Consider the following 57671-nt stretch of genomic DNA (forward strand, 5'->3'; position numbering starts at 1 on the left):
CTGATTATCACCGACCTCAACATGCCCGTCATGGATGGCATCGAATTCCTGCGGCGGTTGGCCGAAACCGATTACCGGAATTGCCTGATTATTTACAGCGGGGTCGATGAAAAGTTGTTGCAGACCGCTGCCGATCTGGCCCGGGTCAAGGGACTGCGTCTGCGCGGCACGATAAAAAAACCGATGACCCAGGATGTTCTGGCAAACCTGCTGCTGGAGTCGTGCGAACAGCCGAAGACACCGGCGCAGCCGGCGACAATAGCCGTCTCTCCCAACGACATACTGGAGGGTATGCGGCGTGACGAATTCAGTGTGCATTTCCAACCCAAGGTCGACGCCGACACCTTGCGTGTGGTGGGGGTCGAGGCATTGGCGCGCTGGCAACACGACGGCAAATCGATCAGTCCCGAGCATTTTATCGACATGGCCGAACAATACGGCTTGATTGGCACGCTCTCGGAAGTGCTGGTCACCAAAGCCATGATCGGCGGCGCCCGCCTGAGCGATGCGGGCTTCCCGCTCGCCGTCGCGGTCAACCTGTCGATGAACTGGCTGGGCGACATCAACCTGCCTGAATTCATCCAGGCCAGCATTCAGGCGACAGGCTTCAAGACGGAAAACCTGACCCTGGAAATCACCGAAACCGGCATCATGACCGATATAACGACATCGATGGATGTCATGACCCGCTTGCGGCTCAAAGGCTTCAAATTGTCGATTGATGATTTCGGCACCGGCTATTCGTCGATGGATCAGTTGCAGCGCTTTCCTTTTTGCGAACTCAAGCTCGACCGCAGTTTCGTTCACGGCGCCGCCGAAAAACCGGACAAACGCGCGATTCTGTCCTCCAGCATCGAGATGGCCCGGAAACTGAATCTGTTCACCGTCGCTGAAGGCGTCGAAACGCAAGCGGATCTGGATTTGGTGCGCGGCCTCGGCTGCGATCAGGTGCAAGGCTGGCATATCGCCAAGGCGATGCCGGTCGAAGAGCTGATCGTCTGGTTGCGCAATCGGCGTCCTGTACAAGAATCGCAACGATGACCACGACGCCTGCCAAGGATTTTGCCGGACTGCGCAGCCGCCTGCTCGACGATACCCTGTTTTGGATAAGCATTACCGCTGTGCCGGGAGTGGGAATCTCTCTGGCGAGAGCATTATATATCGGCTGGCGTCCGGTGATGCTGCTCCACGTTGCATTGTTAGCCGCACTCTGGCTGCTGTGGCTGAATCGGCGACGCATTTCCTATCATGCACGGACATTAGGCTTGCTGGGCGTTATGTTGCTGGCGGCCTTTGGCGGACTCTCGCAACTGGGACCGGTGGCAACCGCCGGTACTTATGTGGTTTTAAGCGCCTTTGTTGGGATCCTGTTTCTCGGTGAAAAAGTCGCATGGCGGCTGATAATCGGCAATGCCCTGTGCGTTGTGCTGATTGGCGTAGCTGCAAGCAACCATTGGCTGGAATTCGAGTTGAATTATCAACTCTATGCCTACCATCCCTTGACTTGGCTGCACATGGCCTGGAACTTGACCGCCTATGCGAGCGTTCTCGCCCTGATGGGCTGGCGGATGATGCAGTGGCTGCTCGAACACGAAACGGAATTGCGCCTCGAGCGCGACCACAAGCAGCGTTATCTCGACACCGTGCAGACAGTTATGGTATCGCTGGACTGGCGCGGCCATATCACGATGATCAACCGTAAAGGATGCGATCTACTGGGCTACCAGGAAAGCGAACTGCTGGGCTGCAACTGGTTCGAGCGCTGCCTGCCGCAGCCGCTGGGCATGGAAACGGCTTATCCGATGTTCAGGCGCATCATGTCCGGCGAGGCGGAAACAGTCGAATACTTCGAAAATCCGGTGCTGTGCCGCGACGGCAAAGAGCGCCTGGTTGCCTGGCACAACGCTTACCTTAACGGTAGAAGCGGCAAGATTGCCGGTACGCTGAGCTCAGGAGAAGACATCACGGAACGCAAACAGGCGGAAAACGATTTAGTCGCCGCCAGTGAAGCCGCGGAAGCCGCCAGCCGCGCCAAGTCGGCCTTTCTTGCAAGCATGAGCCATGAGCTGCGCACCCCGCTGAACGCCATCGTCGGCTTTGCGCAGATGCTTGAGATGGAGATACCGGGGCCGATGACGCCGCCGCAAAAGGAAGCCATAGGGCATGTCTTGAACGGAGGCCGTCATCTTCTCGAGCTGATCAACGAAATACTGGATCTGGCGCGCATCGAGTCGGGCCGGCTGGACCTGTCCATTGAAGCCGTTCCGCTCGCGCCGCTGATCGATGAAGTCGTCGCCCTGTTACAACCCGCCGCCGCAGCCCGCGGCATCGTCATCCGTCAGTCCTGTACCGATGAACTCCATACCCGGGCCGACCGCTCGCGCGTCAGGCAGATCCTGCTCAATCTGCTCACCAATGCGGTGAAATATAACTACGAGGGCGGCAATGTCATGTGCAGCTGCGTCGCGATTGAAAATACCGTTCGTATTACGGTAGTCGATACCGGACCGGGTATCGCCGAAGAGCTTCGCTCGGATCTTTTTCAGCCTTTCCAGCGGCTGGGCGCGGAAAAAACCAATATCGAAGGCACGGGCATTGGTCTTGCTATTTGTAAGAATCTTGTAGAAGCTTTGGACGGACGGATCGGTTTCGACAGTCACCTCGGCGTCGGCAGCTGTTTCTGGCTGGAACTGCCGCTGGCCCTGCCCGCACACAAGATGCCGGCGAAACTGACAGCCGGTTTTTCCACCGCCGATGCGGGAATACCCTGCAAAGGGCGCGTACTCTATGTGGAAGACAACCCGGTCAACATCAATGTGATGAAACATATCTTCCGAATGCTTCCGGGCGTCGAACTGCGCACCGCCGAAAATGCCGAAGACGGATTAATGATGCTTCATGATCTCAGGCCCAACCTTATCCTGATGGACATCAACCTGCCCGGCATGAACGGTCTCGACGCCCTCAAGGCCCCGCACCGCGGCTATTCCGGTTATCGCCGTCAGCGCCGCGGCGATGCCCGGCGACGTCAAAACCGGCCTGAATGCAGGCTTCCTGACCTATCTTACCAAGCCTTTCGACGTCCCGACGCTGCTGGGGCAAATTCGAACAATACTGACTACGGATGAAAACGATGCATAACTCTCAGGAGCAACGCAGACTACCCCATGGGCGAAATACCGGACTGCTCCATCTGGAGAACATCATGGAGTCGCTTGGCGATGGCGTCTTCAGTTGCGATAAGGAGGGGCTCTGTATTTACGTTAACCGGGCGGCTCTGGAGCTGATGGATCTTTCCATCAGTGACGTCCTTGGCAAAGATCTTCGGCCGGCTTTTCATCAGCATTATGCTGAAAATCGAATTTATCTAAGCAATAAATGTCTTATCCGCCGCACGACTGTCGATGGACAGCCTCGCAGAGGAGACCATATCTTCCGCCACAAGAATGGGCGCCTGATTCCCGTGCATCTGAATGTGCAACCGCTTGTGATCGAAGGCGAACTCGACGGAGTCGTCGTGGTCTTTCACGATATTAGCGAGCGCGTCAATCTGATCCGCCGACTGGAAGAATTGGCGCTATACGACCCTCTGACAGGCTTGCCTAACCGCCGCCAACTCGACGATCGGCTGAAAACGGAGTTTGCCCGTCTCAGGCGTTATGGCGGGGAGTTTACGCTGATCCTCCTGGATCTGGACCACTTCAAGCAGGTCAACGATTCTTTCGGCCACCCTGCCGGAGACGTCGTGCTCAAGGCCATAGCCGAGGCGCTTCAAAAAAGCCTCCGGGCAAACGATCTGCCGAGCCGTCTCGGAGGCGAGGAATTTGCCGTGTTGCTGCCCGATACCGGACTTGAAGAGGCCGGCGGACTGGCTGAACGTCTGCGCCAAACCATTGAAGCCATGCCGATAGACGTCGGCAAAGGCCAAACCATCAACGTCACCGTCAGCGCCGGGGTGGCCCGCGCTATTCCTTCACTGGACAAGGAAACCGCTATCGACGCCGCCGATCAAGCGCTTTATCGCGCCAAAGTCGCCGGGCGTAACCGGGTGGAGTTGGCGACTTGAGACTGTTTAGAAAACCGCTGAAAAAGAAAAATTATTTACTTTAAGAATGAGGAATTACCATGAAAATCAACATGCCGGTAACAGATAAAGAAGTCCTGATGAAAAAAAGCGAAATATTGGTTACCCGGACTGATTTAAAAGGCCGTATCACCTACGCCAATGACGCATTTATTGCCATCAGCGGTTTTACACGGGAAGAATTAATCGGCTCCAGCCATAACATCGTTCGTCATCCCGATATGCCGACGGCTGCTTTTGATGATTTATGGACGACGATAAAACAGGGCAAACCTTGGTCCGCTCCGGTAAAAAACAGGACTAAATCCGGCGACTATTACTGGGTCGAAGCTAATGTGGTGCCGATCTATCAAAATGGAGTCCTCCATGAATATTTGTCCGCCCGTTACGCGCCCAACCGCGAACAAATAACCCATGCGGAAAACGTGTACAAAAAGCTGAATGCCAATATTGCAAAGCTACGGCCTACAGGAATTGCCGCCGTCGCCAAAGCGGTCAGCGAAACGGCTATCTCAAAAAAAGTAGCGTTGGCATTAACGATGATATTGGCGCTGACCGGTTTTTCGATATATCGGCTGTTTTTAGCTCAGGAATACTTGCCGTTAGCGGCAACCTCTGTGCTGACCCTAGTCGCAGCGGGAATTATTGCCAGTTTGACGCATGAAGTCATCGCTACGCTCGAAACCTGTATTTATGCGCTTTATTGCATAGCAGACGGAAAATTTAAAAACCGGTTGAACTTAAACAGAAGCGATCAACTGGGCGATTTATTGCGCGGGCTTTATGTCGTGCAAGTCATGTTGAATTCGCAATTAGCCGAATCCAGGCAGATGACGACGGACGCCTTGCAGATTAACCGGGCGCTGGATAACGTTCATTCGGGGGTAATGGTCGCCGATCCTAATTTTAATATTATCTATATGAACCAAGCTGTACAACGCCTGTTCAAGAAGGCGGAAACCGATATTCGTGAACAGTTGCCGGATTTTAACGCCGATAAATTGATGGGGGCCAATATTGATATTTTTCATAAAAACCCGGCTCATCAACGCGACATGTTGGAAAAATTAACCGACTCGCATCGTTCGGAATTAACTATCGGCGGTCACAATATGGTGGTCGTCGCCAACCCGGTTATCAGTGAAGACGGTGAACGCATTGGCGTTGTGGCCGAATGGCTGGATCGCACTGTCGAGGTTGTAGTGGAACAGGAAGTAGCCGGCATTGTACATGGCGCCGTCATGGGCGATTTTACCCGGCGTGTTGAAATCCAGGGAAAAGACGGCTTCTTTAAGCAACTGGGCGAAGGACTTAACGAACTGATGGAAACCACCGAGAGCGGCATCAATGATGTGGTGCGCGTTTTGGGTGCATTGTCCCGCAACGACCTGACTCAAACCATCACCAATGACTATGCCGGCAGTTTCGGGCAACTCAAGGATGACGCCAACACCACGGTGGATAAACTCAAGGAAATCGTTTCTCAAATCAAAGAAGCCACCGACAACATTAACACCGGCGCTAAAGAAATCGCCTCGGGCAACAACGACTTGTCGCATCGCACCGAGGAGCAGGCCGCCAGCCTCGAAGAAACGGCGGCCAGCATGGAGGAGCTGACCTCGACCGTGCAGCATAATGCCGCAAACGCCCAACAGGCAAATCAACTGGCCGTTGACGCATCCGACATAGCCGGCAAAGGCGTCGAGGTGGTCGGCCAAGTGGTCAGGACGATGGACGATATTAACGAATCTTCGCGCAAAATAGGCGATATTATTTCGGTCATCGACGACATTGCTTTCCAGACCAACATCCTTGCGCTCAACGCCGCCGGCGATCAAGGCCGGGGCTTTGCAGTCGTGGCCGTCGAAGTGCGCAATCTCGCGCAACGCGCCGCTACGGCTGCCGGAGAAATCAAACACCTGATTGACGATTCGGTCGTTAAAGTCGCCGGAGGCAGTAAACTGGTAACACAAGCAGGTCACACCATGGAGGAAATCGTCGGCTCGATACGCGGCGTTACCGTGATGATGTCCGAAATCAGCGCCGCCTCAACAGAACAAACGGCCGGCATCGAGCAAGTCAATATGGCCATCAGCCAAATGGACGACGTGACCCAGCAGAACGCCGCTTTGGTGGAACAAGCCGCCGCAGCTGCGGAATCGCTGGAAGAACAGGCGCAAAGCCTGGCGGTCACGGTCGCGCAATTCAAAGTGGATGCTTACTCTCGCCATGCGTTTGACGACATGCCTCAAACCAAGTCAACCGGTTCTTTTCAAAAAGCCAAAAACCAGGCGACCTACATGCCTGCGAAAAGTGTGGCGAGATTTCCGGAGCCATCGCGTTCGGCAATCAAAGCTCAGCCGATCTCACAATTGGCCAGCGACGAATGGGAGGAATTTTAGTTAAAAACGCCGACCGGCTGCGGACACCGCCAATCCGTCCGCAGCTGTTTTGGATGCGGTCATTAATAACTTCCCGATATGGATCGGATAAAATTTTTCCGTTCGCCCTGAGCTTGTCGAAGGGTGGACGGAAAAATTTCGGCCTACCGCGTCAAGCCGATCATGCTTCGACAAGGCCTTTAGTCCTGAGCGTAGTCGAAGGGTCAGCACGAACGGCTTGACGATAGAAGACAGTGATTTCGGGAAGTTATTTTTAACCAAATCCTTTGCCGAAAAACACTCTATCCGGGCCAGTGGTGATACTCAATAGCCGATTCAACTGATAACTAACATCGCTTATTGATCGAAGAAGTTGAGCTCTCTACCCTACAGCCACTTGTACAACGCCAACCGATTTTTGCCGCAAACGTTGCAAAAATACTTTTATTTCCCGAGGTGATGGAACCCTCTTCATAATCGTTAGGTTAATACACACTATGCTCAATTTCACTAAAAGACACAGCAACACTCCGGTTAAACAAACCATCGTGATAAGCAACCACTATGAGGCTGCGATAAAAAAGATCGAACTGCTTGAGGATGAGCTCAACCAAAAAACACTTGAATTGGACCAACGCTACGAAACCCAACACATCATGAGTGAACGTGTAAAAAATTGCGCTAGGTCCCTTGATGCTGCTCATAACCAACTGCAAGCCGTAGCTGTGCGTTTGGAATATTCAAACAAACAAATTTCCGAATTAATGCAGGAAAACAAGGCGCTTAAGTCATCAGGAGATGAATGGTTTAAGCGCGCGATAAAACTTGAATTCGATATATTAACGGCGAATGACGGGATTAAAAAAATCCAAAGCGAGCGCGACTCGGCAATAAAAATGTGTGAACGTCTTCAGTCCGCCACTAAAGAAAACAGTCACGGCGAGGGTTCGGACTAAGGCCGCTCGCCTCAGGATCGCTATCGGTCGCGCTTGGCTTCGCGGTTAAACTCCCCATAACGCAGCAAAATGGCGGGCAGCAATAATAAGTTCAGCAAGGTTGAAGACGCCAGCCCGCCGATGATGATCGCCGCCATCGGCCCCATGATCTCGCGCCCCGGATTATCGCTGTTGAACGCAATCGGGAACATCGCCAGCGCGGTGACCAACGCGGTCATCAGGATGGACGGCAAGCGTTCCTGAGCGCCCAGTACGGCGGTGTCCAGATTCCAGCTCCTGCCTTCGACTTCGACCAGATAGCGGTAATGCGACAGCAGCATGATGCTGTTGCGCACGGTAATGCCGAACAGCGTCACAAAACCGACGACCGAACCGACCGATAACGTAGCTCCAGTCAACATCACGGCGGCAACCCCGCCGATCAAGGCGAAAGGCAGGTTCGCAAGCGTCAGCAACACATGGCGTATGCTGCCGATAGCGATATAAACAAAAATCAGCACCCCGGCTCCGGCCAGCAATGAATGCAGGATCAATTCCTTGCGCGCCTGCGCCTGTTCCACCGCCGCGCCGGTAAACTCGGGATAAATATCCGCAGAGAACGGAATCTCTTTTAATACCCGCTCTTTAAGCTCCGCCATAAAATCATCCAGATCCCGGTCGAGCACATTGCCGGTCACGGTTTGCCGCCGCTGCGAGCCTTGATGCAGGATGTTGTAGCGGCTGGCCGAATGCCTGATTTCCGCAACCTGGTCCAGCGTAATCATCGTGCCGTCCTGGGTCCTGATCGGCAGCTTGGCTATCGATTCGGGCTGCTGTCTCAGCTCCGGCGTCAAGGTCACCGCGACGTTGTAGATTTTATTGCCCTGGATGTTTTTGCCGACCACGCGGGTTTCGTAAGCGGCCTGCAAGGTATCGACAATCTGGGCGGGCAACACGCCCCAGAAACTGAGCCGGTCGAGATCTACGTTGATTTGCAGCAACGGCGTGCCGGGCGGCGAGCGCAACTGCACATCCGCCGCGCCGTCTATATCGCGCATGATTTCAGCGACCGCCTGCGCTTTGGCATCCAGCTTATTCAGGTCGTTGCCGTAGATATTCACCACCACCGGCGAGGTGTAGCCGGAAATGGTCTCATCGACCCGCTCGGTCAAAAAGGTGTTGGCCTCAAACAAAATGCCGGGGAATCCGACCAGAATGGCCCGGAGCCTGTCCTTAATCTGCTGCTGCTCCGCGCCCGACATCGGCTCAAGCCGGACTTCATACTCACTGTAATGGCTGCCGTAAGTATCGGCGCCCCGTTCCGCTCGCCCCGCCCATTGCGACACCGATTGTACGCCCGGAATCGCCATAAACTGTTCGGTCAGCTTGCTGCCGATTCTGATCGATTCCTGCAACGACGTACCGGGAATGCTGGTGGTATGGACGATATAATGGCCTTCCCGCAGTTCGGGCAGGAATTTGCTGTCCAGGCTGAAAAAAGCCGCCAAGCCTGCCAAGCAAACAATGATGCTGCCGATAACCACCGGCTTGAAATGACTGGAAACCCTGCTTAATAAATCCTTGTACAACGGCTTAATGCGCTTGATCAGCGGCGGGTCGTCATTGGCGAGATCGGCATTACCCAGCAGCGCATAGCACAGCGCCGGTGTTAAAGTCAGCGCCACCAGCAGCGACGTTAAAATCGCCAAAATGTAGGAATAGCCCAGCGGCGCAAACAAGCGTCCGGCAACGCCGTTTAAGGTCAGCAACGGCACAAACACCAGCGCAACGATAAAGCTGGCGTAAACCACGGAGCTGCGAACTTCCAGCGAGGCGCTGTAAACCACGTCGGCAACCGGCAGCGGCCGGGCTGACAACCGGTTTTCGCGCAAGCGCCGGAAAATGTTTTCGGTATCGATAATCGCATCGTCAACCACCTCGCCCAACGCGATAGCCAGCCCGCCCAGCACCATGATATTGAGGTTAACCCCGTTTTCCAACAGCACAATAACCGCGCCGATCAACGACACCGGAATCGCCAGCGCGGAAATAAATGCGGTGCGGAAATTAAACAAAAACAGGTACAAGATGACCAGCACGAACAAGCCGCCGATCAGTAAATGCCCGGACAAATTGGACAGCGACCTTTCGATATAATCGGCGGGGCGGAACAAGTGCGAGTAAAAATTGATCGCCTGTTTGCTGAAAATAGGCTCGAACCCTTGCAGCGCCTGTTCTACCTGCCTGGACACCGACAAGGTATTGGCCCCGTATTGGCCGATCACCATCATCACAATGCCGGATTTACCCATAATCTGCGCCGCGCCGATCGGCGGCTCCGGCGCGTATTCAATCGTGGCGGCTTCGCCCAAGGTCACATTGCGCCCCTGATCCCGCTTGACGATAATTTTGCCGAATTGTTCCGGCGTGACGGGCTGCCCGGTTACCTGCAAGGTGAAACGCTGATTATTGTTTTCGATAAAACCGCCGCCCTGAATATTTCCGGCCTTTGAAGCGGCCTGGATAATGTCCTCCAGTGTCAGGTTAAAACGATGCAGTTGCAGCGGATCGACCTGAATTTGCAGCTGTTGAATGTCGCCGCCGAACACGTTGACATCGGCAACCCCCGGAACAGCTCGCAAGCGCGGCACTATCGTCCAGTCGACCAGACTGCGCAAAGCCATCAAATCGGTCTGATCATCCTTGCTTAAGCCGATGGTTAATACGGTCGCCGAAGACGAGGACAGCGGTATCGCCACCGGCGTAATGCCCAGCGGCAGCTGTCCCGCCAGAGTGGTCAAGCGCTCGCTGATCAGTTGGCGATTGCGGTACACATCGCTGTCTTCGACAAAAGTCGCAATAACAATCGACAGGCCCTGGATCGATTCGGAGCGCACCGACTTCATGCCGATCAAGCCGCTGACAGCCGTTTCGATTTGCTGGGTGACCAGCACTTCAACCTGCTCCGAAGAAAGGCCGGGCGATTCGGTTTGGATAATCACCTGCTTGGGGGAGAATTCAGGAAAAATATCCAGGCCCGCCGTGGCGAAGCGGTAACTGCCGTACAGCAGGATTAATACCGCAAGCGCGATAACGATGCCGTAAAAACGGATGGAAAAGCGGACGAGGGTGGCTAGCATGGGTTAGTGTTTAGGTTACGAAAGTAATAACAACTTAGGTCGACAACGAACCTTAGCAGGTTCGCAGGAACGAATTGTTATGCAGCGCCATATTTCGCTTGCGTTTCAAACAACGTGTATTGAATTGGGCTTTCTTTTTTTCGCTCGATAGAAATGGCATTGAAATTTGTAACTAAGGCTTCAATAACAGGGTTTCTGTTTGTTTCCTTACCCCCAACATGATAAAAATGCTCACGAGTAAGAACTGAATGCTTAGCCCACAAGGTGTTAATGTATTCGTTTTCCCGGTAATCATTATGATGCCATGTCGATAAAATAAATTTTCCGCCAAAATCGGAAAGCCTATCGAATAGTTCTTGTTCGTGAGACTGATCCCAGCCATTGTAATAGTCAACATGTCTACCGATATAGGGTGGATCGCAGTAGATAATATCCGATGATGATGCTTCGGAAATGGTTTGGTTAAAATCCTGACACTTGAATACGAATTCTTTTGTCTTGATTATTTTGCAAGCCCAAGCAACTTGATTGGTGATTTTCGTTACATACGCTTGAGCAAAGCGTTGCGGCTTTCTACAGAACGGGATGTTGAATCCGCCTTTGCGATTAAAGCGAATCATGCCGTTAAATCCGGCACGATTAACGAATAGAAAATCCAGCGGCGAGTGTTCGGAATTAAACCTATCCCTTATAAAGTAATAATGCTCTTCGCCTTTTGATAGGAGTAGCTCGCCTTCGCGTGTAAGGTATTCTTTTACCACTTCGGGCGTTATTTCACCGGAGGCTATGCCGGAGTAAAAGTTAATCAAATGCGGATTGGCATCACACAAAACTGCACGTTGAGGCGCGACATTAAAAGCTACAGCCCCCGTCCCCATAAAAGGCTCAATCCACACACCTGTAAAATCGCTCGGAACAATACTTTTAATCCAAGGAACTAGCTTGGTTTTTATGCCTTGCGACTTGATCGGAGGCACACCAACTTTTACGGTCATTCTTCGCCATTCCTCTTATTTACAACCAAAGACAGATCACCATTTTTGTACTCGACAAAATCCCGAAGCGTAGAAATTTTCTTTGTCCCGCCTTTTCCATCCTGGATAGTTATTTTTTGGTAGTTCATCCAGTACTCATCAAACCAGTGTTCGCCAAGTCTTGAAAACATGCCCCGGCCATTGATTATATCGGCGATATTGTTGATGCTCCCGATGTTGGCGGTGTTACCGCTACCGCCTTTATCGCTGGCAATCTGCCATTTTTCTGCAACAAAGAACTGGAAGTTTCTTACTACCGAAACAATGGAATGCAGTTCATCGATGCTATGCGCTCTTGTCTCATCAATGGTTGCGCCATCGGCTCTATCGTAGATGATGCCAAGACAGAAATGGCCTGAATACGAACTATAGGGAAACTGGATGTTTTTGGTGCTGGTGCGATGTTCAAAATATTTACCGTGCGAACCCAGCGTAAAACCATTGCACAAATGGGGCTTCTTTGGGTTCCGATAGGTGGTCTTAAAATCGACGGCGAATTTGATGGATTCATCGTCGGCTTTGACAAACGATATGTCGGGGTAGTAATTCTGGTGATCGGCAAGAACTACCTTGTAGCCGTTAGTTTGTGCAAAATGCAGAATTTTAGGGAATAGATGAATTTCAAGAATTTTCGACACAATTTTGGTATCTGAAGATATTGTGTATATGTTCTTGAAAATATCAATAAAGCCTTTTACTGTCCATTGACCACCATCTGTACTGATATGCTCTTTAAGCTCGGTGACAAACTCTTCGAGTTTCTCTGCAAAATCTTCTTTTTCGGTCATATAGATAGTGTCTTAATTTTTTTGATTGCTCATTCTACAGGTTCAATCACCTGATAGGAATCGGCGTGATTTCGCTGGTTCCCAATCATCTCCAGAGACTGTGAAAATATTATCCAAATCAGGTAAAAAATCATTTACCACAGAGGACACGAAGAGCACGAAGAAAAATAACTCCACTTAATTCAAGACATTAAAACTTCGTGTCCTCTGTGTTCTTCGTGGTTGCCCATTAAATTTATGCTAAACAAGAATTCTTTCACCGTCTCCCAAGCTTGGGAATCGGCCTGATGGCAATATAAAAATCCAGATCACGGCTTTTGCCTAAGTGCCTGATTTTTCTCTACTGCATTCGAGACGTTTTTGATCATGGCTCGTATCTCCGGTGATAATGAATTCAGGAAGCCTTCGGGATCGGTTTGAGCTTTCAGCATAAGTGCTTGCATTTTTACGGGGTCTCCGCCCGCTTGTTGTTCCAAAATAGGCATGATATCGGCAGAGATGTTATATAACTCTTGCATGTCTCGGGCGTTTCCCCCGACTGCCTCCAAAGCTTTCTGATTAGCCGCTATTCCTGCCTCGGTCCTCGCGGCATCGCAATTCTGATTCCTAAGGCAATCTTGCGTTTTCTGCAATGCAGAACTCATATCATCCGCATAAACGATTTGAACAGACATTCCTACTGCAAGTAAGAATACCAGTAAATTGACCTTGAACATTGCCGCCCCTTGTTACAGTTTTAAAAAGAAAATAGCTAAAAGCCGCGTAGGATGGGCAAAGCGTGCGTGCCCATCAAATCAATTCGAGACGACCCTGATGGGCACACTAACGTTTTGCCCATCCTACAATTCTGACACCGAAAACAATCAAACCCCTTTACTGCGATTTTCCATGCGCCGCAGCAGTTCGCTCATAATCAATCGATACAGCTCATCGCCCAGATATTTATCCTCGACGCCGCTGTCGATGTTGGGGTTGTCGTTGACTTCGATAACATAACCCTTGCCGTCTTTTTCCTTGACGTCCACGCCGTATAAACCGTTGCCTATCGGCTGAGTCGCTTTTAATGCGGCGTCGAGCACGGCTTTGGGGACTTCAAAGGTCGGCAGGGTCGCAAAACTGCCGCTATCGATCCGGCTGCCGCCGTGGCGGTAGATCTGCCAGTGGTTTTTGACCATGTAATAGCGGCACGCATATAAGGCTTTGTTGTTGAAAATGCCGATGCGCCAGTCGAAATCGGTATAGAGAAATTCCTGCGCCAGCAGCAACGCGGATTTCTGGAACAGCTCTTCCACTTTGAGTTCCAGCTCTTTCCGGTCGTTCACTTTAACGATGCCGCGGGAAAAGGAACCGTCCGGGATTTTTATGACGACCGGAAAGCCGGCTTCCGCTTCCACCCTGTCCAGGTGGGCGGCATTGCCTTTGTGCAGCAGCCAGGTCTTGGGCGTAGGCACGCGGTGGGTGCGGAACAGGTCGGCAAGATAGACTTTATTGGTGCAGCGCAGCATCGAAGTCGGGTCGTCGATAACCACCAAGCCCTCGGCCTCGGCCTTTTTGGCGAAACGGTAGGTGTGGTGGTCTATGTTGGTGGTTTCGCGTATGAACAAGCCGTCGAACTCGGGCAGTCGCACATAATGCTGCTGCGTTATCAGTTCTATTTCAATGCCCAGTTCCCGGCCGATTTTGATGAATTTTTTCAGTGCGCCACGGTTGCTTGGCGGCAATTGTTCTTCGGGGTTGATCAGTATCGCCAGATCGAATCGCGCCGCTTTACGGGCGCGGCCCTTGCGCCAGACCTTTTTGCTGAATTGATCCAGCGCGTCGGCAAAAACGGTTTGCTTCGCATCATCCAGAAGCCGGTGCGATACGGCCTTTAAACCGATAATTTCCCAATGCTGCCTGCAACGTAGCGTTACTTCCAGAATGGGACAGGAAAAGCGTTCAAACAGCAGTCTGGCGAGTTCCTGAAAAGCCGGGTCGGGCGTAGTGCCGAAATAACTCATCAAGGTTATTTCGCTGTCCTTGTCGGCGGTTTTAACTGCGCGCTCCAGCGTCTCAGACAAGTCATCAAGCTGTAACCGGTACAGCGCTTTTTTGCCCAGATCGTTCAGCACCCTGACCGAAGGAATAACGTGATGCCCCCTGGCCTCGGCCAGCAACGAGCAGTAATAGCCGTCGGAAAGATAGCGGTAGCTGCTGCAAAGGTTGATGATGCGGACGCGCTGCTGCGGCTCGCCCTGCTGGGTCGCGAGATAGTTTTCAAAAGTGATGACCTGCTCGCTGGGATAATAGGGATTCCAGTCGGAAAGATCGTCGACAACCAGAAGGGTGCGCGCCATAACAAAAAAATCCTGTGTCTAAAGTGAGGCGTAATTCTGGAACCTGTCCCTTGTTTGCACAAGGTGTTTTTATGGGGCTTGAAAAATATTTCATGATTGACTTAACTGGGACTATGCTAAAGAAAAATTCCAGGTAACTCTTATGTCATATTGTCTTCCCCTTGCCGCTATCGATACCGCCGTTTTTCCGGCCAGCTATGCCGCCGGTCGGCAACGCTGGCTGGCGCAGTTAAATAAACTATCCTGTCATACGCAATGCCTGCCTTATGCATGTCCCGGCAGCGGGCCTGAAAGCGAGGAGCTGGTGACCGACACGGTCTGGATAGGCCCGGAAGACGCATCAAAAGTGCTGGTTTTGCTCGGCGGAACGCACGGCATTGAAGGCTTTGCCGGCAGCGCTATACAAACCGACCAGCTGGGTTTGATTGGCGTCGGCCTGTCCGTTATTCCTGCCGACACGGCGGTGCTGATGGTTCACGCCCTGACGCCGTGGGGTTATGCCTGGCAACGGCGTTGCGATGCGGACGGCGTTGACCTTAACCGCAATGCCGTCGATTTTTCCGGGCCGCTGCCCGAAAATAAAGACTATGACTTGCTGAAAGACGCGCTGTACTTGCCGGATGCCGCACAAAGAGAAATCGCACTGGCCGAGTTCGAGCGCCGGCATGGCCGCGTAGCGCTGGAAAAAGCGGTCAGCGCCGGACAATACAGCGATCCGTCCGGGCCGTTTTACGGCGGCAAAGCTCCCGCGCACGGCAGACTGGTCTGCGAAGACCTGATACGCAAATATGCGCTGCAACAGCGGGATTTGGCGGTCATCGACCTGCACACCGGCCTGGGTTCTTACGGCTATGGCGAAATCATTTGCGACCATCAGCCTGACAGCGCCGGAACACGTATAGCCCGCAGCTTATACGGCGAGTCGGTTGCATTGCCGTTGCTGGGCACCTCCAGCTCGGTGCCGAAAACAGGACTGCTGGATTATGCCTGGCATGCGATCATGAATGAACGCAGTTGTTACATCACGCTGGAATTCGGCACGTTCAGCACCGACCGGCTGTTTGAAACCTTGCTGCGCGACCATCAACTGTGGGCGCAAACCGGTAACGAACCGGCCCGTCTGGAACACAGTAAAGCCATGCGCCGCCATTTTTGCCCCGACGATCAGGCATGGCGGGAAATGGTGTTGTTCCGTGCCAGACAGGTGATTGCACAAGCCTTGCACGGGGTGGCGTCTTGAGCATTTTAATCCGCCCCGCCCTGCTGACCGATCTTGACCAACTGGTTCTGCTTGAAAAAACCTGTTTCGACTCCGACCAGTTAAGCCGGCGCAGTTTCAAGCATTGGATAAGCACGGAACATCGCGCACTGCTGGTTGCGGAGCAGGAAAAAGTAATCACCGGCTATGTGCTGATTATTTATCACCCCGGCACCCGGCTGGCCAGAGTCTATTCGCTGGCCGTCGCCCCATCGCAAAGAGGCGCCGGTATCGCCAAACAGCTGATGGCGGCAGGCGAACAGGCCGCCAACGAGGCAGGCAGGCTGTACCTGCGCCTTGAAGTCAGTGTCGATAACACGGCGGCGATCAAACTTTACCAATCGCTGGGTTACCAGAAATTCGGCATCTACCGCGATTACTATCAAGATCATAAAGATGCATTGCGTTATCAGAAACGCATCCGCCGTTATCGCGATACCCTGCAGCACCGCTCGGTGCACTGGCTAAGGCAAACCACGCCGTTCACCTGCGGCCCCGCATCGCTGATGATGGCTATGCACGGCTTAAACAGGGCTTATCAACCCTCGCAAGAAGAAGAGATCAACCTGTGGCGCGAGGCCACAACCATCTTCATGACTTCGGGACATGGCGGCTGCCACCCGATAGGCTTGGCGCTGGCGGCAAAGCGGCGGCAATTTGCGGTCGAGGTCTGGGTCAACCAAACCGGAACGCTGTTTATCGACGGCGTGCGCAATGAGGAAAAAAAGCAGGTCGTGGAACTGGTCGATAACTGCTTCAAGCGCGAGGCGCAAGAGCAAGGCATCAAGATACATTACGCCAATATCAGCCAGAATGACCTTATCGGTGCGTTCAAGTCCGGGGCGATACCGTTGATCCTGATCAGCACCTTTCGGATGGACCGGAAAAAAGCCCCGCACTGGGTGGTCATGAGCGGCTTCGACGATGATTGCCTGTACATGCACGACCCGGACCCCGAAGAAGGACGGCAAAGCGAACTCGACTGCCAGTTTATTCCTATCGCCTGCGAGGATTTCGAGAAAATGTCCAGTTTCGGCAAAAATAGGCTCAGGACGGCGGTGATTCTTTGGCCTGGGTAAGCAGCAACTAGAGGCTTCCATATACGAACTTAAAGATATGACACCATGAAGAACATGAAGGACACGAAGTTTTTTTCTTCATGAACTTCATGTGCTTCATGGTTTTACGCCTAGCTTGATGCGTATGGATATGTACCCCGCCCTTAACGTTAGTAAGCCGTATCGGACAGACTGATTAACCACCACGAAGTTCACGAAGAAAATGACCAAGTAAAACTTCGCGTCCTTCGTGCCTTCGTGGTGAATTTTCAAAATATATGCCATTTCCGGCTTGTGTTATGAAACCGATTCAACGATAATAGCCGTCCTTTAGCCAGTACGGCTAATGTTTTATGGTGATCGTGTCGGTCCTCCCGCAACGATACGCTGTGAACCCCGCCAGGCCCGGAAGGGAGCAACGGTAACAGCAGATTCGTGTGCCGGGATGTGGCTGGCATGGTCACCGCCCAAACATACTTACCTTTTCGAGCCTGCAATGAACTATCAGGTTCTCGCCAGAAAGTGGCGTCCCCATAATTTCACAGAAGTTGTCGGACAAGAGCATGTCGTCAAATCGTTAATGAACGCTTTGCAGCATGATCGACTGCACCACGCCTATTTATTTACCGGAACGCGCGGCGTCGGCAAAACCACCATTGCCCGGATTTTAGCCAAAGCCATCAATTGCGAAAATCTCCAGGATTTTAATCCTTGCGGCGAATGCAGCGTGTGCCGAGACTTGGACGAAGGACGTTTTCTGGATTTAATCGAGGTCGACGCGGCATCGCGCACCAAGGTTGAAGATACTCGCGATTTACTCGACAACGCGCAATACGCGCCCAATCAAGGCCGCTATAAAGTCTACCTGATTGACGAAGTACACATGCTGTCCGGGCACAGCTTCAATGCCTTGCTGAAAACACTGGAAGAGCCGCCTCCGCACGTAAAATTCCTGCTGGCCACCACCGATCCCCATAAAATTCCCGTCACCGTGCTGTCCCGCTGCTTGCAGTTTAACCTCAAGCGTTTACTGCCCGGCCAGATTTTTACCCAGATGGAATTCATCCTTCAGCAGGAACACATTGAAGCTGAACCGGCTGCTCTAAAATTATTATCGCGTGCCGCGGACGGCAGCATGCGCGACGGCTTAAGCCTGCTCGACCAGGCTATTGTCTACGGCAACGGCAAAGTCGGCACGGAAGATGTCAACGCGATGCTGGGCACCGTGGCGCAACAGCCTGTTGATGACATTTTAACGGCCCTGGCCGAGGGCGATGCCAAGGCAATACTCGATAAAATAAATGAGGTATCCAACTTAACGCCGGACTTTAGCGATGTGCTGCAACAGATTTTGCAAGTCCTGCATCGCATCGCACTGGTACAACAAATACCCACGGCAATTGACCATGATTTTGATGCGGATATGATTGCCGCGCTAGCAGGCAAATTGACTCCCGAAGATGTCCAGCTTTATTACCAGATAGGTCTGGTAGGACAACGGGACCTGGATTTGGCGCCCGACCCACGCAGCGGTTTTGAGATGGTCATGTTGCGTATGCTGACTTTCAGGCCGGCCGGCATAGTGTCTGCGCCGGCCAAACCGGCCCAGGTTCGCCAACCCGTAAACAAGCCCCAAACACAGCCAGTCCATAATCAAGCGCCGCCTGTTTATAACCCGGCGGCAGCAGAGCAAAATTCCATTGCCGCTGAAAAAACCGTACAGGAAATTGCCGTCGTTCAAAAGCACGATAGCACTTGGATGGAAATCGTCGCGGCAATGAAGATTAGCGGCTTAACCCGAGAACTGGCTCATAATTGCGTACTGGAAAATATTGACGATTCCGTCTGCACCTTGATATTGGATTCGGGACATAAGCAACTACGCAGCAGTCGCACCGAAGAAAATTTACAAAAGGCGTTGCAGGCTTATCGCAAGGCACCGTTGAAGCTGGTGATCACCACCGAAAAGGTCACGGTTGCCACACCTGCCGTACAATTAACCAAAGCGCGCGAAGACAAGCAGCAGGCAGCGGTTGACGCTATTAATTCAGATGAAAATGTCCAGGCTTTAAAAGACCACTTGGGCGCCAGAGTCATGCCCGGTACCATAGAGCCCACCTAACAAGTACCCGTTTAACGAAACAGGAGAAGCAAATGAAAAATGCACTCGGCAACATCATGCAACAAGCCCAAAAAATGCAGGAAGACCTGAAAAAAGCACAGGAAGAGCTTAATGCCATGCAGGTCATGGGCGAAGCCGGCGGCGGTCTGGTGACGATCCTGATGACCGGCAAACGCGAAGCCAGAAAGGTCACCATTGATCCCTCCTTGCTGGGCGAAGACAAGGATATGCTGGAAGACCTGGTGGCGGCGGCCATCAACGATGCGGTCAATAAAGTCGCTAAAATGAAAAAAGAGAAAATGGCGGACGTCACATCGGGGCTGCCCTTGCCTCCCGGATTCCAGCTGCCTTTCTAATATGCATAGAAAAGGCTTATTGGGGCAATTAATCCAGAATCTGTGCTGCCTGCCCGGCGTCGGTCCTAAAACCGCTCAGCGGATGGCGTTTCATCTGCTCCAGCGCGACCGCAACGGCGCAAAAACGCTAGCTCAAACGCTGCTGAGGGCAATTGAAGAAATAGGCCACTGCCGGCAATGCCGCACTTTGACCGAAGGTGACATCTGCGACATCTGCGCCGATAAGTCAAGAGACGACTCCGTTGTCTGCATCGTGGAAAGCCCGTCCGATGTATGGATTGTCGACCAGGCAACCGTCTTTAAAGGACGCTATTTTGTATTGCATGGCCGGTTATCGCCGCTGGACGGCATAGGACCCGATGAACTCGGTCTGGATCAACTTGAACAGCAGTTGGCAACAGGCCGCGTCAAGGAACTGATACTGGCGACCAATTCCACGGTTGAAGGCGAGGCCACCGCCTATTTCATCAGCGAACTGGCCAGGAAGCACCACGTACTGGCGAGCCGGATCGCCCACGGCGTGCCCATGGGCGGCGAACTGGAGTTTACCGACAGCAGCACCTTATCGCATGCTTTTAATGGCCGCACAGGAATGTAAAGGCCGCCGCTACAGTTTCAAATAACTTGCCTTTGACACCCTTAACCTCAACCAGCCACCATCCCGGATTAACAGCCGGCACTTGAGACCACCGGTCTATGCAATAAGCAAAAAATCACAACAGTCCCTCATTGCGATACTGCGAGACTAACCTCCCTTTGCTTATAAGTTACGTCCCTTGTTAGCCTTTCGAATCGTGAACGTAACTTATTTTTATAAATTCTCTAAAGTTTTTAGCATTTCTGCCGATCCCAATCTTTGGTGGCAGAAAATAATAAGCTCATTAGCCATAAATAAAATCGCCACCCTACTAACTTGCAAATTCGCCTCAGCACACCGTAAGTACGACGTCGGACTGATGGCTTAACCCAGCATAAAGACTGGTGCAGGTTGCTTCGACAGGTTCAAGACAAAGACCTTACGCTCAGAGGGTATGACGCTTCGAGCTACGGGCAAAAATAATCAAAACCTGCGCAGCAAAGTGGGCAACGGAAATATTCCGTCCCATTAATTATGGATTCCCGTATATAAACGATAGTTAAGCCCTAGCAGTCGTTTTATCAGCCGGGAATTACCGACAGCATCAAACTGGTTCCAACAGAGGGGAGTCGCCATGTTTTGCTTTATTCTTCGCGCCGATCAGTCGACCAAGACCCTTGAGGTCATCTCGCCATGATTCGCATCGCCATCCTTGATCACAATACCTACCTGCTCGACAACATCGCTTCCACCCTGCAACAACCCAGCTTTGCCACTACGACGACGCTCGACACTGAAAACCTGAGCGCATGGCTGGCAAAGCACGGGGTCGACATGCTGGTTCTACCCTTGCCGAATGAAAATGAGCGACCGGCCACCGCTTCCATCAGCAAGTCGGAAACTGAATTACTTAACGGCAATGGGCAATCGCTCTGGCAGCTCAATTCATCGCAATTGGAACTGGTTTCTCCCTACGGCAGACTCATCCCGCTATCGCACAACGAATGCTGTATCTTAAGAGCCTTTGCCAACGCGAACGGAAATCTGGTCAGCCGCAAGACACTCATCGAAGCCTTGGGCCAGGATTTCTGGCACTACGACGAACGCCGTCTCGAAGCGCTTATAAGCCGCCTGCGTCGCAAATTGGCTTCTTATGCACCAGAGAGGTTCCCGATTCGGGGAGTTAAGGGGCAAGGCTATTTGTTCGGGGTTACGATACAAACCGTGGAGACTTGACGATCGTCAGGAATGGTCAGCAATAAGTCTCATGAATCGAGTATTTTACCAGTGGCCGAGACTGATTAGGTGAGCATCAGGTATTGCACTAGCCTTTGGCGATTTTATAAAGCCTGATCCCGTTTCGCTGATCAAAGCCAAGTGCAAAGTATTAAATTCAAACCAACATATTAGGTGAAAATATGAAGTTAGATACTGTTTCATTATTGAGTTCCATTGTCATGCTGGCGTCTTTCGCCACCATAGCCGAGGCCGGTTCTGCCTGCACCGTCAATGCTCCAAATAGCGGCACCGTTAACGGGGCGGCCTTGTGGGGCGACGTGCCTATGGCCAAAGGCCAGTTATCTGCAAGCACTTGCGATGTCGATCAGTTTGCCTGGAATAATTTTTTGTATCTGGTGGGCAACGATGCCTCGGGCAAGCCCCGGTTTATGAGTTTGGCGCCATGGTACGACGCCATGCCAAAATCCGGCAAGCCTGTCTGGTCGGGCACGTATGCCCCGCTACAGACCGCGCAAATGAATAAAAACATGAATCACCTACAAGCTGGCGACGCCTTTCATCTGCTGGACGTAAACGGCAAAACCGTTAGCTATGATATTCGTGTTAATGAGGACTTTGTAAATTACATTGCTGAAAACGGCATGTATACAATTCCGGCTATAAACCAGGCTGCCGCAGCCTTCAATGCCGATCCGTCTAAAGGAGGAATATGGTTGCCTCCCACAACCCCCACTTCCACAAAGTCGGCATTAGAGATTAAGACCGCTTGGCGAGACTATGGCAGCAAGCAAAGCGATTGCCCCGCCGACACTATGCATTGCGAGCAGGACAGTGCCGGGAACTGGTGGGGGCTGATCGGCATGCACTTAGTGCAGAAAACCCCTCTGCATGGCGAGATGATTTGGGCCTCCTTCGAGCATGTTGCCAATGCGCCTGACTGTGCCGCCGGAGGCAGCAATCCTATCAAACCGAATCCTGCCGGGTTAACAAACGGATGGAATCTCTTCAACTACACCACATATACAAACGCTGGCGGTGATGGCACGCAATGCACCTATCCGCAAAGCGGCGTAGCCAATCCTTTGTGCTTAACGAATCCCAACCCCTCCGACGATAACAAAACCTGGGTCTCGGTTAATGTGTGCCGCACCGATCAGTTGCCTCCAGCCACCAATTGCGACGCCGCCGCGAGTAACCTAGCGGTTACCTCTTGCCTAAACAATAACGTGCAAACAAATCTGCCTTCCACTTTAAACAACAAATGGAAAAACTATCAGTTGATCGGTGCGGAATGGGGAGCCTGGGGCGCCGCCGCAGGGCAAACTACGCCGCTGGTAGGCTGCTTCAACATTTTTGACGGGAACCCTAAGCCAGGCAGCTCGGTCGGGACCTTGGGCTTAAGCTGCAATCCCAACAACCCCAATCCTCCAGGCGAAAGCATAATGGGCATTGCCGGTACCAAAAACTTGGCAAACACCACCATGGAAACATGGATGCAAAAAGACATCAATCTCACCACCGGTCCAAGCACATCACCGACAACATGGACCCAGCAGGATTGCTTCTCATGCCACCAGCCAACGACTGCCTCCTATCAAGGCGATATGAGCCACTTGTTTGGCCGCGCCCAACAGAAGACCGGCGACGTGCCTGCCGGCCCTATATACAGCAATAGCCAAGCAGAGCAACAGTGCCCAACAGTATGCGCAAGTGCCGATAGCACATGGAATAAGCAATGGACCACTACAGTGCCAGGTAAAATGTCTGTTTGTGGATGTGTGGCAAATCCCTAGAGGAAATAAAGCGCCAGGTCTGTTACTGCAAGGCCTGGCGCCCTGGCTTTTCGTGATCGGCTATCACTATCTTCATGATCGGTTTTAATTAAATGTGTTATTCAACGAATAAGGTAATGTTATGAGACAGGTGCAACTACTGTTAGGTTTGTTATTGACCGGCGCAATTCATACAGCGAGCGCGGCACCGGCCGAAAGCGCGCAAGCCGCAGCGTCTTCGGCCGGTGCAATTACCCAGGGCGCGACCATTAACGGCAAAGCCTTTTTTGATCAAAACAATAATCGCCTATTGTTTCGCGGCGTCGGCTTTCAGCCGGTGAACGGCGTTGATCCCTTGATTGATGTTGGCGGCAAGCCCAACCCGGTGATTCAAGCCTTATTGCAGTCATCGAACAAATACAGTTTTAAAAACTTGAATATCAATGCGCTTCGCGTGTATCAAGTGAGCCACAATAAGCCGCATGCCAAGACGATGAATTTACTCGCGCAAAACGGGATTTACGTCATTGTGGGTTTGGCGAATGATCCTTACGGCACCAATATTCCTCAAAATCCGGCAAGTGGGCAACATCCTTATCCTTCGCAATTTAAAGTGCGTGTGCAGCAGATTATTGATGAATTTCAAGCTTATCCCAATGTGCTGAGCTTTGAAATCGCGAATGAAGTGACCGACCCGGGCGCGGAAGGCAAAGGCACGCCAACACAGTTAAATGCCGCCGCGGCAATCAAGTCGGCGGCGAATGATGCCAAAACCTACATGTCAACCAAGACATATCGCGCCATTCCCGTCGGCGTGGCCATGCAAGACACGCCGGATAATGAAAGCACGGTTGCGCAATACTATGCGAGCTCGGCATGCAATGGTCTGCCGTTAGATTATATCGGCATAAACACTTATCGATACGTCCCGCCCGGGGGAAATACGGCTGCGTATGAAGGCCTTGTTTCAGATTACAGCATCGGTAATTACTCCATTCCTGTGATCTTGTCGGAATACGAAGCCGGATTGACTTCCGGCAACAGAGACTTTCTGGATGTGCCAAGTTTCTATAACGATGCCACAGTCTCAAGCAATATTTCCGGTGGCTTTGCCTATCAATACATCGGTGATGGCTCGGGCGCAGGCTCCGGATTCGCATTAGTTAAATTGGGTAAAGGCAGTAAGGGATTGAACGGCAAAACTGACGTGAAGAATTTAAAGCCGGCCTGGCCGAATAACGCGTTTGCAAATCTGGCAGCGCAATATCAAACCATGCTGACCAAGGCGCCCTACGCTGCACCGTCTTCGCCTGCCGAATCATTGGCCTGCCCAAGCAACTTTAACCCGCCATTGTGTGTTGTGGGCAGTTCCAATTGTAGCGGTACGCCGCCCAGTGCGGTTGAAATTACCGTGCAAGCCAATCAGGCGGGCCAATATCCGATGGCTGTGGTACAAGGCGGCAGCCAGATAGCCCCGCCATCGCCTATCAGCGATAACAACGTGCATTCCGTTACAGTAGATCCAACCCAACAATTGCTCCTGCAACAAACGACGACGTGGTACACAATCTGTACCGTTGCGGCAAACACCTTGACCGCGAATAGCGCAGTAACTATCCCGGCAGCTAGTTGGGGTGGTGCCTGCACCGTGACGACGCCGGGTCATTAATGATTTAATGAGGGCGTTGTGTCATGGTATGAAAATATAGTCAGGGGTTCGGCACCACACCGATTGCATTGCCCGACCAGTCCAACGTGCCGAATCTGATGGGCACGGTGAGCTTGGCGGGCGTTACGCCTTTTATGATGGAGATCCCGGAACCACGTCTTATGCCTCCTTGGGTCCCGATGGCAGCTCCGGTTATCCGGTTATTTTCTCGGCAAAATGGCTTGCCGCTATGTCTCGTTTGAACTGCCTGAGGGTTATTTAGAACTAGCGCAGGCGCTATTAGTCGGGTATTTTGAAAAGCTGGAAAGAGGTTAATTCGTGAGGATACCTCAGAGTCGGGCCCGGTTGTATCTGTTTTTATTAAACCGCTACATTTCGATGCGTCAGCTCAAGACGTCTACAACCAATGCGCCGACCCTGCCCCACAAGCGCGCCGGGCATGTGGCGCAATTTGTGCGTGAGTGACCTTATGACTCTCGGCAGCCTTTCCCTGACCGGAGAAGGGGCGTATATTTTCACACCAACCGTGTCGGCCGCCCCGGCCGATCGTATAACAAGGAGAAATAATGACTGACTGCTTATTTTGCAAAATGGTTGCTGGCGATATCAAACCGGATGTGGTTTTCGAAGACGAGAATGTCCTGGCTTTCAGGGACATCAGGCCTCAAGCCCCGGTACATATCCTGATTATCCCCAAACGTCATATTGCTACCGTGAATGACCTGGACGACACCCTGCTGGCAGGCCAAATACTACAAACGGCGGCAAAACTGGCTAAACAGGAAGGCATTTCTGAAGCCGGTTACAGAACCGTGTTTAACTGCAACAGGAAAGGCGGACAGGACGTTTACCATCTGCATTTGCATCTACTGGGCGGCCGGCAAATGATCTGGCCGCCGGGTTAAGCGCACGATGCGTCGACTGATTGAATTTTAATAAAGTTATGCAAATGAACGTCAAAGCGCAATTCATGCTGCTCATTGCCTTATGCTGCCCATTTACAGCATTCGCTACGGATGAAAACCCTGACCTTAAAGTTACTCCACTCCTCAAGACCACCACCAGCTGGGACGGCAAGCCGATCGTCTATCCCAAAGGGCAAAGCGAAGTCACTACACTGATCGTTGAGATTGCGCCGGAGGGCGAGACCGGCTGGCACGAACATCCGGTACCCTCGTTCGGCTACATCATGGAAGGTGAGCTGGAACTAAAGCTTGCCACAGGCCAGGTTAAAATCCTGCATTCAGGCGACGTTTTGCCCGAGTCTGTAGGCGTGCTTCACAATGGCCGCAACATAGGCGAAGAGCCGGTCAAGATTCTGGTGTTTTATATGGGCGAAGTCGGCAGCAAGCTTAGCGTTGCGCACCCGGAATTTGCTCCTGTGCCATTCCCTGACTCGGAACAGTGATTCCTGAATAATAGCCTCACACAAAAAAGCCCGGCAGGTTTCCGCCTCCGGGCTTTTTCGTTTTTAGCGCCAACGCACTATTTTTTCATTCTTTTTTTGAAAACTTCATCCAGTTTCTGGTTGGTTTCCTGGTTGTACTGCTTGGAGTTATCAATCGGCTCCGGCTTGGGCGCTACAGGGGCGGGCGCGGCAACGACAGGCTGCGGGATTGGCGCTTGAACGATAGCCTCTTCTTCCGGACTCTGGTCTAAACGAAATACCGGACCGAAACTGGTATCCACATCAAAATCATCCCAAACATACAGTGGGTAAGCTATAGGCTTGGTTGGAAGGGGGATCGTGACCAAATCGGCAACTCCCACCCCTAAGCGTCCCGCCATGACGACCACGCCTTTAAATACTCCCCCGACAATACCATAAAAGACATTGCTTTCATTAGTCGTATTAATAATGTTTTTGGGGATTTCCAGTATGCCTGCGGTCAGATTAGCAAAGCTATTCAGCGCCTTATTGCCAACCTTGCTGCCATAGCTGTCGCCAAAGCTCTGGTTTGGATATATACCTCGTTGAGCAGAGGGTGCATAGGCCGCCATGCCATAACCCTGTTGCTGCGTCTCGGCCTGAGTCACCGGCGCACATGCCGCAAACAGGCTGGCAAATAAAACAAAAGAACGACTGAATTTACGCATTTCAAATCCTGTTGGTATGTTAATAATTGACTCAGTATAGCAGAGCTACAATTATTTACTGGTTCGCGCCTTGGCGAATGCGTTAGCCATTGCGCTTTGTACCGGCGCCTGCTGCTTGGGCTTATGCGCAGTCGGCTTTTGATTATTTCGTTCGGGCCTGACGTCGCTCGCCTCGGGATTTGTTTTCATCGATAGAGAAATCCGTTTGCGCTCGACATCGACCTCCAGCACCGTCACTTTAACCATCTCGCCGGTTTTAACCGCATCCCTGGGGTCTTTGACAAAAGTATCCGATAAATGGGAGATATGCACCAAGCCGTCCTGATGTACGCCAATATCAACAAATGCACCGAAGTTGGCAACGTTGGTGACTACGCCGTCCAGCCTCATGCCGACTTCAAGGTCGGTGATTTTCTCGATGCCTGCCTTGAACTCGACGCTTTTGAATTCCGGCCTCGGATCGCGGCCGGGCTTTTCCAGCTCCAGCAAGATGTCGGTCACCGTCGGCAAACCGAAATGTTCGTTAGTATAATTGCCAGGATTCAAACCGCGTAGGAACTGGCTCTGACCGATCAGGTCGCGGATCGATTTCCCGGTGCTGCCGATGATCGCCTCAACCACCGGGTAAGCCTCGGGATGCACCGAAGATGCATCCAGCGGGTTGTCGCCGTTCATGATGCGCAGGAATCCCGCCGCCTGTTCATAAGCTTTGTCGCCCAATCGCGGCACTTTTTTCAATTGCTTGCGGTTGGCGAACGGGCCGTTCTCATTACGAAAGGCGACGATATTTTCACTGATGCTGGCGGACAAACCGGATACCTGTTTAAGCAGGGCTACCGATGCGGTGTTCACATCAACGCCGACCGCGTTTACGCAATCCTCGACCACGGTATCCAGCCCTTTGGCTAACTGAACCTGATTCACATCATGCTGGTATTGGCCGACGCCGATCGATTTGGGATCGATTTTGACCAGCTCGGCCAACGGGTCCTGCAAGCGCCTGGCGATAGAAACCGCACCGCGCAAAGACACATCCAGCGCGGGGAATTCCTTGGCCGCCAGTTCGGACGCCGAATACACCGACGCGCCCGCCTCCGACACGGTGATTTTGGTGAATTTAAGTTCGTTGTGCCGCTTCATCACATCGGCTACCAGCTGGTCGGTTTCCCGAGAACCGGTGCCGTTGCCTATGCTGACCAAATCGACTTTGTGCTTTTGAATCAGTTTTGCCAGCGTATCTATCGATCCGTCCCAGTCCTTACGCGGCGGATGCGGGTAAATGGTGTCTGTCGCCAGCAGCTTGCCGGTAGGATCGACAATCGCAACCTTAACGCCGGTGCGTATGCCGGGGTCCAGGCCCATCGTCGCTTTAGGCCCGGCCGGTGCGGCCAACAGCAAATCTCTTAAATTGCTGGCGAAAACCCGGATCGCTTCCAGTTCGGCGGCTTCGCGCAGCCTGAGTTTTAAATCCAGGTCGATACGGGTGTACAGCTTGATTTTCCAGGCAAAACGCGCGGTTTCCGCCAGCCAGGCATCCGCGGGTTTTGAGCTGTCGGTAATATTCAGGTGACGGGCGACAAATTGGGCGCAAAGATCATGTTCCGCTTTGTCGTCAGTGCCGGGTTTAAGCGTTATATTTAACAAATCCTCATTGCGTCCGCGAAATAACGCCAATGCCCGGTGCGAGGGGATCTTGTTGATGGCTTCCTCGTAATCGAAATAATCCTTGAACTTCGCCGCTTCCTGTTCCTTTCCGGTCACCACCGTGGCATGAACAATGCCTTTTTGCCAGATGCGCTCACGCAGTTCGGCTAATAATTCAGCATCTTCGGAAATGCGCTCCATAATGATTTGTCGTGCGCCATCCAAAGCGGCGGCAACATCAGCCACGCCTTTGTCTGCATCGATAAAGCCTGCGGCGACTTGCTCGGGAATCAGGCTGCGGTCGTCCAACAAGGCATCGGCCAGCGGCTCCAGCCCCGCTTCACGGGCGATCTGCGCTTTAGTGCGGCGCTTGGGTTTATAGGGTAAGTACAAATCTTCCAGCAGCGTTTTGGTGTCGGCATCGATAATAGCTTTTTCCAGTTCCGGCGTCAGCTTGCCTTGCGAGGCGATGCTGTCCAGAATCGTTTGGCGTCGCGCGTTCAGCTCGCGCAAATAGCCCAACCGCTCTTCAAGCAGCCTTAATTGAGTATCGTCCAGACCGCCGGTCACCTCTTTTCGGTAGCGGGAAATAAACGGGACAGTCGCGCCCTCATCCAATAAGTTGACAGCGGCGCTGACTTGCTTGACGTTAACGGCTAATTCTTCGGCAATGCGTTGGATTACATCCATTTTTCAATTCTTGGGCAGTTAAAAGATAAGCCCATTTTAGCAGCTAGATAAGGAGATGGATAAAAGTCTTTCTGGGAATTTAAGAAAATCTGGGCGGGCAATCTGCTCCAACTAATAAGCACAGGTCCTTAACACACTGGCTATTAGCTTTCAGGCATGGTATAGGCGTAAGGCGGCTCGCGTAGCAGACCGCCAATCACTATTAACAAAGCCCGGATTAAATCATCCGATCATGGCGGATTGTTAACGTGCTTTCCCTTTTCAGCGTTCTCTACGGAATATTTTGGCGCGTAAATCCGATAAAGATCATAGGGCACCACAACCGTGTCGAACACGGCCGAGAAAGGCAGGTCCAAAAGAAGGAGTGTTGTTACCATGCCCTTGGCCCAAACTGAGTCCGGATTCTTGCCGCTGAATACCCCGCCGGTATCTTTTATGTCCCGCTGAATGCCGGGATAGACCGTCCACTCTTTATCAGGGGTTTCGGTTCTAGCGCGTATGCTTGAGCAACCCAGCATAAAAAAACTGATGAAAACAACCGTTATCCACCTTCCAATCGCTGACTTCATAGATTTTCCTAATAAACCAATGAGGGAGTGAGACGGGCGTACTTTTTTACGATCTTGATCGCGCCCGGCGGCGCAGTCAATATGGGAAGACACGTAGTATCGTGCTTACAGAATCGTAAATGTTTGCCGGAATGGACAACAGTATGCCTGAATGACCAATTTTTAGCCGTTTTAACAAAAACGCCAGCAGGGATAGGTACTTATACTGACAAGACATAGGTCAACCACAAGGTTATCCACAGTTTTTGTGGATAACCCACAACCTCCTCTAACACCAAAGTAAGGCCGTAGATGTGCTGGCAACATGAAGCAATCGATCGCAATTGATGCGCTTCGTTCTTCGGCACGTTCTATGGCTCTGAGGCCAAAGTAAATCACCAAATCATGGCGGATTGCTAACGCGAATCCGCCCTACAGCATTTAATTCTTGTGCAGTTTAAAATGCGCGCATGTAGCAGCGAGGCATGGAATTGGAGAAAAGTCTTTGCTATGTCTGAACTGTTGCGGAGATAACATTTCACAATGTCCGCACTTAATGCGGAGAAAATAGCATGACGACCTACATCTGGCAGCATCCCGACTGGCCCAATTGGCGCTATGACATAACGCGATTAGCGGCACCGCTGGGACGGTTCGGCATGCGCAAGGCCGCCTGTTGGGTCGCATGGAATCGCTGGGCTTCAAACTACGGGATGAAGCCTGGCTGCAAACATTGACCCAAGATGTCGTCAAAACCAGCGAGATCGAAGGCGAACGCCTGGACACTGAACAGGTGCGCTCATCAATCGCCCGGCGCCTGGGCTTGGACATCGGCGCTTTGGCGCCCGTAGACCGTCATGTCGAAAGCATTGTCGAGATGATGCTTGATGTCGCTCAGCGCCATGCCGAAGCATTGACGATCGAGCGCCTGTTCGCTTGGCACGGCGTCTTGTTTCCGACCGGGCGTAGCGGCTTGGCGCAGATTCGGGTAGCCGCATGGCGCGACGATACGAACGGCTCGATGCAAGTCATCTCCGACTCCGTCATTAATCCATGCGGCCGCGAAAAAGTGCATTACATTGCGCCACCGGCAAACCGGCTGACAGCGGAAATGGCCGCTTTCCTGGACTGGTTCGAGCGGCCCGATCAGCTCGATCCGGTGCTCAAAGCGGGACTAGCGCATTTATGGTTCGTCACCCTGCACCCGTTCGATGACGGCAACGGCCCTATCGCCCGCGCCATCGGCGACATGGCATTGGCAAGGTCGGAGCAGAGCCAGCAACGCTTCTACAGCCTCTCGGCGCAGATTCAGCAAGAGCGGACAGACTACTATAACGTACTGGAACGCAGCCAAAAAAGCGATCTGGACGTAACCGAGTGGCTGCTGTGGTTTCTCGCGTGTCTGCAACGCGCCATCGTCCGAGCGGACGAAACACTTTCAGCCGTGCTGGCAAAAGCCAAATTCTGGGAGCACTTTGCCGATGTACCAATGAACGAGCGCCAGATCAAAGTGCTCAACCGGCTGCTGGACGGCTTAGAAGGTAAGTTGACCACATCCAAGTGGGCCAAGCTGGCGAAATGCTCTCAGGACACCACCTACCGCGACATTCTCAATCTTATGGAATTAGGCGCATTGGTAAAAGCGGAGGGTGGCGGGCGTAGTACCAGCTATGAATTGGCGCTATCAAAGTAATCAAGCCCATTTAGCACTGTCACCTTACGCTAGGTGTAGCAGTGGAAACAGCCAAAAGACCTGCGTGAATTTGAAGAAAATTTTACTTTTTCCAGCGATGAAGCATAAGCTACAAACTTTAAAAGAGGATATAAACCATGGCAATCATAGAATTAGACGATGAAACGGCTGTCTTACTTAATGAATTGGCAGAGCATGAACATATTAGCCCGGCGCAATTATTAAAAAATCTGACGCTAGTCTATCGCAACACACAACAAGCCCATCATGCCGAGCAGCCTGAATTACTGACCGACTTTGCCGGAATACTAAAAAACTCTCCCTCATTCAGAGGCAACCCATTAGAGATTCAACAGGCGATGCGTGATGAATGGTCTTAGCTATCTGCTTGATACCAATACCATCATTGGCTTGCTTAAAGGCAATGACGAAGCCATTTCCATTCTAAGCGGCATCAGTCTGCCTGCTTGCGGGTTTAGCGCCATCACTCGGATGGAATTGTTGAGTTACCCCGATTTGGCTATGGATGAGGAACAGGCCATCAACCGTCTATTGGATCGGATGACGCATTTGGCGATTAGCCCGTTGATTGAAGATTTAACGATACAATTTAGGCATCAACACCGCGTCAAATTACCCGATGCCATTATCGCCGCCACGGCCACCGCGCATGACATTAAACTATTAACGCTGGACAAAAAACTTGCCGTGAAGTTGCAAGGTCAGTTTGTGTAGGTTGAGCAAACAGCCTTATCGTTTGCCCAACAGTGACCACGCGGTAATGTTGGGCAGAAAAGTGTTGCCCAACCTACCCGGCTGCATTCCCACGCGGCGCCTGGGAATGAGAGCACAAGATACCCAATTCTATTTCCAGTTGTGATATTAGAGAATCTCTATGATTGCTTCTATCTTCGCAAGTGAAGTTCGGGGATTTATAAACTCTGTTTTCAATATTTATTGCTTGGTTGAATAAAGCATTCAGTTTTGTTAGATCAGAGGAATTGATATATCCATGATTTTTGCATGAGTCGAAGTTTCTTTCCTTATAAACATGGATAGCAATCAACAATATCTTGCCGAATGCATTGTCGTCACTCGCAAATAAGAATTCTTCATCTTCTTTCTTGTTTTCCCATTTTTTGAAAAAATGCCTAATAATAAATAGGTCCCAAGTCATGTTGCGGATATTTTTTGATTTATCGCATGTGGCATCGCTTGGATTATATTTCATCATTCGTTTTATTGGTTTGCATCCAAAAATAACCAATGCATATACTAAGCTAGGAACACCCATTCTGAAATCTTCCACAAGCCACTTTAGATATGTGCTTAGCTTTTTACGATCAGAAACAGACTCATCGTATTTTATGGCAACTATTTTTAAAGTCATTAAATAAAGAGATTTCCATTCGTCTGGCTTTTGATATGAAAGTATCTCTTGTTTAATTGAATTGCGAGCTAAATCCGTATTGTGATTTAGATTAATATGGCTTGACTTGCTTAGTGCATAATTAGCCAGTGCAGTTGTCTCAGAGTTATTTATTCTATTAAATAAAGTTAAGTCATCTAATATATTATCTATGCTATCGCTTTCAAGTTTTTCGTGGACTGCGAAAAAAGGATTTATTTCTATTTCTGATAGTTGACAAAAAGCAAGTAAAGCAGCAGCGCCTCTGTGTTTCTCTTTGTCTGGGTTTCTTACGATTTTTAGTAAAAAATCGTAAATATTTGTATCCAATACGATGGTATATTTTCTGTTGTAGATTTTCTTGGCAAGCAAGTAATTTGATATATCGTAAAGATTTGACTCATCTTCTAAATTAAAATTATGAAATAGCCATTTCTGGCTTGAAATCAGTGAAACTATTTCTTTAGCATAGTTAGGGCAAAAAGCTAAAGCTTTGTAACCTAAGAACTCTGGAAAAATTAAAATTTTTAATTGTCTGTTTATAAAATTAAATCCGAACATGATTGGCTATTCCAAGGTCAATAGGATGTGCTGAACGAAGTGAATCGCATCAACCGCGAACGATGCGCCTCCTACAACGCTAGCATATCTAACTTGCAAAATCATTTAATAGCCTTCACACAAAAAGATTCCGAGTCTCGCATTGTGCATTTAAAAAAATGAGGGCTTGCATCTTGCACACAAGATACTGGCTATAGATATTTCATGGTTATTTTCAACAATGCCAACCCTAATGATTCTTCTTAATTATCCAAAAAAGGATTTGCAACCACTAATTGACCATCAATTTCCTGACCATGCTGCATATCTTCCGAATATAAAACGGTGCAGCCGGATTCAACAGCCGAGCTGACGATCATGCTGTCGTACAGAGAAAAACCGAATCGCTCCGCAATATCCAGCCCGCGTTCGTGGGTATCGGCAGTCAACGCTTGGGCTTGACATACGGTGCGTACTGTTGCCAGTACATCGCGTATTTCGGCATAGCTCATGCCCAGTTTTCGGAATGCAACCGAGGCGAATTCATTAAGCACTTGAACGCTGATGATGCCGCCCGCTGCAATGATCGCTTCGGCTCGATCCGCTTTGGCGTTATCTTCGGACAGTAAATACAACAACACATTGGTATCTAAAAACGGCTTATCGTTCTTCATGAGCTTCCAAGCGGTCGAACTTGAAGTCGGCGGGTAAGCGCCCCCGATATTTACGCAACCGAGCTAACAATTCTTGCGAACTGGGTTTCTTCTCAAGTTCGAAAACCCGTTCACCGGCGATATGAATCTCGATGTCATCGCCTTCTTTAAGTTGAAGCGCTTCGACAACCGGCGCGGGCAATCTTACAGCCAAACTATTACCCCATTTTGCGACTTGCATGACGGACTCCTATGCTGGAAAGATATACGGGCCTTCATTGTATATCCATGCTAATTGACTGTCTAATGCTACTTTGTGCGGCTAACAAGATGGGCTGAAGTTCTACTTTTTAAGTTATTTTCCGTATGGTCGCTTTAACATCTCTGTGTTCTGGATCCCGGCACAAATATGTCTGGAACAGATTTGCATTAACCCGAAGGGCGTCAGGCAGGAAGCCTGACGTGAATCCATGCCGGGATGACGTGCTATGTAGATGCTTATACATTCAAAGGATGGGGGCGGGTGATAATCATGCGCTTTTAATCATATCCGGTGAGCTATTAACACTTGCAATACTTATTTTTAAAACTACGGCTGAACTCTAAACGTCTCGGTAAAAGTATTGCCTTCGCTGCACACATCCCTCTTCGTCGGCAATTCGCAGGACGTATCGGTCACTTCGGCTTTCAGCTCGCCTGCTTTATCCGGCACGAAATAGAACCTGAAATTAGGGTCTGAGCTAATCGCAATATCGGTTTTTGCGGTAAAGACCGGCTTGCCGTTGAACGTCACTTTAACGTCCTTAACAAAATGCGATTTTTTAATAAAGCGCGTTATTTGATCCATTTGCATGCCGGTAATGTTCGGGTGACTGATCATCAGCTGTACCAGATTCGGTTCGCCGATTTTGACTTCGTCTTCCAGCCTGAACTTCATTTTTCCCAGACGGCTCATGGCTTCATCCAGATTGGCGCCAATCGGGGCGGAACAGCCGCCGCTGGCTTTGACGAATTTTTTGGTCATGATCAATTTGCCGTCGTTCATTTGGGCAATCGCGCGAATAAAGCTGTTGGAATTAACCCGTATCCGCATCGCCACATCGGCTTTGCCGCTGTCCGGGGCAAAGCCGAAATCACCGACGAATGGAAACGGGTTGCTATCGACCAGCACCAGGATGCGCTTGATGTAGTTATCCTTGGTTTGCTTGATTTTGCTGGTGATTTTAAACGGCACTAAGGCCGGATCTTCGGCGCGCATAGGCGCTTCCAGCTCGATGACATCGTTGGATTCTTCAATCGCTTGCTGAGCGAAATACTCCGGCTTCAAAACGCGGTTCCAGATATTTTCGTCCTCGGCCGCTGTGGCCGCGGCAACCGGCAATAATGTAGCTAGCAAGATGGCCGGTAATAATTTTTTGTAGTTCATAATATTTTCCAGTTTGGTTTTAATTGGCGGGCTTGTAATGCTATTCCCATTCTAACTCGGCAAAAGCGGTGGTGACATTCTTGCGGTGATAGTCATCGAACAAAGCCCAGCTGTTTTTTTCGGAGTAACCGATGGTTTGCACGGCATCTTCCAGATGCCGGCCTTTTTTAATTGCGGCGCGAATTTCGGTCTGTAACAAGGTCAGGTAATGCTTTTCCGGCTGGATGCTTTGCGGCCAATCGGTGACTACATCGCCATGCCCCGGAATTACATACCGGAAAGACTGTTTCTCCAGTTTTTCGATTTCCGCCAGCCAGCCTTTCAAGCTGCCGTCCAGCGTCGGCACGTGCTCGGTAAACAGCAAATCCGACAGCCATAGCGTGTCGCTTTCCTGATCGTACACGCTCAAATCGTTATCGGTATGCGCAGCGGGATGGGCTTTTAAGACTAATGTCCGTCCGCCCAAGTCCAGTTTCATGCTGTCGTTGACTTCGATATCGGGAGGAATTAAATCGGCGGCGCTCATTTTGACGCCCAATTGATCCGCGGCTTTGTCCAGATAATACGAGCCGCGCGCGGCCATCGCCCTGGCCAGTTTATGGTGGCCGACAAATTTGACTCCGGCCGCTTTGAAAGCGCTGTTGCCGTTAATATGGTCGGGATGGACATGGGTGTTGATCACGTAGCAAATCGGCGTTTTTGTGGTTTCGGTAACGGCTTGTTTTAACGCCGCGCCTTGCTCGGGATTGCCGCCGCTATCAATGACCGCGACGCATTTTTGCCCGACAATAAAACCCAGGTTGGCGATTTCGCCGTGATTTTTGCTGTCTGGAAATAGATGTTTGCCAAAATGGACATATATGCCTGAGGTAATTTCTTTAACCGGCAAAGCGGCGGCTGTGGCTTGTGCGGACACCATGAATAAAGCAAACAGCAATAAAATTCTCATTAGTTTTCCTTTTTGAAGATGTTTTTAATTAGCGAAGAGGACGTTAATAAAAATCCGCTAAACATTTATATAAGCCAATATCATCGCCTTCTTTAAGTTGAAGCGCTTCGGCAACCGGCGCGGGCAGTCTTACGGCCAAGCAATTACCTCATTTGACGACTTGCATGACAGATTCCGCTATTATTTTTATTGTATATCCATGCTAATTGGCTGCCTAATGATTGTTTGTGCGGCGAGGATGCTGGACTTAGGCCGTCATTCTTCTAAGGCTCGAACTGCGCAGTAATGGCATAGTCCATTGATATTGAGAGAACGTGTACCGGGCGCTTTAGCTTTTGCATTTAAAGAATGCGTTAAAAGCTAATTTGATTCTGCCAGCGTGCTCGGGACAAATAACTGGTTTTTTCGAAAACGGCAGGGATTAAGACAATATTCTATCGCTTTGGTTCAACGCGACCGCTTACTGAATATCTTTCAGTAAACGGTCTTGTTCAGAGGCTTCGATTATTTTTCTGAAACTATTGACGGCATTCATAAACAGCGGGTCCTGCTTGATGCCCGGTAAATGGTTTTGCCCGCACTGTTCCAATGCATTAACAACATAAGAAATAGTGAGCATATTAATATCAACCGCTGGCTGATAGACCTCATATTCCTTCTGGTCTTTAAACTCGACAATAATATGGCTAGCCACTAACTTTAATAAAATGGATTGAATAATGGCTATCGGGATATCCATATTTTTAGCTATTTGGGCTGCCGTTAAGGGATTATTCAAGGGAATAAAATTTTTAATAATCATGTGCGTAATTTGAAGTGCAATGACTTTTTCCAGGGAAAAGCTCAAGTTGGAAAACTCGCTGCTATGTTGGTAATTTTCATAATTCTGCAAAAAGAAAGCTATTTCACAGCCGAATAGGACAATCATCCAGCCAATTTGCAACCAAATGACGAACAAGGGTAACGCTGCAAAACTGCCGTAAATTGCGTTGTAATCGGACACACCAAACTGCAAGCTTAAATAAGCCCACTGCGCCAAATTATACATAATAGCGGTAATAAAACCGGCAATGATGCCGGCTTTGTAATTGATTTTACGGTTGGGCATAAAAACAAGCATGAAGGTAAACAGCCCCGTCATAAGCAGTAAGGGCAACAAGCTTAGCGCCCTAATGACCAGCCAATTGCCAATCCCGGATAAGTTAATAAAGTCTACTAACCAAGTAAGCTGTGTTGTGAGAAAGACTGTGATGCTGCCGGATATTATTAAAATAACCGGAGCCAATAGCATTAGAGATAAATAATCACTGAATTTACGACTTAGTGCTCGGCCTTGCTCTACTTTCCAGATGTAGTTGAATGACTCTTCGATATTGCCGATGACTTTAATAACGGTCCAGAACAAAATAATAATACCGGTTCCCGCAACAACCTCTCCTTTAGTGCTTTCCAGCAGATTTTGCGCAAAATCGATTAATTGCAATACCATAGTTTCCTGGCTGGGTATTTTCTCGATTAATTGCTGTTTCATCATTTTTTCAAAGCCGAAACCCTTAGCGATGCCAAACAGCATCGCGATGATAGGCACTATCGACAATATCGTATAAAGCGTTAATGCAGATGCCCTGAGTGAACACAAATCGCGCGAGAAACCCTGGACGGACAATAGTATTATTTTTAACGATTTGACTATCTTTGCTTTAAATAGCGAAAGCTTATCCTCTTGTAACAGCCATATATCTTTTTTAAAAAAATTGATTATGTTGAGTTCCATAGGCTGATTTTATGCATTTGAGTTAAAATTATTTAAACAGGCGGGATAGTTTAAAAGCACGCCAATGCAGTATATGCTCTCTGCTCGTTCGACCTCAGCAATCAGAACGGGTACTGCATATTCTGCCGCAGTTTTAGAAACTATAAATAATTTTGAGCAAACAATAAGCATCAGGCTTTAGTGCAACTTGCCCCGACTATTGATATTAAGTGATTCGTCAATTGGCAACGATGCTTGAGGCTGCTTCAATAAATAATTGTTTGTGACCGCCCGTTAAAAACTGTCTTTAAACACATAAAAAAAGCAGAGTAGAATCACATGCAAAACCTTGTAACGCATGAACTCAAGGCATCGTCGGTACGAGAAATATTAGTACTTGGCGACTCCCATACTACCGTTTTCTCTCACCCGTTGTTTAAAGAAAGATTTCCAAACGTGCTGCTCAATGTGCTTACCGTTATTGGCGCCACGGCATCAGGGCTGGAAAATCCCAATTCAGCAACCAAAGCCTATCCTGTCTTCAGGAAAGCCGCCTGCGAAACCGCCGCAAAGCGAGTCGTCGTGATGCTGGGCGAAGTCGATACCGGTTTTGTCATTTGGTACCGGGCGCAAAAATATCAGGAGTCTGTCGCTGCGATGATGAACCAAGCCATCGCCAGCTATTCCGGGTTTTTGGCTGAATTAAAAATGCGCTTCGAGGTTGTCTGCATCAGCACCCCGCTACCTACCATTCAGGATGACAACGACTGGGGCGACATTGCCAACGCCAGACGGGAAGTCACCGCCTCACAAACGGACAGAACCGGGCTGACCCTGGAATTCAACCGGACCATGCAGCGATTTTGCGCACAAAACGGCATCCGCTACCTCATGCTGGATGATTTGTCTCTGGGTGAACACGGCATCGTCAAGGCTGACCTGCTCAATAATAATCGCAGCGACCATCACTATGATCCAGACCAATACTCCCGCTTGCTGGTTGAGGGGTTAACGGGGGTGATTTGATGGATACGTAATGGACGTGGCGACACATTCTCCTCTCTACCCACTCAACACTCGAAAAATACGGCGATAACGCTCACGCATGAATTGGACTTGCTCAGCATCGGGCGCTTGGGCTCCATAGCGGCCATTCTCGAACTGGAGAGTGACTGCCTGCAATTCAAGACGTAGCGCCGGACGCACCAAGCTCATGCGGCGTAAATATTCCTGCGTGTTGAGAGTTTCCGGGCGGGCTTCGCCGTACAGCGCGAACAGTCGTTCCACAGCACCGTAGAATTGCCGGACACCCTCGCGTCCGGAATGGTGACGCCCGAACACGGCATAACGTAAATAATCAAAGCGGGTGCGCAGCCACATACCGGCCCTGACTTCCCGCAGCAGGAAGAAAAGGCCGGTAGCCAGAGCCAGCAGCATCAACGCCAACAGCGAGCCGAGCACCTTGTCGAGATTTTTTTGCAGCCATTTTTTAAACGCCTCCCACCAGTCATTCAAGGTTTGTAAAATGGGTGCGAGCTGCTGTTGCAGCGCTTCGGTAGCATCAGCCATGGTCATGATGGTGGTGGACTGCCAACGGGGCATTCCTTTGCGTTGAGCGGCCTGCCGCATTTCAGACGGAGTGGGCCATGGGCTGCGGGCCGGTTGCATGCCGCCGAAAGCGCCGCCCGAGCCGCCGGCTCCTTCCCCAGCTGTCCCCGGATTGCTGCCTTGTCGGCCTTGTTCCGGTTCGCCCTCGTGCGCCATACCTATGGCCGCAGGCAGGCCGTAGCTTGAACTCAAGGTCATCCAGCTCATCTGCGGGGTAACGGCATAAAATGCGGCTCCTACTATCAGGATGGACAGCGTTGCCGAAGCAATGGCAGCCGCCTGTCCTCCGAACATTTTTTGCTCCAGGCTAAGACTGCGAACTTCCTCCGCCCGGCGATTGATCTGCTCTGCCGCCAGCGTAAACACCACGGCGATTACAAACGGCACCAGATAAAACAGCATGGTCCAGTCAGCCCGAAAGTGGGAGGAAGCGAAGATCGCCATCACCAGCGCCACCAGCAGGCCGAGGTATAACTGGCGGCGGGTAGTAAGCACGCAGTTGTAGGAGGCTTGCAAAAAAGCCAGCAGATAGATGCCCGCTCGCGGCAGCCCCCAGACATACAAAAAGAAAGTTATGAATAGAAATAGCCCCAGCCACATCACGCACTTCTGCCACGTGCGGCTGACTTCTGAGGCCTCGCCGTGCTGACTCCAGCCGCACCATAGGGTTACGCCGAATAACATTCCCCAAAGCAGGGTCTCAGTAGCAAAGCCGCCATAACCAACGTCAAGGTAGGCATTGCAGCAGATAGCCAGCAGCAAGCTGGCGAACAGCCCCAGGTAAGCGGGCGTATAAGTGAGCGGCGGACTCATCAGGGATTAAAAAGGCGCATCAAATCGTCGCCGCGGCGCACAGTCACCACCTGCGCGCCCAAGTCCAACAGGCCGGCAAACAACGCCGATTCAGTGAGCGTTGCCCCGCCGCCAGCGGCCAGGAAAGATGGCCGTTCGAAGCAAACCGCCAACAAATGTGCACCGCGTGAACGCAGCAAGGCCAACGATTGCAGAGTGTCCACTGCGCGCTCCGACGGTTCGGCGAGAAAAACCACCACGGTTTCACCAATAAGACAATCGCCGGCTGCTTTATCCAGCATCACGCGATAAGGCGTATCGCCATCCGCGTCAACGACCGCCAGCCGCTCCAAAATTTCACCAAAGTGAGCTTCGCCCTGCCCTGCCTTTATATTGATAGCCTGCTTGCCTTGTCCGGCCAGCCGCACTGGCATGCTGTTATCGCATGCAAGTCGCGCCAATGATGCGGCGATTTTGACTGCGTATTCCAGCGTTGCATGTTTGCCCTGCCCGACATTGGCGTCAGCCGCCAAGTCCAAGACCAGATACAAACAGGGAGAGGCCAGAGGCTCATATTCTTTCACCATCAATTGGCTGAGGCGGGCGCTGGTGGGCCAGTGCACGTGACGTGGATTATCGCCACGACGATAATCGCGCAAGCTCCGAAATTCGGCAGAACCCGCTCCGTTGGGCAGGAAATGCCCTCCTCTATGGATCAGGCTGGGCGATCCCTGCAAAGGCCATGCGGCAATAGGGAAAATTTCGGGATAAACGATTAGAGTGCTCAAGCCTTCCCGCTTGCCGCGCCGGGCTTCAGAAAGCCCCAATGGAAAGCTGGTGGAAAGTCCCACCGGCCCTAGCTGGTACAGTCCGCGTTTTTCGCAGATCAAATTCACTTGAAAGCCTCGTTGATCCAGGCTTGGAATGTATCCGATCAGGCCCAGCGACACGTTTTCCGGCGCACGTCCCTTGCCCGCGCCGACAAAAGGCAAACGATCCACCACCTCTACCATAAAACGAGGCAGCCAGCCGCGGTTTTCCACCGTCACATCCAGAGTGATAACCTTGCCCTCTGCCGCCTTGTCCGGACCGCTACGCCGCACCGTCAACCTGCTGACCAACCAATGGGGCCAAGCAAAGCCAATCACCAGACTGGCGGACAGAACGGCGGCAACGCCCCAAATCAGCGGCTGACTCCGGTTCAGCGCCGAACAGTAGACCACCAAAGTTAGGCCTGCCAGCACCAGCGGCATGGCGATACGCCGCCGTGGGACAACTATTGCGGTACTCATACCGGCGGCGGCACCTGATCCAGCACTTCGGCCAAGATTTCCCGCGCCGTCCGTCCCTGAGCAGCAGCCTGGGGCCGCAGGATCAGGCGGTGTTCCAATACCGGCCCGGCCATGGTCTTAATCGCGTCTGGCGTCACATACGGTTGTTTACGCAATAAAGCCAAGCCTTGGGCAGCGCGGATCAACGCCAAGGTGCCGCGCGGACTGGCGCCCAAACGCAACTGCGGATGCTGACGGGTGGCAGCGCTGATGCGAGCCACGTACTGCCCCACCAGCGGTTCCATATGCACAGCTCGTACTGCCTCTCTTGCCGCCAAAAGATCGGCCTCGTCGACCACTGCTTGCAAATGCCCGATGGGATGGGAATCAGCTTGGGCGTAGATCATGCGCGTCTCCTCCTCTACCGAGGGGTAGCCCACACTCAGCCGCATGAAAAAGCGATCCAACTGGGCCTCGGGCAGCACATAAGTACCTGCCATCTCGATAGGATTTTGCGTCGCCAGCACCATGAACACTTTGGGCAAATCGTAAGTATGCACATCCACGCTGACGCGGAATTCTTCCATACATTCCAGCAGGGCGGACTGGGCGCGAGGCGTAGCCCGATTAATCTCATCCACCAACAGGATATTGGTAAAAACCGGGCCGGGGCGAAACTCGAATTCAGAGCTTTTCTGGTTGAACACCGGCACACCGGTCACGTCTGAAGGCAGCAAATCCGGAGTGCATTGCAAGCGCTTGCAATCCATCGCCACGGAACGGGCCAAAGCGCGAGCCAGCATGGTTTTACCCGTGCCGGGCACGTCTTCCAGCAGCACATGCCCCCGACACAGCAACGAAATCACCGCCAATTCGATCACCGGCCGCTTGCCGATTATGACCTTTTCGATGTTTTCGATTAGATTCTGGATAGTATTCATAAACTTCCACGTTATTAGAAAAAATTGCAAGCAACCTGATGATTATAAGGTTAATGCTTTTTTAAAAACTGTTAACCACTTCCGCCGAGCCTGAATTTGACCATCTAATGCCATAACTTTAGACAACTCTTCCTGGCCGTAGGTATTTTATCGTGACTGCACTTTGCAATTATTTTTCAACGGCATTTACAGATAGAACCGCTCTCTTTTGTGTTCCGGTTACAGCCTCAATGACCTGCCGCTGGCAACAACCAAAAGTTCATGGATGACGCAAGATATAAACCTTGAATACCTACCAACGTTTTCAATCTGCGGCCATTATTCTTATGAGCCGGAAGTTTAATGGGCCGCCGATAAAATACGACTTTGTAGCAGTACGAGATTCATCCCTGCTAAATTGACTTTCGCAGCTCCTTTCGTAAGGCCATGAAAGTCAAGCCCATTTAATTGCACTTGTCCGGGCAGACGATAAAGCCGATTTACAATACCGCCAAGGCGCTTTCATAATCCGGTTCATTAACAAGCTCGCTGACCAATTGCGTATAAATCACTTTGTCATGCTCATCGATAATGACGACCGCTCTGGCCGTTAAACCGCGCAGGAAAGTATCGGCAATAGTCACGCCGTAGTCATCGGAAAAGCTGGAGCGAAAGGTTGATAAAGGAATGACGTCTTTTAAGCCCTCTGTTTCGCAAAAACGGCTTTGCGCAAAAGGCAAGTCGGCGGAAATGGCTAACACGACGGTATTGTCCAGATGCGCGGCTTTTTGGTTGAATTTGCGTGTTGACGCAGCACAGGTTGGTGTATCGAGGCTGGGGACGATATTCAGGACTTTTCTTTTTCCAGCGTAAGTCGCCAGCGTGACATCCACTAACTCGCGGCTGGTCAGGGAAAATGCCGGCGCATCGCTGCCTATTGCGGGCAATTCGCCGGATGTGTTTAGAGGTTTGCCTTGGAATGTGATGGTCGCCATGATTGTTTCCTGTAGTGTTAATTTAATGACAAACGGTTGCCTTGCAGAGGCGAGTCGCAGGCCGGAATACCCATAGGGCACAAGTAATCAGCCGGAAAAGCTTCCGCTCCTCGGTAACTGCTCCCTGCGTTGCCTACAGGGATGTAGGTACTTAGCGTGAGCAGTTACCGAGGAGCGGAAGCTGCGCCTAAAGTGCCTACTGTTGGTGCTCTCGATTGCTGTTCCCGACGCAATTCTACCTCCTGCATAACCCACAGGGATGTGGGGAATGCAGAGAAATGACAGGATCATTTCCTGTCTTTGCAGTCGTTCGCGCCTTTGTGGTGATTAATGCTTTCACAGTCTCTGGAGCTTGGGAACCAGAGAGCGGTTTAAGTTGACACCTTTGCCCTTCGCCCTTCGCCCTTCGCCCTTCGCCCTTCGCCCTTCGCCCTTCGCCTTGCGCCTTGCGCCTTACTAATCTCTTTTCTTGCTCTTCACCCGCTTCATCAAGCGCTCTTTCTTTTTCACTTGCCACTCGTTCAGCTTGTTCTTTTTCCCGTGGAATGGATTGGCCGGCGACTTGAACACCAAGCGTATCGGCGTTCCGACCAAGTCCATTTTATCGCGGTAGTAGTTCATTAAATAGCGTTTGTAAGACTCCGGCAATACGTCGGTTTGCACGCCGTGAATCACTACGATTGGCGGGTTTCTGCCGCCCTGATGCGCATATTTCAGCTTAATGCGGCGGCCATTCACTATCGGAGGCTGATGCGCGGTGGTAGCTTCTTTCAGGATACGGGTCAGCACCGGCGTGGACATGTCGAGCATTGCCGCTGCGTACAATTGCTGCACGACATCAAACATTTTACCGACGCCACTGCCGTGCAAGGCGGAAATCGGATGCTTTTCGGCAAACTCAAGAAAGGACAGTTTGACGTCGAGTTGCCGGTATATGGTTGCCTTTTGGTCGGCGCTGATGCCGTCCCATTTGTTCAAGCCGATAATCAGGGCTCTCCCCGCTTCCAGTACCAAGCCTAACAAATGCGCGTCCTGGTCGGTGATGCCTTCCCGTGCATCGATCAAGTAAATGACAACATTGGCTTTTTCAATCGCTTGCAATGATTTAATGACGCTGAATTTTTCAATGGTTTCGGCTATTTTGGACCGCCTGCGCATCCCGGCAGTATCGATCAGGGTGAATTTCTTGCCGTTGCGTTCAAAAGGAATATAGATACTGTCGCGTGTGGTGCCCGGCTCATCAAACACGATGACCCGCTCTTCACCCAGCAGGCGGTTGACCAGCGTCGATTTGCCGACATTAGGCCTTCCGACCACTGCAATACCGATGCCGCTGTGTTCTTCTTCGACTTCGCCCTTGCCAGGCGGCAATAGTTGGTTAACTTTTTCCAATAATTCGGGTATGCCCCTGCCATGGGAAGCGGCGATCTGCACCGGCTCGCCCAATGCCAGCGAATAGAAATCCGATGAGGCAACACTGGCGTCAATACCGTCGGTCTTGTTGGTGACCAATATGACCGGCTTATCCAGCTTTCTCAGGGTATCGGCGATAACCTTGTCGGAAGCGCTCAGGCCTTCACGCGCGTCCACCATGAAGAACACGACATCCGCCTCTTCCAGTGCGACCTGCACCTGTTTTCTGGCAAAGCTCTCTATGCCTTCCGCATCATCGGCTATGCCGCCGGTATCGACGACCAGACAAGGGCGGTCGCCCAGTTTTACCCTGCCGTATTGCCGGTCGCGGGTTAATCCTGAAAAATCCGCAACCAAAGCATCGCGGCTGCGCGTTAAATAATTGAATAATGTGGATTTTCCAACATTAGGTCGCCCTACTAAGGCTATTACAGGTAACATATTTTTATCGGACTTTTAAAGCGGCAAGCGTGCCGTCTTTTGCGTAAACATAAACGGTATTATCTACCACGATAGGCTTGGCATCGATTGCGCCATCAGTCACTTGTTCGCGACCCAGTTGTCTGCCATCGGTCGTCGACAACCAATGCACGTAGCCTTCTAAATCCCCTACCACGACATAATTTTCATAGGCGGCGGGGGCTGTTAATCTTCTTTGATGCAAATCCTTTTGCTTCCACAAGCCTGCACCGCTGTTCTGGTCCAGCTGCATAACGTGGCTTTGCGAGTCTGTCAGGTATAAATACCGGGAGTCGTTGCTCAAGCCTGAATGCGACGAAATAGCTTCATTGCGCCACAATATATCGCCGTTCGATTCCGAAATAGCGGCTATTCCACCCTGATAACTGGCAATGTAAATGACACCGTTAATCACGATAGGATCGACATCCAAATCAACCAGCCGTTCAATTTCAGAGCGTCCTTTTGGAATGGCGATAGTGGTTTCCCATACATATTTGCCGTCAGCCAAACGCAAAGCCATCAGTTTGCCGTTATCATAACCGCCGATGACGTTATCCCCGGCAATCAAAGGCGACCCGGTTCCGCGCAGACTCAGTGCAGGTACGTTGCGCTCGTAACTCCAACGCTTGCCGCCGGTCTTTTCATCAAGAGCGATCACGGATCCATCCGTGGTGCGAACCACGACGATATTATCGGCGACAACAGGTACCGAAAGCACTTCACTGGATACTGAGGTTTTCCACAATACCTCGCCGGTTTCAATATTCAGGGCAACGACATCGGCATCGCTGGATCCCAGAATCACGGTATCGGCGCCAAGCCCCGGTCCGCCGGAAAAATGAACATCTGTTTCAGTCTCCCAAATTAAGTTTCCGGTAGTCAGGCTTCGAGCCTGCACCACACCCTCTCGATCCGCCGCCAGTATTTTTCCGCTGCCGATGACCGGAATCAGTTTTAAGGATTTCTCGTCAGCCCCTACACCTACCGATTCCTTCCAGATGACTTCCAGCTTGATCTCAGGAGCATACTCAACCAGGGCGTTTGGGGGATCGGCATTATCTTCGCCGCCGCTAAAATAATCTTTAATGCCGGAAATAGATTCACCCACCGTATCAACAGCAGCACAGCCTGTTAACAAGGTAAAGGCAAAGGGCAAAAGGCAAAAGGCAAAGGACTTTTTCGCCTTTCGCCTTTCGCCTTTCGCCTGGCTCATATCGGTTGAATAGTTACTCATTATTTTTGAGTTTCTAGTTTTTCTTGAGCGGTCAGGTCATCAATCTTGAACTGCAACAACGGTGACGGCTGTCCATTTCTCATCGCATTTTGATAAGACGTACGCGCCTCATCCAATCGATCCAGGGCCACATACAAATCGCCGACCAATTCATCGTAATTGGCTGAATAGCTGGCCGCTGCTTTCGCATCGACATCGTTGATGACCTGCAAGCCCTGCTCATATTCGCCGGTAGCCAGCATTAAGCGCACCAATCTTATCTTGGCGATATTGCTCAGCGGTTTATTTGATTCTGCCGCAAGCGTCTTCAAAATCTGCTTGGCCGCTGCCAAATCGCCTTGCTGAGTTTTTAACTTGGCTTCGAACAAGCCGCTGAAAGCCGCATATTCTGTACCTTTAAACTGTTCTTTCATGCGCTCGGCCAGCTTATCCGCAGACTCTTTTTTGCCTTCGTCCAGCGCTTTCAGTAACTGATCATAAGTTGCAGAAGCCTGCGCTGCCTGCGCTTTCTTATGGTCTTGCCAGTAATTCCAACCCAGAATGATGACGAGTCCCATGACCAAACCTACGATGGTAGCGGTTGAGTTTTCTTTCCACCATCTTTTTAAAGCTTCAACCTGTTCTTCTTCTGTATCGTAAATTTCCACGTGCTTTTCTCTTGTTAGTGTTTAAAAGATTACAACTGCATTTGTAAAAACTTAATCGCCTGCGGTTGAGGCATGTTCTGTTGCTCTTGCTCATTATTGCGTAGCGGCTTGATGCTGACTTCGCCGCGATCAACTTCATCGTCCCCCAGAATGATCGCAAATTCGGCGCCGCTTTTATCGGCCTTTTTAAACTGGCTTTTAAAACTGCCGCCGCCGCAATTCACCTGCAATTTCAAGCAGGGAATTTCATTCCTGATGGTTTCGGCAAAGCGCATGCCCGCTTGCTCCGCTTTCTCGCCGACCCTAATCATGTAGACATCGACCGGACTTGCAAGCTGCACGTTATCCACAGTTTCCATCAGCGCCAACAAGCGCTCCATGCCCATCGCGAAACCGACCGCATGATTGGGTTTTCCGCCCAGCTGCTCTATCAGTCCGTCATAACGTCCGCCCGCGCATACCGTGCCTTGCGAACCCAGTTCATCGGTCACCCATTCAAAAACGGTCTTGCTGTAATAATCCAGGCCGCGTACCAACCGGGAATTGAGCTCGTAGCCGATGCCCAGATCGTCCAGAATAGTAGTTATCGCGCTAAAATGCTGGCGGCTCTCATCGCCGAGATAGTCCATCAACTCCGGCGCATTGGCGACAACCTCTCGCATGGCCGGATTTTTGGTATCCAGGATTCGTAGCGGATTGGTCTCCAGCCGGCGCAAGCTGTCCTCATCCAATTGCTCCAGATGACCTTTAAAATAGCTGACCAGACTTTCCCGATACACCATACGCTCGGCAATGGTGCCTAATGAATTCAGCTGTAGCCGAACCTTATCGCGGATACCCAATCTTTTCCACAGCCGATCCATAATCAGGATCAATTCTGCATCGATATCGGGGCCGGCCATGCCGTAGGTTTCGACACCCAGCTGAAAAAACTGGCGATATCGGCCTTTTTGCGGGCGTTCATGCCTGTACATCGGTCCGTAATACCATAACCGGTGCACCTGATTGTGCAATAAACCATGCTCCAGACAGGCTCTGAGACAGCCGGCCGTGCCTTCCGGGCGCAAGGTTAAAGAATCACCGTTCCGGTCGTCAAACGTATACATTTCTTTTTCGACGATATCGGTCACTTCGCCGATAGAGCGCTTGAACAGTTCGGTTTTTTCGACGATCGGCAACCGGATTTCACTGTAACCATATGCACCGAGTACGTCTCTGATATGTTGTTCCGCATACTGCCAAAGCGGGGTCTGCTCAGGGAGCACATCGTGCATCCCGCGAATTGCTTGAATATTATTTGCCATATTTAAATAGAGTTGATGCCACGGATTTAATTAATCCTCTCATTAATAACAGGTAAATCTACAAAAAAAGACGAAAGGCAAAAGCTGTTTTTTTGCCCTTCGCCTTTCGTCTTTTGCCTTTTAATTAAAAATCTTTAACCGCAGCGATTTTTTTTGCTTCATTTGAAAGCGGAAATTTTTCCAGCAATAAGCCTTTATATTCCCTGGCAAGCTCTCTATTGCCCAATGCCCGCTCAACCTGTGCCGCAATCCATAAGGTTTCAGAGGTATGATTTGCAACGCTCAGGTAACGTTGCAAAAAGCCTTTTGACGCCCAAAAATCGCTCTTTTCATAAGCGATTTTTTGCATTTCCGATAATGCCGGCGCATAAGCGTTATTTAGTTGCAGCGCTTGCCTGAAATAATTCTCGGCTTGCGGTTTTTGCCCCATGCTCAGCGCGCATCGCCCTGCATTCGTCAAGGCCAGCCATTGCCTGTCATTTAACGGATTTGCACTGGCCTTAGATAACAACTCCATGCCTTCTTCAAACTCTCCATGTTCACAGAGAAAACGGCCAAAATTATTTTGCACACCCAAATCATCAGGCGTCAGACTCAATGCAGTCTCATAATGATCTTTGGCATTGTCGGCCTGATTTAATTTTTCATATAAAAAAGCCAGGGCATTGTGCGCCTGTGCATTACCTGAATTATCTTTTAATGCCAGCTGCAAGTTCTCTTTAGCCAATTCCAGCTTATTCATGCTCAGATAGCGCACCCCCAGCTGCAAATGCACATCGTCGGAATCGTTATCTTTGGAGTTGCCTGTTGAACTGCAAGCTACCAAAGTCGTCATGAATAAAACTAGCGCAAGTCGCTTAATCATCTTAATAATTCACGTTTAATAAATCATGCCGCACGTTCGGAACCTGACGGTTGGAGCTTTAAGTGCCTACGGCTTTTATCTTTAACTTGCCCTACCAACTGACCGCAGGCGGCATCGATATCTTCGCCACGCGTTTTTCTAACCGTGGTGACTATGCCTGCGTCGTTTAGCAGCGTTTTAAAACGATTGATCGCTTCCTTACTGGCACAGCGGTAAGCGGAGTTAGGAAACGGGTTAAACGGTATTAAATTGATTTTTGACGGCACTGTTTTTAACAGTTTAATAAGCCCCCGCGCATCCTGCACCGAGTCATTAATGCCATCCAGCATCACATATTCAAAAGTGACGGTGCGGCGTGGCGCTATCTTTGCGTTATCCCGGCACGCTTCCATTAACTCTTTTAATGGATATTTTTTATTGATCGGGACCAGTTCATCCCTTAATTCATCGGTCACTGCATGTAACGACACCGCAAGACTGACATCGCAGACTTGGGTTAACCGGTACATGGCCGGCACTACGCCCGAGGTGCTGACGGTCACCCGGCGCTTGGAAAGCCCGAAGGCGAAATCATCCATCATCAGATTCATGGCCGCGACTACATTGTCAAAATTAAGCAGCGGTTCGCCCATGCCCATCATGACGACGTTAGTAATTCTGTTGTCCGGACCTAAGCGCTTTTGCGCCGCAAATAACTGGCCGATGATTTCCGCCGTGGTCAGGTTACGGTTAAAGCCTTGCTGGGCGGTCGAGCAGAAAGTGCAGGCCAACGCGCAGCCGATTTGCGATGAAACGCATAACGTACCGCGCCCCTCTTCAGGAATAAAAACCGTTTCAATCCGGTTGCCGCAACCGGTTTGCATGACCCATTTGCAGGTGCCGTCCGTTGCGATTTTTTCAAGCACAATTTCAGGCGTTGCTATGTAACAGTTTTCAGTTAAATAAGCGCGCAATGACTTACTCAAGTTGGTCATCAGGTCGAAGTCTTCAACCCCTTCCTGATAGATCCATTTGAGCAGTTGTGTCGCCCGGAAAGGCTTCTCGCCCAGCTCGGCAAAAAAGGCCGCAAGGCCTTTTCTGTCGAAATCGAGCAAATTGATGGTTTTGGTTTTAACGGGTTCTTGCACAGATTTCATTGTCCGAGAAAAAGTAAGCAATTTCCCTTTGAGCGGTTTCGAGAGCGTCTGAGCCATGCACGGCATTTTCATCGATGCTGTTGGCAAAATCGGCGCGGATAGTGCCGGCAGCCGCTTCTTTAGGGTTAGTGGCGCCCATGATTTCGCGATGTTTCAGAACCGCGTTTTCACCTTCCAGCACTTGCATGATCACAGGACCTGAAATCATGAATGCAACCAAATCATTAAAAAAACCGCGTTCGCTGTGTTCCGCGTAAAAACCTTCGGCTTGTTCTTTGGTCAGGTGCAGCATTTTTGCAGCAACAATTTTTAAACCGTTCTTTTCAAAACGGCTGTAAATTTCACCGATTACGTTTTTAGCTACAGCGTCTGGTTTAATGATTGAAAAAGTGCGTTCGATTGCCATTGTTAAGGAAACTCCAGATTGAAAAAATTTAAAGATTGCAGATTATAGCCGATTGGCGGCCGTTCTTGTAACCGCTTAGCCATTTAACGCTAAGGCAAATTGTCGATTTCGGCATTTTCTTTTTTTACCGACATCAAGTCTTCTCTCGATACGCCCAACCATAATACGATAGGACTTGCGACCAGCACCGATGAGTAAATGCCGAATACGATGCCGATAGTCAACGCCAGCGCAAAATTATGCAGCGCTTCTCCGCCGAAGAAGAACATCGCCAGCACCATCATTTGCGTCATAAAATGGGTAATAACGGTACGAGACATCGTCGTCGTGATGGCGTTATCGATCATTTCGGGAACGCTCGCCTTGCGCATTTTATGGAAATTTTCCCGCACCCGGTCGAATACCACGACCGATTCGTTGACCGAATAGCCTAATATCGCCAATACGCCGGCCAACACTGACAACGTGAATTCCCATTGAAAAAACGCGAACATGCCGAGGATAATCACGATGTCGTGCATGTTGGCGATAATAGCCGCCAAGGCGAAACGCCACTCGAAGCGGACAGCCAAATAAGCCATAATCCCCCCCACAACCAGCAGCAGCGCCAACCCGCCGCTTTCGAACAATTCCTTGCCGACTTGCGGTCCGACAAACTCGACGCTACGCAGCACGACGCTGGGATCTTGCTCCTTCAGTTTTGCCAATATCACTTCGCTCAACTTGATGTCGTTGGTTTCAGGCTGCATCGGCACACGGATTAATATTTCCTTTACGCTGCCGAAATTCTGCACCGAAAATTCGGGTATTTTTTGATCTTCCAATACTTTTCGAATAGCTTCGACGTTAGCTGGCTGATTGTAGCCGACTTCGACTTGGAGGCCGCCGGTAAAGTCCAGGCCAAAATTAAGCCCTTTGAAAGATAAGGCCAGTATCGCCAAAATAAAAGTAACTAGCGAAATGGTCGTGGTAATCCGACCATAGCGCATAAACGGAATATCGTGTTTAATTTTAAAAAGTTCCATTAAATCCTCGAATGCTATCTTCAGATAGCCAATTTATCTAACTTACGCTGCCCGCCATAGGCGAGATTGACCAACGCTCTCGATACAACAACCGCGCTGAACATGGAAGTTAAAATCCCAATACACAGCACTAGCGCAAAACCGCGGATAGGGCCGGAACCCAGCATGAATAACGCGATGCCGGCAATCAAGGTGGTGATATTGGAATCGATGATAGTCGCGAAAGCCCGTTCATAACCGGCATAAATGGCGGCGCCAGGTGTCATGCCGAGCCTGAGCTCCTCGCGTATCCGTTCGTTGATCAGCACGTTGGCGTCGATGGCCATACCCACGGTTAGCGCAATACCGGCCATGCCGGGCAGCGTTAACGTGGCTTGCAGCAGGGACAGCACCGCAACCAACATCAACACGTTCATGCTCAACGCAACGATGGAAAAAAGACCGAATATGCGGTAATAGATGATCATGAAAAATGCGACCGCTATGAATCCATAAAGATTGGAATTAACGCCTTTGCTGATATTTTCTTGACCCAAACTTGGGCCGACGGTGCGCTCTTCGACGATATCGATAGGGGCCACCAACGCACCCGCTCTCAACAATAACGACAAATTACGCGCTTCCTGCGGACTGTCTAAACCGGTAGTTTGGAACCGATGACTGAAAACGCCCTGGATAGTTGCGACATTGATGACTTTTTCAACTTTCTCTTTATGACGGACTTTTTGACCGTTCACAACTTTGGTTTCAACTTTATATTCGATGAATACCACCGCCATTGGCTTGCCGATGTTAGCCTGGGTTAATTTACCCATTTTGGCTGCACCGACGCCGTTTAGGGAAATATTAACCGAAGGCCTGCCGTCCTGATCAACACCGGAAGAGGAATCGACGATTTGATCGCCGGTTACGATAACCCTGCGATCCAACAGAATCGGGTTGCCGTTTCTTTCATAATATAACCGACTGCCAACCGGGACATGCCCTTCGACCGCTTTTTGCACATCGTGCTCAACATCAACCAGGCGGTATTCCAGCGTCGCCGTGGTCCCGAGAATTTCCTTGGCGCGAGTCGTATCCTGGACACCCGGCAATTGCACCACAATGCGGTTTTCGCCTTGTTGCTGAATCACCGGCTCGGAGACGCCTAATTCATTGACACGGTTACGCAAGGTCGTCATATTTTGCGCAACAGCGAACTTTTTGGTTTCGCGCACTTCTTTTTCAGAGAGCTTCAACCAGACCTGGTCTTGCTCATTCGGTTCGGTGACTTCCAGTGCACGAAAGTCCTTACTCAGAAGTTTCAGCAGCGCCGGCTTGTCGTCAGCAGAATTCAGCTTGACCTTAATGAATCCGCTGTCTTTAGAAACCGATTGATAACGTATTTTTTCGTTTCTTAACGCCAGACGGACATCGTCGTTGTAACGCTCTTCCGCCTGCTTAACGGCGGCATCCATGTCCACTTCCATTAGAAAATGCACCCCGCCGCGCAAATCAAGACCCAAATACATGGCTTCCGCGCCCAAAGCCCTCAGCCATGCAGGTGTGGTAGGCGCCAGATTTAACGCGACGTTATAATCATCGCCCATTTTATCCCTAAGCAAATCGGCCGCTTTAAGCTGATCATCGGTATTGTTAAACCGGGCTAAAATATGACCGTCTTTAAACTCAAACGCCTTTATATTAAATCCGGCCGCTTTAATTGTAGATTCGACCTGATTTGCCTGTTCCTGCGTTAATTTTGCAGGGCGTGTCGATGCCACTTGAACAGAAGGATCGTCGCCATATAAATTCGGCAACGCATAAATAGCCGAGACCACAAAAACGATCAGGACCAATAGATTTTTCCAAAGTGGATAATGGTTTTGCATGTGTTATTCCAACAATTTAACTGTGTCGCGTAGGATGGGGAGAACGCAGTGAAACCCATCATATGATTTTATGATTATTGATGGGGTTCGCTAACGCTCTACCCACCCTACACGCGATGACATTAAACTTTAGTGACCTTTTTAGTGATCGCTTTGTAAGTTCCCTTCGGCATCATGGTCTCAATGCTATGACGCTGCACCTGAATAAAGGTATTGTCGCCGACTTCAAGCTTGACGAAATTTTCATCCAGCTCAACAATTTTACCTAAAATACCTCCCGAAGTGACCACTTCAGAGCCTTTAGTCATCGCCGCGATCATTTCTTTCTTTTCTTTAGCTCGCTTGGATTGTGGACGCAAAAACAAAAAGTAAAAAAACACCAAGATACCCAGTGGGAATATCATGCCTTCAATGCCGGGTTGTTGGGCGACGGGAGCAGCTGCGGCTACCGCATCAGAAATTAAAAAACTCATGGTTATCCTCGGGGCTATTATTATAAAAAGTATCGTAATTAAAAATTTAGCCATTATGCCACAGTCGGCATGGCTTTTCCTCGTTGTTGGTAAAATTGCTTGACAAAAATATCCAGCTCTTGCCTTTCAATCGCATCCCGCAAACCCTGCATCAAGCTCAGGTAATAATATAGATTATGTATAGTGTTGAGCCGCGAACCCAGCATTTCCTTGCATTTATCCAGATGCCGCAAATAGGCTCTTGAATAATTCCGGCAAGTGTAACAGCCGCAGGATTCATCCAACGGGCCGGTATCGAATTCATATTGACTGTTCCTGATCTTCACCACGCCAAAAGTAGTGAAAAGATGTCCGTTACGGGCATTGCGGGTCGGCATCACGCAATCGAACATATCGATACCGCGCCTAACCGCCTCTACCAAATCTTCCGGCGTACCTACGCCCATTAAATAGCGCGGTTTATCGGCCGGCATCTTGCTATGCACCACATCCAGCGTCGCCATCATTTCTTCCTTGGGCTCGCCGACCGACAAGCCGCCGATCGCATAACCGTCAAAGCCAATATCCACCAAACCCGCTATCGACTCCTCGCGCAGATGCTCATACATTCCGCCCTGCACGATGCCGAATAACGCCGATCCGTTGCCCTCATGAGCCGCCTTGCTGCGCGCCGCCCAACGCAACGACAAGCGCATCGAATCGGCCGCCTCATGAACCGTCGCGGGATACGGCGTGCATTCATCAAAGATCATCACGATGTCCGAACCCAAATCACGCTGCACCTGCATCGACTCTTCCGGTCCCATAAAAATGGAACTGCCATTGATCGGCGATTTAAAGGTCACGCCTTGTTCGGTGATTTTCCGTAACGCGCCCAAACTGAACACCTGAAAGCCGCCGGAATCGGTCAATATCGGCTTGTCCCAATGCATAAAGCCATGCAAGTCGCCATGCGCCTTGACCACATCCATGCCCGGACGCAGCATTAAATGAAAGGTATTGCCCAGAATAATTTGCGCACCAATGCCGGTCAGCTCATCGGGCGTCAGTGATTTGACCGTCCCGTAAGTACCGACCGGCATAAAAATGGGCGTTTCGACGATGCCGCGGGCAAACGTAAGCTGGCCGCGCCGCGCATGGCCGTCCGTATTGATTAATTTGAAGTCCATAGAAATTTGAGAACATGAATAAGGCCGGGAATTATCCAGACTTTTTAAATCAATGTATATGTGAAGCGTTAAAACTTTGCTTCATCTCTTGATAATGGGGCCTGCTGAGAAAGCCGCCACGCACAAAAAAGGCTGGATACTCTCCAGCCTTTTTCGTTTTAAAGCGATTAGTGCAACAAGCCCTGCAATAACCCATTCAACTTATGAACAAACGCCGCCGGGTCATCGAGCTGGCCGCCTTCGCTCAGAATGGCCTGGTCGAACAGGATATGAGCCAGGTCAGCAAAGCGGCCGTCATCTTGCTCTTCTTTCATGCGGGCCACCAATGGATGAGTCGGGTTAAGTTCGAAGATTGGCTTTCTGCCCATGCCCATACCCAATCCTTGTCCGGCGTCTTTCATGATTCTTTCCATATTCAGGCTCATGCCGTAAACATCGGCAACCAGACAGGCGGGGGATTCGGTTAAACGATGACTCAGGCGCACTTCGCTGACTTTCTCGCCCAGTACGTCTTTGATCTGCTTGAGTACGGCTTCAAAATCCTTATTCACTTCTTCCTGAGCTTCTTTGTTCTCTTCTGTATCCAAGACGCCCAAGTCCAGATCGCCTTTGGCGACAGACTGTAAATGCTTGCCGTCGAATTCGTCCAGATTGGATACCAGCCATTCGTCGATACGATCCGACAACAATAAAACTTCAATGCCTTTTTTGCGGAAAATTTCCAAATGCGGGCTGTTTTTTGCCGCCGAGAAACTGTCTGCGGTGACATAATAAATTTTGTCCTGCCCTTCTTTCATGCGGCTGACGTAAGCTTCCAGAGTCACATCCTGTTTATCGGTATCAGTATGTGTTGAAGCGAAGCGCAGCAATTTGGCAATGCGTTCTTTGTTAGCATGATCTTCAATCGGGCCTTCTTTGATAACCGGGCCGAATTGAGACCAGAACTTCTCGTACTTTTCCGGCTCAGTCTTGGCCAAGTCTTCCAGCATGCCCAGCACTTTTTTGACGGCGCCGGATTTGATGGTGCTGATTTGCTTACTTTGTTGCAGGATTTCCCGCGATACGTTCAGCGGCAGGGAGTTGGCGTCGATAATCCCTCTGATAAAACGCAGGTAACGCGGCATCAACTGTTCGGCATCATCGGTAATGAACACTTTGCGAATGTAAAGCTTTACGCCATGTTTAGCGTCTCTGTCCCACAGGTCGAACGGCGCATGCGAAGGCGCGTAAAGCAGCAAAGTATACTCATTGGAGCCTTCGACTTTACTGTGTACATGAGTTAACGGGTCTTGGTAGTCGTGGCCTACATGTTTGTAAAATTCGTTATACGCCTCATCGGTAATCTCCTGACGGGCTTTGGTCCATAAGGCGGAAGCCGAGTTAATGGTCTCTTCGACGATTTCCGCCGGTTTTTTCTCTTCGCCTTCTTCATCCCCCATAGACGGCATGACTTCTTTGTCCATCACGATAGGCAGGGAAATATGGTCGGAGAATTTTCTAACGATGGAGCGGATACGATAGCCGTCCAGGAACTCGCTTTCATCCTCTTTCAAATGCAGCACGATTTCGGTTCCGCGCTTGGCTTTTTCTACGGATTCGAGGGTGTAATCGCCTTCCCCTGCCGATTCCCAACGCACGCCTTCGCTCTTGTCGGCACCGGCTTTTCGGGTAGTTAAAGTGACTTTATCGGCAACGATAAATGCCGAGTAAAAGCCCACGCCGAATTGACCGATCAGTTCGCTGTCTTTAGCCTGGTCGCCGGTTAATGCTTGAAAAAACTGTTTAGTGCCTGATTTGGCAATAGTGCCGATATGCTCTTGCACTTCCGCACGGGTCATACCGATGCCATTATCGATAATGGTGATAGTGCGCTTGTCTTTGTCGTATTCTAGGCGGATTTTCAGCTCGCTGTCGCCTTCATACAGACCGT

Annotated in this window: 50 protein-coding genes and 1 other RNA gene (1 of these 51 running past the window's edge); 20 read left to right on the top strand and 31 right to left on the bottom strand. The window is 50.6% G+C overall.

Going from position 1 to position 57671, the window contains the following annotated elements; genetic code table 11:
* From M0R47_RS10505 to M0R47_RS10525, 5 genes are all read left to right on the top strand, one after another.
* The coding region (locus M0R47_RS10505; RefSeq protein WP_292554161.1) for an EAL domain-containing response regulator at window positions 1-1041 on the top strand (1041 nt) is incomplete at its 5' end.
* The gene (locus tag M0R47_RS10510; RefSeq protein WP_292554164.1) at window positions 1038-3128 is read left to right on the top strand and encodes an ATP-binding protein; all 2091 of its coding nucleotides are present in this window, start codon (window positions 1038-1040) and stop codon (window positions 3126-3128) included. The genes M0R47_RS10505 and M0R47_RS10510, both read left to right, overlap by 4 nt.
* Before the next feature lie 5 nt (window positions 3129-3133).
* The gene (locus M0R47_RS10515) at window positions 3134-4066 is read left to right on the top strand and encodes a sensor domain-containing diguanylate cyclase (protein ID WP_292554167.1); all 933 of its coding nucleotides are present in this window, start codon (window positions 3134-3136) and stop codon (window positions 4064-4066) included.
* 59 nt (window positions 4067-4125) lie between these two features.
* Window positions 4126-6486, top strand: a complete 2361-nt coding sequence (locus M0R47_RS10520) for a methyl-accepting chemotaxis protein (RefSeq protein WP_104423210.1) — start codon at window positions 4126-4128, stop codon at window positions 6484-6486.
* Window positions 6487-6962: 476 nt separating this feature from the next.
* A complete protein-coding gene (locus M0R47_RS10525; RefSeq protein ID WP_104423209.1) occupies window positions 6963-7421 on the top strand; it encodes a hypothetical protein in 459 nt (152 codons plus the stop codon).
* 20 nt (window positions 7422-7441) lie between these two features.
* Here the strand turns inward: M0R47_RS10525 and M0R47_RS10530 are convergent, their stop codons facing one another.
* The 5 genes from M0R47_RS10530 to M0R47_RS10550 form a co-directional block, all read right to left on the bottom strand.
* On the bottom strand, window positions 7442-10540 hold the full coding sequence (locus M0R47_RS10530) for an efflux RND transporter permease subunit (protein WP_292554176.1): 3099 nt from the start codon (window positions 10538-10540) through the stop codon (window positions 7442-7444).
* A 77-nt stretch (window positions 10541-10617) separates the two neighbouring features.
* Window positions 10618-11535 carry a Dam family site-specific DNA-(adenine-N6)-methyltransferase gene (locus tag M0R47_RS10535; RefSeq protein WP_104423207.1) on the bottom strand — a complete coding sequence of 306 codons (918 nt, stop codon included), beginning with the start codon at window positions 11533-11535 and terminating at the stop codon, window positions 10618-10620.
* Window positions 11532-12362 (bottom strand): EcoRV family type II restriction endonuclease, encoded by an 831-nt coding sequence (locus M0R47_RS10540; protein ID WP_292554180.1) that lies wholly within the window; start codon window positions 12360-12362, stop codon window positions 11532-11534. The genes M0R47_RS10535 and M0R47_RS10540 overlap by 4 nt, the downstream gene beginning before the upstream one ends.
* A gap of 308 nt (window positions 12363-12670) precedes the next feature.
* Window positions 12671-13078, bottom strand: a complete 408-nt coding sequence (locus M0R47_RS10545; protein WP_292554183.1) for a hypothetical protein — start codon at window positions 13076-13078, stop codon at window positions 12671-12673.
* A gap of 147 nt (window positions 13079-13225) precedes the next feature.
* The gene (locus tag M0R47_RS10550) at window positions 13226-14698 is read right to left on the bottom strand and encodes a RimK family protein (protein WP_104423203.1); all 1473 of its coding nucleotides are present in this window, start codon (window positions 14696-14698) and stop codon (window positions 13226-13228) included.
* 142 nt (window positions 14699-14840) lie between these two features.
* Between M0R47_RS10550 and M0R47_RS10555 the strand changes: the two genes are divergently transcribed.
* The 11 genes from M0R47_RS10555 to M0R47_RS10605 all read left to right on the top strand — a co-directional run bounded on the left by M0R47_RS10555 (window position 14841) and on the right by M0R47_RS10605 (window position 26157).
* Complete coding sequence (locus M0R47_RS10555) at window positions 14841-15938, top strand: DUF2817 domain-containing protein (protein ID WP_104423202.1); 1098 nt, start codon at window positions 14841-14843, stop codon at window positions 15936-15938.
* A complete protein-coding gene (locus M0R47_RS10560; RefSeq protein ID WP_292554188.1) occupies window positions 15935-17035 on the top strand; it encodes a GNAT family N-acetyltransferase/peptidase C39 family protein in 1101 nt (366 codons plus the stop codon). Before M0R47_RS10555 ends, M0R47_RS10560 begins: the two co-directional genes overlap by 4 nt.
* A 342-nt stretch (window positions 17036-17377) precedes the next feature.
* Window positions 17378-17474, top strand: an RNA gene (gene ffs / locus M0R47_RS10565) — signal recognition particle sRNA small type.
* Between the two features lie 36 nt (window positions 17475-17510).
* Entirely contained in the window at window positions 17511-19136 is a 1626-nt protein-coding gene (gene dnaX / locus M0R47_RS10570; RefSeq protein ID WP_292554191.1) for a DNA polymerase III subunit gamma/tau, read from the top strand.
* A gap of 32 nt (window positions 19137-19168) precedes the next feature.
* On the top strand, window positions 19169-19492 hold the full coding sequence (locus M0R47_RS10575; RefSeq protein ID WP_292554194.1) for a YbaB/EbfC family nucleoid-associated protein: 324 nt from the start codon (window positions 19169-19171) through the stop codon (window positions 19490-19492).
* A gap of 1 nt (window position 19493) precedes the next feature.
* Complete coding sequence (recR, locus tag M0R47_RS10580; protein WP_292554197.1) at window positions 19494-20090, top strand: recombination mediator RecR; 597 nt, start codon at window positions 19494-19496, stop codon at window positions 20088-20090.
* A gap of 672 nt (window positions 20091-20762) precedes the next feature.
* Window positions 20763-21305, top strand: coding sequence for a helix-turn-helix domain-containing protein (locus tag M0R47_RS10585; protein WP_292554201.1), 543 nt, complete (start codon window positions 20763-20765; stop codon window positions 21303-21305).
* A 182-nt stretch (window positions 21306-21487) separates the two neighbouring features.
* Window positions 21488-23101 (top strand): mannan-binding lectin, encoded by a 1614-nt coding sequence (locus tag M0R47_RS10590; protein ID WP_292554204.1) that lies wholly within the window; start codon window positions 21488-21490, stop codon window positions 23099-23101.
* Window positions 23102-23222: 121 nt separating this feature from the next.
* Entirely contained in the window at window positions 23223-24749 is a 1527-nt protein-coding gene (locus tag M0R47_RS10595; protein WP_292554207.1) for a cellulase family glycosylhydrolase, read from the top strand.
* 566 nt (window positions 24750-25315) lie between these two features.
* Complete coding sequence (locus tag M0R47_RS10600; RefSeq protein WP_292554209.1) at window positions 25316-25654, top strand: histidine triad nucleotide-binding protein; 339 nt, start codon at window positions 25316-25318, stop codon at window positions 25652-25654.
* Window positions 25655-25698: 44 nt separating this feature from the next.
* Window positions 25699-26157 (top strand): cupin domain-containing protein, encoded by a 459-nt coding sequence (locus M0R47_RS10605; protein WP_292554212.1) that lies wholly within the window; start codon window positions 25699-25701, stop codon window positions 26155-26157.
* 77 nt (window positions 26158-26234) lie between these two features.
* On the opposite strand, the gene M0R47_RS10610 is transcribed toward M0R47_RS10605, so the two are convergent.
* The 3 genes from M0R47_RS10610 to M0R47_RS10620 form a co-directional block, all read right to left on the bottom strand.
* Window positions 26235-26846: an exosortase system-associated protein, TIGR04073 family gene (locus M0R47_RS10610; protein WP_292554215.1), complete on the bottom strand. Its 612-nt coding sequence runs from the start codon at window positions 26844-26846 to the stop codon at window positions 26235-26237.
* Between the two features lie 51 nt (window positions 26847-26897).
* Entirely contained in the window at window positions 26898-29180 is a 2283-nt protein-coding gene (locus M0R47_RS10615; RefSeq protein WP_292554217.1) for a Tex family protein, read from the bottom strand.
* A gap of 230 nt (window positions 29181-29410) precedes the next feature.
* Complete coding sequence (locus M0R47_RS10620) at window positions 29411-29749, bottom strand: YceK/YidQ family lipoprotein (RefSeq protein ID WP_292554220.1); 339 nt, start codon at window positions 29747-29749, stop codon at window positions 29411-29413.
* Between the two features lie 610 nt (window positions 29750-30359).
* Here M0R47_RS10620 and M0R47_RS10625 point away from each other — a divergent pair.
* The 3 genes from M0R47_RS10625 to M0R47_RS10635 all read left to right on the top strand — a co-directional run bounded on the left by M0R47_RS10625 (window position 30360) and on the right by M0R47_RS10635 (window position 32156).
* On the top strand, window positions 30360-31421 hold the full coding sequence (locus M0R47_RS10625) for a Fic family protein (protein WP_292554299.1): 1062 nt from the start codon (window positions 30360-30362) through the stop codon (window positions 31419-31421).
* A 137-nt stretch (window positions 31422-31558) separates the two neighbouring features.
* Window positions 31559-31801 (top strand): hypothetical protein, encoded by a 243-nt coding sequence (locus M0R47_RS10630; protein ID WP_292554224.1) that lies wholly within the window; start codon window positions 31559-31561, stop codon window positions 31799-31801.
* Window positions 31788-32156 (top strand): PIN domain-containing protein, encoded by a 369-nt coding sequence (locus M0R47_RS10635; RefSeq protein ID WP_292554227.1) that lies wholly within the window; start codon window positions 31788-31790, stop codon window positions 32154-32156. The genes M0R47_RS10630 and M0R47_RS10635 overlap by 14 nt, the downstream gene beginning before the upstream one ends.
* 73 nt (window positions 32157-32229) lie before the next feature.
* Here M0R47_RS10635 and M0R47_RS10640 read toward each other — a convergent pair whose 3' ends face one another.
* From M0R47_RS10640 to M0R47_RS10665, 7 genes are all read right to left on the bottom strand, one after another.
* Complete coding sequence (locus M0R47_RS10640) at window positions 32230-33390, bottom strand: hypothetical protein (RefSeq protein ID WP_292554229.1); 1161 nt, start codon at window positions 33388-33390, stop codon at window positions 32230-32232.
* A gap of 242 nt (window positions 33391-33632) precedes the next feature.
* Window positions 33633-34043, bottom strand: a complete 411-nt coding sequence (locus M0R47_RS10645) for a PIN domain-containing protein (RefSeq protein WP_292554232.1) — start codon at window positions 34041-34043, stop codon at window positions 33633-33635.
* On the bottom strand, window positions 34030-34263 hold the full coding sequence (locus tag M0R47_RS10650; RefSeq protein ID WP_292554236.1) for an AbrB/MazE/SpoVT family DNA-binding domain-containing protein: 234 nt from the start codon (window positions 34261-34263) through the stop codon (window positions 34030-34032). The genes M0R47_RS10645 and M0R47_RS10650 overlap by 14 nt, the downstream gene beginning before the upstream one ends.
* Before the next feature lie 348 nt (window positions 34264-34611).
* Window positions 34612-35448 (bottom strand): quinoprotein dehydrogenase-associated SoxYZ-like carrier, encoded by an 837-nt coding sequence (locus tag M0R47_RS10655; protein ID WP_292554238.1) that lies wholly within the window; start codon window positions 35446-35448, stop codon window positions 34612-34614.
* Between the two features lie 40 nt (window positions 35449-35488).
* A complete protein-coding gene (locus tag M0R47_RS10660) occupies window positions 35489-36397 on the bottom strand; it encodes a quinoprotein relay system zinc metallohydrolase 2 (protein WP_292554241.1) in 909 nt (302 codons plus the stop codon).
* 43 nt (window positions 36398-36440) lie between these two features.
* Window positions 36441-36536, bottom strand: a complete 96-nt coding sequence (locus M0R47_RS21920) for an AbrB/MazE/SpoVT family DNA-binding domain-containing protein (protein WP_366513194.1) — start codon at window positions 36534-36536, stop codon at window positions 36441-36443.
* 321 nt (window positions 36537-36857) lie between these two features.
* Entirely contained in the window at window positions 36858-38171 is a 1314-nt protein-coding gene (locus M0R47_RS10665) for a YihY/virulence factor BrkB family protein (RefSeq protein WP_292554244.1), read from the bottom strand.
* A 318-nt stretch (window positions 38172-38489) separates the two neighbouring features.
* On the opposite strand from M0R47_RS10665, the gene M0R47_RS10670 reads away from it, so the two are divergent.
* Window positions 38490-39176, top strand: coding sequence for an SGNH/GDSL hydrolase family protein (locus tag M0R47_RS10670; RefSeq protein WP_292554246.1), 687 nt, complete (start codon window positions 38490-38492; stop codon window positions 39174-39176).
* A gap of 36 nt (window positions 39177-39212) precedes the next feature.
* Here M0R47_RS10670 and M0R47_RS10675 read toward each other — a convergent pair whose 3' ends face one another.
* From M0R47_RS10675 to htpG, 16 genes are all read right to left on the bottom strand, one after another.
* Window positions 39213-40571: a DUF4129 domain-containing protein gene (locus tag M0R47_RS10675; protein ID WP_292554250.1), complete on the bottom strand. Its 1359-nt coding sequence runs from the start codon at window positions 40569-40571 to the stop codon at window positions 39213-39215.
* A complete protein-coding gene (locus tag M0R47_RS10680) occupies window positions 40571-41842 on the bottom strand; it encodes a DUF58 domain-containing protein (protein WP_292554253.1) in 1272 nt (423 codons plus the stop codon). Before M0R47_RS10680 ends, M0R47_RS10675 begins: the two co-directional genes overlap by 1 nt.
* A complete protein-coding gene (locus tag M0R47_RS10685; protein ID WP_292554256.1) occupies window positions 41839-42762 on the bottom strand; it encodes a MoxR family ATPase in 924 nt (307 codons plus the stop codon). Before M0R47_RS10685 ends, M0R47_RS10680 begins: the two co-directional genes overlap by 4 nt.
* 479 nt (window positions 42763-43241) lie before the next feature.
* Entirely contained in the window at window positions 43242-43736 is a 495-nt protein-coding gene (gene tpx / locus M0R47_RS10690) for a thiol peroxidase (RefSeq protein WP_292554259.1), read from the bottom strand.
* A 456-nt stretch (window positions 43737-44192) separates the two neighbouring features.
* Window positions 44193-45590 carry a ribosome biogenesis GTPase Der gene (gene der, locus M0R47_RS10695; RefSeq protein WP_292554262.1) on the bottom strand — a complete coding sequence of 466 codons (1398 nt, stop codon included), beginning with the start codon at window positions 45588-45590 and terminating at the stop codon, window positions 44193-44195.
* Between the two features lie 4 nt (window positions 45591-45594).
* Window positions 45595-46845 (bottom strand): outer membrane protein assembly factor BamB, encoded by a 1251-nt coding sequence (gene bamB, locus M0R47_RS10700; RefSeq protein WP_292554264.1) that lies wholly within the window; start codon window positions 46843-46845, stop codon window positions 45595-45597.
* A complete protein-coding gene (locus tag M0R47_RS10705; RefSeq protein ID WP_292554267.1) occupies window positions 46845-47492 on the bottom strand; it encodes a tetratricopeptide repeat protein in 648 nt (215 codons plus the stop codon). Before M0R47_RS10705 ends, bamB begins: the two co-directional genes overlap by 1 nt.
* Before the next feature lie 29 nt (window positions 47493-47521).
* Window positions 47522-48796, bottom strand: a complete 1275-nt coding sequence (hisS, locus tag M0R47_RS10710; RefSeq protein ID WP_292554269.1) for a histidine--tRNA ligase — start codon at window positions 48794-48796, stop codon at window positions 47522-47524.
* Window positions 48797-48920: 124 nt separating this feature from the next.
* Window positions 48921-49631, bottom strand: a complete 711-nt coding sequence (pilW, locus tag M0R47_RS10715; RefSeq protein WP_292554272.1) for a type IV pilus biogenesis/stability protein PilW — start codon at window positions 49629-49631, stop codon at window positions 48921-48923.
* 53 nt (window positions 49632-49684) lie between these two features.
* The gene (gene rlmN / locus M0R47_RS10720) at window positions 49685-50797 is read right to left on the bottom strand and encodes a 23S rRNA (adenine(2503)-C(2))-methyltransferase RlmN (RefSeq protein ID WP_292554275.1); all 1113 of its coding nucleotides are present in this window, start codon (window positions 50795-50797) and stop codon (window positions 49685-49687) included.
* Complete coding sequence (gene ndk / locus M0R47_RS10725; protein WP_292554277.1) at window positions 50772-51203, bottom strand: nucleoside-diphosphate kinase; 432 nt, start codon at window positions 51201-51203, stop codon at window positions 50772-50774. The genes rlmN and ndk overlap by 26 nt, the downstream gene beginning before the upstream one ends.
* A gap of 89 nt (window positions 51204-51292) precedes the next feature.
* Window positions 51293-52228, bottom strand: coding sequence for a protein translocase subunit SecF (gene secF / locus M0R47_RS10730; RefSeq protein ID WP_292554280.1), 936 nt, complete (start codon window positions 52226-52228; stop codon window positions 51293-51295).
* Window positions 52229-52248: 20 nt separating this feature from the next.
* On the bottom strand, window positions 52249-54099 hold the full coding sequence (gene secD / locus M0R47_RS10735) for a protein translocase subunit SecD (protein ID WP_292554283.1): 1851 nt from the start codon (window positions 54097-54099) through the stop codon (window positions 52249-52251).
* 122 nt (window positions 54100-54221) lie between these two features.
* Window positions 54222-54572, bottom strand: coding sequence for a preprotein translocase subunit YajC (gene yajC, locus M0R47_RS10740; protein ID WP_292554286.1), 351 nt, complete (start codon window positions 54570-54572; stop codon window positions 54222-54224).
* 53 nt (window positions 54573-54625) lie between these two features.
* A complete protein-coding gene (gene tgt, locus M0R47_RS10745) occupies window positions 54626-55741 on the bottom strand; it encodes a tRNA guanosine(34) transglycosylase Tgt (protein ID WP_292554288.1) in 1116 nt (371 codons plus the stop codon).
* Between the two features lie 167 nt (window positions 55742-55908).
* On the bottom strand, window positions 55909-57671 hold the 3' portion of the coding sequence (gene htpG, locus M0R47_RS10750) for a molecular chaperone HtpG (protein WP_292554291.1). The gene runs 169 nt beyond the window's last position; the window shows 1763 of its 1932 coding nt (coding positions 170-1932); its start codon lies beyond the right edge, outside the window; its stop codon occupies window positions 55909-55911.

This window comes from Methylobacter sp., assembly GCF_023227905.1.
Classification (GTDB): Bacteria; Pseudomonadota; Gammaproteobacteria; order Methylococcales; family Methylomonadaceae; genus Methylobacter_A.

What these genes read in the sequence shown, in the direction of transcription:
- M0R47_RS10510 (WP_292554164.1), top strand. Translation starts at nt 1,038, where the DNA reads ATGACCACGACGCCTGCCAAGGATTTTGCCGGACTGCGCAGCCGCCTG.
- M0R47_RS10515 (WP_292554167.1), top strand. Translation starts at nt 3,134, where the DNA reads ATGCATAACTCTCAGGAGCAACGCAGACTACCCCATGGGCGAAATACC.
- M0R47_RS10520 (WP_104423210.1), top strand. Translation starts at nt 4,126, where the DNA reads ATGAAAATCAACATGCCGGTAACAGATAAAGAAGTCCTGATGAAAAAA.
- M0R47_RS10525 (WP_104423209.1), top strand. Translation starts at nt 6,963, where the DNA reads ATGCTCAATTTCACTAAAAGACACAGCAACACTCCGGTTAAACAAACC.
- M0R47_RS10530 (WP_292554176.1), bottom strand. Translation starts at nt 10,540, where the DNA reads ATGCTAGCCACCCTCGTCCGCTTTTCCATCCGTTTTTACGGCATCGTT.
- M0R47_RS10535 (WP_104423207.1), bottom strand. Translation starts at nt 11,535, where the DNA reads ATGACCGTAAAAGTTGGTGTGCCTCCGATCAAGTCGCAAGGCATAAAA.
- M0R47_RS10540 (WP_292554180.1), bottom strand. Translation starts at nt 12,362, where the DNA reads ATGACCGAAAAAGAAGATTTTGCAGAGAAACTCGAAGAGTTTGTCACC.
- M0R47_RS10545 (WP_292554183.1), bottom strand. Translation starts at nt 13,078, where the DNA reads ATGTTCAAGGTCAATTTACTGGTATTCTTACTTGCAGTAGGAATGTCT.
- M0R47_RS10550 (WP_104423203.1), bottom strand. Translation starts at nt 14,698, where the DNA reads ATGGCGCGCACCCTTCTGGTTGTCGACGATCTTTCCGACTGGAATCCC.
- M0R47_RS10555 (WP_104423202.1), top strand. Translation starts at nt 14,841, where the DNA reads ATGTCATATTGTCTTCCCCTTGCCGCTATCGATACCGCCGTTTTTCCG.
- dnaX (WP_292554191.1), top strand. Translation starts at nt 17,511, where the DNA reads ATGAACTATCAGGTTCTCGCCAGAAAGTGGCGTCCCCATAATTTCACA.
- M0R47_RS10575 (WP_292554194.1), top strand. Translation starts at nt 19,169, where the DNA reads ATGAAAAATGCACTCGGCAACATCATGCAACAAGCCCAAAAAATGCAG.
- recR (WP_292554197.1), top strand. Translation starts at nt 19,494, where the DNA reads ATGCATAGAAAAGGCTTATTGGGGCAATTAATCCAGAATCTGTGCTGC.
- M0R47_RS10585 (WP_292554201.1), top strand. Translation starts at nt 20,763, where the DNA reads ATGATTCGCATCGCCATCCTTGATCACAATACCTACCTGCTCGACAAC.
- M0R47_RS10590 (WP_292554204.1), top strand. Translation starts at nt 21,488, where the DNA reads ATGAAGTTAGATACTGTTTCATTATTGAGTTCCATTGTCATGCTGGCG.
- M0R47_RS10595 (WP_292554207.1), top strand. Translation starts at nt 23,223, where the DNA reads ATGAGACAGGTGCAACTACTGTTAGGTTTGTTATTGACCGGCGCAATT.
- M0R47_RS10600 (WP_292554209.1), top strand. Translation starts at nt 25,316, where the DNA reads ATGACTGACTGCTTATTTTGCAAAATGGTTGCTGGCGATATCAAACCG.
- M0R47_RS10605 (WP_292554212.1), top strand. Translation starts at nt 25,699, where the DNA reads ATGAACGTCAAAGCGCAATTCATGCTGCTCATTGCCTTATGCTGCCCA.
- M0R47_RS10610 (WP_292554215.1), bottom strand. Translation starts at nt 26,846, where the DNA reads ATGCGTAAATTCAGTCGTTCTTTTGTTTTATTTGCCAGCCTGTTTGCG.
- M0R47_RS10615 (WP_292554217.1), bottom strand. Translation starts at nt 29,180, where the DNA reads ATGGATGTAATCCAACGCATTGCCGAAGAATTAGCCGTTAACGTCAAG.
- M0R47_RS10620 (WP_292554220.1), bottom strand. Translation starts at nt 29,749, where the DNA reads ATGAAGTCAGCGATTGGAAGGTGGATAACGGTTGTTTTCATCAGTTTT.
- M0R47_RS10630 (WP_292554224.1), top strand. Translation starts at nt 31,559, where the DNA reads ATGGCAATCATAGAATTAGACGATGAAACGGCTGTCTTACTTAATGAA.
- M0R47_RS10635 (WP_292554227.1), top strand. Translation starts at nt 31,788, where the DNA reads ATGAATGGTCTTAGCTATCTGCTTGATACCAATACCATCATTGGCTTG.
- M0R47_RS10640 (WP_292554229.1), bottom strand. Translation starts at nt 33,390, where the DNA reads ATGTTCGGATTTAATTTTATAAACAGACAATTAAAAATTTTAATTTTT.
- M0R47_RS10645 (WP_292554232.1), bottom strand. Translation starts at nt 34,043, where the DNA reads ATGAAGAACGATAAGCCGTTTTTAGATACCAATGTGTTGTTGTATTTA.
- M0R47_RS10650 (WP_292554236.1), bottom strand. Translation starts at nt 34,263, where the DNA reads ATGCAAGTCGCAAAATGGGGTAATAGTTTGGCTGTAAGATTGCCCGCG.
- M0R47_RS10655 (WP_292554238.1), bottom strand. Translation starts at nt 35,448, where the DNA reads ATGAACTACAAAAAATTATTACCGGCCATCTTGCTAGCTACATTATTG.
- M0R47_RS10660 (WP_292554241.1), bottom strand. Translation starts at nt 36,397, where the DNA reads ATGAGAATTTTATTGCTGTTTGCTTTATTCATGGTGTCCGCACAAGCC.
- M0R47_RS10665 (WP_292554244.1), bottom strand. Translation starts at nt 38,171, where the DNA reads ATGGAACTCAACATAATCAATTTTTTTAAAAAAGATATATGGCTGTTA.
- M0R47_RS10670 (WP_292554246.1), top strand. Translation starts at nt 38,490, where the DNA reads ATGCAAAACCTTGTAACGCATGAACTCAAGGCATCGTCGGTACGAGAA.
- M0R47_RS10675 (WP_292554250.1), bottom strand. Translation starts at nt 40,571, where the DNA reads ATGAGTCCGCCGCTCACTTATACGCCCGCTTACCTGGGGCTGTTCGCC.
- M0R47_RS10680 (WP_292554253.1), bottom strand. Translation starts at nt 41,842, where the DNA reads ATGAGTACCGCAATAGTTGTCCCACGGCGGCGTATCGCCATGCCGCTG.
- M0R47_RS10685 (WP_292554256.1), bottom strand. Translation starts at nt 42,762, where the DNA reads ATGAATACTATCCAGAATCTAATCGAAAACATCGAAAAGGTCATAATC.
- tpx (WP_292554259.1), bottom strand. Translation starts at nt 43,736, where the DNA reads ATGGCGACCATCACATTCCAAGGCAAACCTCTAAACACATCCGGCGAA.
- der (WP_292554262.1), bottom strand. Translation starts at nt 45,590, where the DNA reads ATGTTACCTGTAATAGCCTTAGTAGGGCGACCTAATGTTGGAAAATCC.
- bamB (WP_292554264.1), bottom strand. Translation starts at nt 46,845, where the DNA reads ATGAGTAACTATTCAACCGATATGAGCCAGGCGAAAGGCGAAAGGCGA.
- hisS (WP_292554269.1), bottom strand. Translation starts at nt 48,796, where the DNA reads ATGGCAAATAATATTCAAGCAATTCGCGGGATGCACGATGTGCTCCCT.
- pilW (WP_292554272.1), bottom strand. Translation starts at nt 49,631, where the DNA reads ATGACGACTTTGGTAGCTTGCAGTTCAACAGGCAACTCCAAAGATAAC.
- rlmN (WP_292554275.1), bottom strand. Translation starts at nt 50,797, where the DNA reads ATGAAATCTGTGCAAGAACCCGTTAAAACCAAAACCATCAATTTGCTC.
- ndk (WP_292554277.1), bottom strand. Translation starts at nt 51,203, where the DNA reads ATGGCAATCGAACGCACTTTTTCAATCATTAAACCAGACGCTGTAGCT.
- secF (WP_292554280.1), bottom strand. Translation starts at nt 52,228, where the DNA reads ATGGAACTTTTTAAAATTAAACACGATATTCCGTTTATGCGCTATGGT.
- secD (WP_292554283.1), bottom strand. Translation starts at nt 54,099, where the DNA reads ATGCAAAACCATTATCCACTTTGGAAAAATCTATTGGTCCTGATCGTT.
- yajC (WP_292554286.1), bottom strand. Translation starts at nt 54,572, where the DNA reads ATGAGTTTTTTAATTTCTGATGCGGTAGCCGCAGCTGCTCCCGTCGCC.
- tgt (WP_292554288.1), bottom strand. Translation starts at nt 55,741, where the DNA reads ATGGACTTCAAATTAATCAATACGGACGGCCATGCGCGGCGCGGCCAG.